The sequence below is a fragment of the Fibrobacter sp. genome, assembly GCA_017503015.1.
Taxonomy (GTDB): Bacteria; Fibrobacterota; Fibrobacteria; order Fibrobacterales; family Fibrobacteraceae; genus Fibrobacter.
Genome location: JAFVTX010000015.1, coordinates 1 through 46000 on the forward strand (window position 1 = coordinate 1; position 46000 = coordinate 46000).

Annotated in this window: 40 protein-coding genes and 1 pseudogene; 17 read left to right on the top strand and 24 right to left on the bottom strand. The window is 49.1% G+C overall.

All coding sequences use genetic code 11. The annotated features are described in order from the left end of the window. From IKB43_02940 to IKB43_02950, 3 genes are all read right to left on the bottom strand, one after another. A partial coding sequence (locus IKB43_02940) for a collagen-like protein (protein MBR2469099.1) occupies nucleotides 1–607 on the bottom strand: 607 nt, incomplete at its 3' end. 462 nt (nucleotides 608–1069) lie between these two features. Next, a complete protein-coding gene (locus tag IKB43_02945; GenBank protein ID MBR2469100.1) occupies nucleotides 1070–1336 on the bottom strand; it encodes a Txe/YoeB family addiction module toxin in 267 nt (88 codons plus the stop codon). A gap of 2 nt (nucleotides 1337–1338) precedes the next feature. Further along, nucleotides 1339–1527, bottom strand: coding sequence for a hypothetical protein (locus tag IKB43_02950; protein ID MBR2469101.1), 189 nt, complete (start codon nucleotides 1525–1527; stop codon nucleotides 1339–1341). Between the two features lie 641 nt (nucleotides 1528–2168). On the opposite strand from IKB43_02950, the gene IKB43_02955 reads away from it, so the two are divergent. The 3 genes and pseudogenes from IKB43_02955 (at nucleotide 2169) to IKB43_02965 (ending at nucleotide 3397) form a co-directional block, all read left to right on the top strand. Continuing rightward, entirely contained in the window at nucleotides 2169–2453 is a 285-nt protein-coding gene (locus tag IKB43_02955; protein MBR2469102.1) for a hypothetical protein, read from the top strand. A gap of 37 nt (nucleotides 2454–2490) precedes the next feature. Next, nucleotides 2491–2895 (top strand): hypothetical protein, encoded by a 405-nt coding sequence (locus tag IKB43_02960; GenBank protein ID MBR2469103.1) that lies wholly within the window; start codon nucleotides 2491–2493, stop codon nucleotides 2893–2895. 119 nt (nucleotides 2896–3014) lie between these two features. Continuing rightward, a pseudogene (locus tag IKB43_02965) lies at nucleotides 3015–3397 on the top strand (hypothetical protein). A gap of 255 nt (nucleotides 3398–3652) precedes the next feature. Here the strand turns inward: IKB43_02965 and tsf are convergent. The 8 genes from tsf to IKB43_03005 all read right to left on the bottom strand — a co-directional run bounded on the left by tsf (nucleotide 3653) and on the right by IKB43_03005 (nucleotide 13113). Next, nucleotides 3653–4537 (bottom strand): translation elongation factor Ts, encoded by an 885-nt coding sequence (gene tsf, locus IKB43_02970; GenBank protein MBR2469104.1) that lies wholly within the window; start codon nucleotides 4535–4537, stop codon nucleotides 3653–3655. A gap of 1 nt (nucleotide 4538) precedes the next feature. Beyond that, the gene (rpsB, locus tag IKB43_02975; GenBank protein ID MBR2469105.1) at nucleotides 4539–5282 is read right to left on the bottom strand and encodes a 30S ribosomal protein S2; all 744 of its coding nucleotides are present in this window, start codon (nucleotides 5280–5282) and stop codon (nucleotides 4539–4541) included. 221 nt (nucleotides 5283–5503) lie between these two features. Further along, the gene (gene rpsI / locus IKB43_02980; GenBank protein ID MBR2469106.1) at nucleotides 5504–5884 is read right to left on the bottom strand and encodes a 30S ribosomal protein S9; all 381 of its coding nucleotides are present in this window, start codon (nucleotides 5882–5884) and stop codon (nucleotides 5504–5506) included. A gap of 47 nt (nucleotides 5885–5931) precedes the next feature. Continuing rightward, complete coding sequence (rplM, locus tag IKB43_02985; GenBank protein ID MBR2469107.1) at nucleotides 5932–6360, bottom strand: 50S ribosomal protein L13; 429 nt, start codon at nucleotides 6358–6360, stop codon at nucleotides 5932–5934. Between the two features lie 356 nt (nucleotides 6361–6716). After that, complete coding sequence (locus tag IKB43_02990) at nucleotides 6717–7778, bottom strand: HlyC/CorC family transporter (GenBank protein ID MBR2469108.1); 1062 nt, start codon at nucleotides 7776–7778, stop codon at nucleotides 6717–6719. A gap of 3 nt (nucleotides 7779–7781) precedes the next feature. Next, complete coding sequence (gene sppA / locus IKB43_02995; protein ID MBR2469109.1) at nucleotides 7782–10154, bottom strand: signal peptide peptidase SppA; 2373 nt, start codon at nucleotides 10152–10154, stop codon at nucleotides 7782–7784. A gap of 18 nt (nucleotides 10155–10172) precedes the next feature. Continuing rightward, nucleotides 10173–11063 carry a hypothetical protein gene (locus IKB43_03000; GenBank protein ID MBR2469110.1) on the bottom strand — a complete coding sequence of 297 codons (891 nt, stop codon included), beginning with the start codon at nucleotides 11061–11063 and terminating at the stop codon, nucleotides 10173–10175. Further along, on the bottom strand, nucleotides 11020–13113 hold the full coding sequence (locus IKB43_03005) for a polysaccharide biosynthesis tyrosine autokinase (protein ID MBR2469111.1): 2094 nt from the start codon (nucleotides 13111–13113) through the stop codon (nucleotides 11020–11022). The genes IKB43_03000 and IKB43_03005 overlap by 44 nt, the downstream gene beginning before the upstream one ends. A 182-nt stretch (nucleotides 13114–13295) precedes the next feature. On the opposite strand from IKB43_03005, the gene IKB43_03010 reads away from it, so the two are divergent. The 11 genes from IKB43_03010 (at nucleotide 13296) to IKB43_03060 (ending at nucleotide 25241) form a co-directional block, all read left to right on the top strand. Beyond that, nucleotides 13296–14459 carry a CotH kinase family protein gene (locus IKB43_03010; protein MBR2469112.1) on the top strand — a complete coding sequence of 388 codons (1164 nt, stop codon included), beginning with the start codon at nucleotides 13296–13298 and terminating at the stop codon, nucleotides 14457–14459. A gap of 147 nt (nucleotides 14460–14606) precedes the next feature. Then, nucleotides 14607–15263: a WecB/TagA/CpsF family glycosyltransferase gene (locus IKB43_03015; protein ID MBR2469113.1), complete on the top strand. Its 657-nt coding sequence runs from the start codon at nucleotides 14607–14609 to the stop codon at nucleotides 15261–15263. Between the two features lie 80 nt (nucleotides 15264–15343). Beyond that, nucleotides 15344–16654: a phosphoenolpyruvate mutase gene (gene aepX, locus IKB43_03020; protein MBR2469114.1), complete on the top strand. Its 1311-nt coding sequence runs from the start codon at nucleotides 15344–15346 to the stop codon at nucleotides 16652–16654. A 13-nt stretch (nucleotides 16655–16667) separates the two neighbouring features. Beyond that, the gene (gene aepY / locus IKB43_03025; GenBank protein MBR2469115.1) at nucleotides 16668–17795 is read left to right on the top strand and encodes a phosphonopyruvate decarboxylase; all 1128 of its coding nucleotides are present in this window, start codon (nucleotides 16668–16670) and stop codon (nucleotides 17793–17795) included. A gap of 2 nt (nucleotides 17796–17797) precedes the next feature. Next, nucleotides 17798–18526: a metallophosphoesterase family protein gene (locus IKB43_03030; GenBank protein MBR2469116.1), complete on the top strand. Its 729-nt coding sequence runs from the start codon at nucleotides 17798–17800 to the stop codon at nucleotides 18524–18526. Between the two features lie 13 nt (nucleotides 18527–18539). Continuing rightward, nucleotides 18540–19538, top strand: coding sequence for an NAD(P)-dependent oxidoreductase (locus IKB43_03035; GenBank protein MBR2469117.1), 999 nt, complete (start codon nucleotides 18540–18542; stop codon nucleotides 19536–19538). Further along, nucleotides 19535–20278: a licC domain protein gene (locus tag IKB43_03040; protein ID MBR2469118.1), complete on the top strand. Its 744-nt coding sequence runs from the start codon at nucleotides 19535–19537 to the stop codon at nucleotides 20276–20278. Before IKB43_03035 ends, IKB43_03040 begins: the two co-directional genes overlap by 4 nt. A 3-nt stretch (nucleotides 20279–20281) precedes the next feature. Next, on the top strand, nucleotides 20282–21457 hold the full coding sequence (locus tag IKB43_03045; GenBank protein MBR2469119.1) for a hypothetical protein: 1176 nt from the start codon (nucleotides 20282–20284) through the stop codon (nucleotides 21455–21457). Beyond that, nucleotides 21447–22907: a lipopolysaccharide biosynthesis protein gene (locus IKB43_03050; protein ID MBR2469120.1), complete on the top strand. Its 1461-nt coding sequence runs from the start codon at nucleotides 21447–21449 to the stop codon at nucleotides 22905–22907. The genes IKB43_03045 and IKB43_03050 overlap by 11 nt, the downstream gene beginning before the upstream one ends. Beyond that, nucleotides 22894–24183 carry a CDP-glycerol glycerophosphotransferase family protein gene (locus IKB43_03055; protein MBR2469121.1) on the top strand — a complete coding sequence of 430 codons (1290 nt, stop codon included), beginning with the start codon at nucleotides 22894–22896 and terminating at the stop codon, nucleotides 24181–24183. The genes IKB43_03050 and IKB43_03055 overlap by 14 nt, the downstream gene beginning before the upstream one ends. Further along, the gene (locus IKB43_03060) at nucleotides 24180–25241 is read left to right on the top strand and encodes an acyltransferase family protein (protein MBR2469122.1); all 1062 of its coding nucleotides are present in this window, start codon (nucleotides 24180–24182) and stop codon (nucleotides 25239–25241) included. Before IKB43_03055 ends, IKB43_03060 begins: the two co-directional genes overlap by 4 nt. On the opposite strand, the gene IKB43_03065 is transcribed toward IKB43_03060, so the two are convergent. From IKB43_03065 to IKB43_03095, 7 genes are read right to left on the bottom strand one after another with little or no spacing between them, the layout of a single operon-like run. Next, nucleotides 25212–26045 (bottom strand): glycosyltransferase family 2 protein, encoded by an 834-nt coding sequence (locus tag IKB43_03065; GenBank protein MBR2469123.1) that lies wholly within the window; start codon nucleotides 26043–26045, stop codon nucleotides 25212–25214. The genes IKB43_03060 and IKB43_03065 overlap by 30 nt on opposite strands. Continuing rightward, nucleotides 26042–27112 (bottom strand): NAD-dependent epimerase/dehydratase family protein, encoded by a 1071-nt coding sequence (locus IKB43_03070; protein ID MBR2469124.1) that lies wholly within the window; start codon nucleotides 27110–27112, stop codon nucleotides 26042–26044. Before IKB43_03070 ends, IKB43_03065 begins: the two co-directional genes overlap by 4 nt. Before the next feature lie 10 nt (nucleotides 27113–27122). Beyond that, the gene (locus tag IKB43_03075) at nucleotides 27123–27851 is read right to left on the bottom strand and encodes a 2-C-methyl-D-erythritol 4-phosphate cytidylyltransferase (GenBank protein ID MBR2469125.1); all 729 of its coding nucleotides are present in this window, start codon (nucleotides 27849–27851) and stop codon (nucleotides 27123–27125) included. Nucleotides 27852–27859: 8 nt separating this feature from the next. Then, on the bottom strand, nucleotides 27860–29050 hold the full coding sequence (locus tag IKB43_03080; protein ID MBR2469126.1) for a CDP-glycerol glycerophosphotransferase family protein: 1191 nt from the start codon (nucleotides 29048–29050) through the stop codon (nucleotides 27860–27862). 7 nt (nucleotides 29051–29057) lie between these two features. Continuing rightward, nucleotides 29058–29882: a glycosyl transferase gene (locus IKB43_03085; protein ID MBR2469127.1), complete on the bottom strand. Its 825-nt coding sequence runs from the start codon at nucleotides 29880–29882 to the stop codon at nucleotides 29058–29060. After that, nucleotides 29882–30787 carry a glycosyltransferase gene (locus IKB43_03090; GenBank protein ID MBR2469128.1) on the bottom strand — a complete coding sequence of 302 codons (906 nt, stop codon included), beginning with the start codon at nucleotides 30785–30787 and terminating at the stop codon, nucleotides 29882–29884. The genes IKB43_03085 and IKB43_03090 overlap by 1 nt, the downstream gene beginning before the upstream one ends. 8 nt (nucleotides 30788–30795) lie before the next feature. Further along, nucleotides 30796–32094, bottom strand: a complete 1299-nt coding sequence (locus tag IKB43_03095) for a hypothetical protein (GenBank protein ID MBR2469129.1) — start codon at nucleotides 32092–32094, stop codon at nucleotides 30796–30798. A gap of 183 nt (nucleotides 32095–32277) precedes the next feature. Between IKB43_03095 and IKB43_03100 the strand changes: the two genes are divergently transcribed. Then, nucleotides 32278–33324: an acyltransferase gene (locus tag IKB43_03100; GenBank protein ID MBR2469130.1), complete on the top strand. Its 1047-nt coding sequence runs from the start codon at nucleotides 32278–32280 to the stop codon at nucleotides 33322–33324. A gap of 56 nt (nucleotides 33325–33380) precedes the next feature. Here the strand turns inward: IKB43_03100 and IKB43_03105 are convergent, their stop codons facing one another. From IKB43_03105 to IKB43_03130, 6 genes are all read right to left on the bottom strand, one after another. Next, entirely contained in the window at nucleotides 33381–34751 is a 1371-nt protein-coding gene (locus tag IKB43_03105; GenBank protein MBR2469131.1) for a nucleotide sugar dehydrogenase, read from the bottom strand. 66 nt (nucleotides 34752–34817) lie between these two features. Beyond that, a complete protein-coding gene (locus IKB43_03110; GenBank protein ID MBR2469132.1) occupies nucleotides 34818–37604 on the bottom strand; it encodes a CotH kinase family protein in 2787 nt (928 codons plus the stop codon). A gap of 70 nt (nucleotides 37605–37674) precedes the next feature. Next, entirely contained in the window at nucleotides 37675–38517 is an 843-nt protein-coding gene (locus IKB43_03115) for an EamA family transporter (GenBank protein MBR2469133.1), read from the bottom strand. 101 nt (nucleotides 38518–38618) lie between these two features. Next, nucleotides 38619–40526, bottom strand: a complete 1908-nt coding sequence (locus tag IKB43_03120) for a hypothetical protein (protein ID MBR2469134.1) — start codon at nucleotides 40524–40526, stop codon at nucleotides 38619–38621. Nucleotides 40527–40545: 19 nt separating this feature from the next. Further along, nucleotides 40546–42189: a fibro-slime domain-containing protein gene (locus IKB43_03125; protein MBR2469135.1), complete on the bottom strand. Its 1644-nt coding sequence runs from the start codon at nucleotides 42187–42189 to the stop codon at nucleotides 40546–40548. Between the two features lie 156 nt (nucleotides 42190–42345). Next, nucleotides 42346–43446 (bottom strand): hypothetical protein, encoded by a 1101-nt coding sequence (locus IKB43_03130; protein ID MBR2469136.1) that lies wholly within the window; start codon nucleotides 43444–43446, stop codon nucleotides 42346–42348. A 213-nt stretch (nucleotides 43447–43659) separates the two neighbouring features. Between IKB43_03130 and IKB43_03135 the strand changes: the two genes are divergently transcribed. After that, entirely contained in the window at nucleotides 43660–44496 is an 837-nt protein-coding gene (locus tag IKB43_03135; GenBank protein ID MBR2469137.1) for a TIGR02147 family protein, read from the top strand. Nucleotides 44497–44506: 10 nt separating this feature from the next. Then, the coding region (locus IKB43_03140) for a hypothetical protein (protein ID MBR2469138.1) at nucleotides 44507–46000 on the top strand (1494 nt) is incomplete at its 3' end.

The window sequence follows — 46000 nt, forward strand, 5'->3', positions numbered from 1 at the left end:
GCTCACCAGTATCGCCCTTGTCACCTTTCTCGCCTTGGATGCCCTGCTCACCAGTATCGCCCTTGTCACCTTTCTCACCTTGGAAGCCCTGCGCTCCAGTATCGCCCTTGTCACCCTTCTCGCCTTGGATGCCCTGCGCTCCTGTATCACCCTTGTCACCTTTCTCGCCTTGAACGCCCTGAGTTCCATTCACACCGTTAGAACCATTGGCGCCATTTAGAACAACGCCGATGGAATCGCCGTTACACAAGATCTTTAAGCCGCTACCGTCTTTCAACTTTTCAGCGGAACATTTGAAATCATCCAACTTGTCGGTATAATCCGAAAAGGTCGCAAACCACTTGCCATCGACGCAAATACGCGGCGACGGTTCACCCTTGACCAGCGCCTGCTGGCCTTCGTTTTCGGACGTGCAATCAGGAAGTTTGGAAACATCGGCGACGACTACCACGTTCTCTTGCACAATTTGGGTGATGTTTTCGTTCGTCACATCGTCACCACAGGCGAATAGAATTGCGCAGCCAGAAATTGCCACACCTGCTTTCAGCAGGTTCGCAATGAAACTTTTGCTAGGCGCGTTCGTGTTTACGTTTTTGCTCCAAGCCATGACAGCCTCCATCGTTTTAAGCTTCTGGAGTTTGCCCCGTTCTGCAAACAACACCACCAAATTTTGCACGAATACAAGAAAGGCGCAGATCGTTGCATTTATCCATGTGAGGCTGTGCATGCCTAAGAATGATAAACACAAACGACCCACGCCCCAAAAGGGCTGTTGCTGTTTGGTCATACAACCAAAGACCGACTTAAAAGCCGGTACAGCAAACCGAGATACACCGCAAAGCGGCATACCTGCGTGAGCGTTCGCCTTGTCCTCATTCTTTTGAAATTTGCACATTTCACATGGAGAACAAGAGCTAAACTCTCTAATATGTCCAATTTAAAAATAACTTAAATACGGGCTAAACGCACGGAGAATTTACAAAAACAAGCGTTTTTGTGACGAAACCGACGAATTTGGGGCAAATTGTAAAGGGAATGGGGTGTTCCAAAGCGGGAAACAGCCACAATTTTAGTGATCGCCGTAGTGGCTTTTGCAAGCGACAATCTCAAGTACACCGTCTTTTACAGCGTAAACCAGTCGGTTTGCATCATCAATGCGGCGACTAAAATAACCGGACAAGTCGCCCTTTAGCGGTTCGGGTTTACCAATGCCCTCAGACGCCCCGTTTCGTTCAATATCCTGAACTAGGGCATTTATTCTTTTGAGAGTTTTCTTGTCCTGAACCTGCCAATAGAGATATTCTTCCCACGCACTGTCGTGCCAAACTTTTTTCATGTTTAGGCCTCGATCAATTCGTGTTCAGCGCAGTTCCGCCCAGCCTTCAAATCTTCAATTCTGCTTTTCAAGACAGCAGAATCCTTCGTGCGGGAAACCTGTCTCGACGCCAAAAAGAGGGCAAAATCGAACAGTTCCCGCTGAGCTTCTGGACTTATCGTTTCGTAGAGTTCCATCAGTGCTTCAGCCATAATCGCCTCCCTTGGTTGTTTATACACCTTTAATATACATTTTTTTGCGTTTAAACGCAAGATTGTGCCAAGGGTGGCCTATAAACGAACTTTTTTAGTACAAAAACTTGAATAAAATCCGTGTTTTCCAACAATTATGACATTTGAAAACTGATTAGAGTTAAGCCCGGGCGTTGCGGCCTTTGGACATTTAGCACTTTTATACGATACTTGGTGCTTTAGCACCTTAGTAGAGTTATCCTCTTTGGGGAAGTGCTTATGTGTACATGGCCACCTTTAGGTGGTGCGGGACACTTCCCCCTTTATACAACGGCGAATTTTTACACAGGCCATCCAGAGATTCCGGCAGCCGAGGAAAAATACTTCGTCAGAAAAATTCGAGCGAGACCGAGCGCAAGCAGGAACGAGACCTGGTGTAAATAAATGTCCCCATTCAACCTTGAAAGCTCTCCCCTGATGCAGCGCATCGTGGAGCTCAAGGAAAACGGCTACGCCGACAAGGACAGCTTTGAGTATGTGTTGGACGTGCTCGAAGTCGCAGGCGACATCACCGCGAACACGATTCCACTTTTCTACGTTTTCAAAAATTTACTTGACAGTGTTTTTTTTAATTTACTTTTGCTACAGAAAAAGAGGTTGTTATGCCCCAAAAAAGCTGGAGCAAGGCGGAAGAATACATTTTCTCATTTTTATGCATCAAACAGTATGTGGTTCCATCCCTTACAGTAGAAGAATTTTTGGATTTCGCTCAAAAAAGTTTGCCACGATTATCAAAATCCTCCTTAAAAGCAAAGCTTTCAAATGTTAAGCATCTGTTGGACTCCCAAAAGATATCAAATACCATTCCTCTTAAACCATTAAGAAATTTTTCAAAAGCAAATGAAGACGCCATCAAAGACTTGATAGAGTCTTTCAAGTTAAGGTAGTTTCCATTACACACATGAAAAAAAGGATAAAAAAATAATGTCAGATAAAATGTATCAGTGTTATTTTTGTGGTCGGTGGATAAAACCAGCTTTTTTTGATATTGGAAATACCGGCTTATACAAACTACGCCCAACATGTCCGGCCTGCCGTAGAAAAAGAAGTGCAGAAAGCAAAAGACAATTTAACGAAGGCGTACAAGACATAAAGGACGCCTTAGGTGAATTTAACGAAAGCGTCAATAGTTCCGATGATTCTAAAAGCTCTTCAAAACGAAGTTGTGGCTGTGGTTGTCTCCTGATCGTGATTATCCTCGCAGTGCTAGCAGCTATAGGGGCACTTAGTGAAAAAAAGGAAGGCTCCGAGGCAAAAACATCCCAAATTTTTTCTATTCCTGCCAAGGTTACAAGCATAAACATCAACACGGATTCGTCGAATTTTTGATATAGAAGGGATCATGAGCAAAGAAGTGCGAGCGTAGGGAAGGCTTTTCCCTCTCTATATACAAGAACGCGAAGGCGGAACTCTGTGGCCGCCGCAAGTTCGGCCTCATCAAGTACGTGATGGCCCTCATGAACGGTGCACGTCTCGGCATTGCCGCACAGTCCGTGGGCATCAGCCAGATGGCATACAACGAAGTTCTCGCCTACGCGGTGAGCCAAAAGCGACTCGTATTAACGAGTCGTGTCGGCGAGAGTGAGAGGATATCGTATGTTCTTTTTTGCGTAAGAGCCGAACGGTCTTATAAGGCCGCCAACTGCGTGATGAGCCAGTTCATGCTCCGCGACGCCACCAAGGCACCGGAACTGTTCGAAAAGAGCATGAAGGTGTACCTGAACCTCGCCGAAAGAGCCTGTGCTGAGTTTATCGAAGCAAAGTCGCCAAGCACTACAACTTCGTGAAGAGCGTGGATGTGGAAGCGATGGAGAGCTACAAGCAGGCGTAAGCCTGCAGGATGTCATCCCCGCGAAGGCGGGGATCTCCCTTTAAAACTTAAAGACCTCGGCAGTTCAATGCCGGGGTCTTTGGTTTCTTAGACTGCACAATGATTTTGACAACTCGGTTTCACTCATGTTAAACCGCATTACCCCATTGTTCGCATATATAAAATGGTCGCCCCGGATGGGACGACCAAATTAATTGTAGCTAGAGATCCTTCGACTTCGAGGCTTCGCCTCTCCGCTCAGGATGACACAGCTAATTAGTTTCCGCGTTCGAAGCGGATGAAGTTCACGACCTTCAGGCTAGCAAGGCCCAGCTGCTTGGCAACGACTTCCTGGAGGTAGTCCTTGACGCTGAGCTTCTTCGGGTTCTTGTCAGTCATGAAGAATTCCTGGTCTTCAAGAACGATTTCCTTGAGCACCTTAGCCACGCGACCGTCGATCTGACGCTGCATGAATTCGGGCTTGGTCTGCTTGCCGGAAGCTTCGATCTGGGCCTTGGCGATTTCCTTTTCCTTTTCGATGGTTTCGGCCGGGACGGCGGCATCGTTCAGGGCCACCGGAGCAAATGCGGCGGCCTGCATAGCGATGTCCTTAGCAGCCTGCTTGAGAGCGGCTTCGTCAGAAGCGCTGCCTTCGAAAGAAAGTTCGGTAATCACGCCGATCTTGCCCTTCATGTGGCTGTAAACGCCAAACACGGAGTTGGCAACCTTCTTGATTTCGGCGAACTTGCGGAAGTCGATGTTTTCCTGGATCTTGACGAGCACGTCCTGGAGCACATCGTTAATCTTCTTGCCATCGACCACGGCGTTCTTCAGGTCGTCGACAGAGGCGATAGCCTGAGTTTCGACAGCCTTAACAGCCATATTGGCAAGAGCAACGAAGTCGTCGTTGTTGGAGACCGGTTCGGTTTCGCAAGAGAGTTCGAAAGCAGCGGCCTTGTCGGCGGTTTCGATCAAGTAGATGCGGCCTTCCTTGGCGGCCTTGTCGGCGCGCTTGGCGGCAACAGCAGCACCCTGCTTGCGGAGGAGTTCAACGGCCTTGTCCATGTCGCCGTCAGTTTCGGTGAGGGCCTTCTTGCACTGCATCATGCCCACGCCAGTCTTCTGGCGGAGTTCATTAACGAGGGAAGCGGTAATCTGCATATTACTTTTCTTCCTCGCCGTTGTCGAACTTCTTCACTTCTTCCTTGTCGGCCTTCTTGTTGTCGTTGGTGCGAACCTTGACGTTTGCAGCAATGTAGTCAACAATGAGCTTCAGGGACTTCACGGCGTCGTCGTTGGCCGGGATCGGGTAATCCACGAGGGTCGGATCCACGTTGGTGTCGCAGATGCCGATGATAGGAATGTGGAGGCGACGGGCTTCGGCCACAGCAATCTTTTCGTGCTGAAGGTCGGTCACGACCACGAGGCCAGGAAGGTTCACCATTTCGCGGATGCCACCGAACACGCCCAGCAGCTTTTCGCGTTCGCGGTTCTTGTCCAGGACTTCCTTCTTGGAGAGGGCCTGGAAGGTGCCGTCCTGTTCCATGGCGTCGATCTTGTCGATCTTCTTGATGGACTTGCGCACCGTCTGGAAGTTGGTGAGCATGCCGCCGAGCCAGCGGTTGGTGACGGAGAACTGGTTGCAAGTAGAGGCGGCGTCCAGCACGCACTGACGGGCAGTGGGCTTGGTGCCGACGAACAGCACGGTCTTGCCAGATTCAGAAATCTTGGCAGCGGCCTTGCCAGCTTCTTCCAAAAGTTCACGGGTCTTGGACAGGTTCAGAACGTAGATACCGTTCTTTTCGGCCAAGATGTAGGGTTTCATTTTCGGGTTCCAGCGCTGAGTCTGGTGACCAAAGTGGGAGCCTGCAGCAAGCAGATCTTCAACGGAAGGCAGATTTGCCATAATGTATTCCTTTTCGGTTGTTACTACCCGGACTGCAAATAAGCCGCGAAGCGATGCCCGGAATCCAGGCGAACCTGGGGTTCTGGACCGCGCCACCGAAGCGACTCTCGCAAGCCGGTGATTGGTTTTACCCTGACGAAATTGCCAAGGCGGGGCAAAATATAGAAAACAAAAAGGGCCCCGGCAATACCGGAGTCCCCTTCGAATAGCAGTTTCGCAGATTAGCGCTTGCTGAACTGGAAGTGCTTACGAGCCTTCTTGCGGCCGAATTTCTTACGTTCGACAGCACGGGAGTCGCGAGTCATGAGTCCTTCCTTCTTGAGGGCGGGCTTGTCTTCGGCGTTGTTAGCGACGAGAGCGCGAGCGATGCCCAGACGGACAGCGCCCATCTGACCAGCGATTCCACCGCCACGGGCGGTGACTTCCACGTCCCATTCTTCGGCGTTGCCGAGAATAGAGAACGGAAGGTTAGCAATCATGTTCTGCACTTCGGAATGGAAGTAATCCTTGAAATCACGACCATTGATAGTGCGCTTGCCGGAACCCGGCTTCAGGATCACAGCGGCGATGGCGTTCTTGCGGCGGCCCGTGCCACGGTAGATCTTCTTGTTCTTTGCGGTAGCGATAGAGGTATCCTCCGTTCTAAAGATTAGAAGTCAACGACTTCGGGGTTTTGTGCCGCGTGCGGATGTTCGGCGCCGGCATAGATTTTGAGTTTCTTGACCATCTTGTGGCCCAGTGCGCTGTGAGGGAGCATGCCCCAGATGGCAGCTTCCAGCGGAGCGGTGGGGTGCTTTGCCAAAAGGTCGGCAAAGTTGATCCAGCGTTCGCCAGCGATGTGACCGGTGTGGTGGAAGTACTGCTTCTGAAGGTTCTTGTTACCGGTAACGGCAACCTTTTCAGCGTTGATGACAACCACGTAATCGCCGGTATCGACGTTGGGGGAATAGATGGCCTTGTGCTTACCCATGAGGAGGCGGGCAACTTCGCTTGCGACGCGACCCATAGGCTTGCCCGCTGCATCCACAAGCTTCCACTTGCGGGTGACGGACTTGGGGTTTACCGTAATGGTCTTCATGTAAATCCTCTAGTTAGATGATTCTGGGACAAAGGCGTCCCGAGAAATGCGAGCTAAATATAGAAGGATTTGGGCCGGCCCACAAGGGTCAAAAACACTTTTTTAACGAAAAATGTTGATATATAAGGGTTTAAAGTTCTATCAATTATATGAATTGTCATAATTATTATATTATCTTGGCCCTTATTATACCGAAACGAAGGGGATTGAGTTGTGAGTTATCTAGCAGATCCCCGACCAAGTCGGGGATGACATTCCTCACCCCTCACACCTCGCACCTCGAGCCTTCGAACCTAACCCCTAACCCCTAAATCCTAGATCCTAGCCCCTAGATACTAACCCCTAAATCCTAGCCCCTACTTCCTTTCCGAAGCGGCTTTCCGCATAAAGGCCAGGGCCTTGCTCCGGCGGCGGGCGGTCTCCTGCAGGTTCACGGACTCGTCGTACTCGTCCACAATCTCGCGACCGAGGATTTCTTCCAGCACGTCTTCCAGGGAAACAATTCCCGCGATGGCGCCGAACTCGTCCACAACGCCCACCATGTGGCCCCGCTGTTTCAAGAACCGGAGCAGCAACTTTTCAAGAGTCACGCTGTCGGGGATCAGCTGCAAGGGGCGCATCAGCTTGCGGAGCTTGATATCACGCTTGCCTTCGGCCAGGTAGTTGTAGGCGTCCCGACGCAGCACGATGCCAATCCATTCGTCCTTCTTTTCACCATAAAGCGGAATCCTGGAAAAGGGCCAGTTGCCCCGTTCGTCTAGGGTTTCCCCGATGGTCTTGTCGGCCGGGAGGCTGAACACCACGTGCCTGGGCGTCATCACCTTGCGGGCTACCACGGATTTCAGGGCCAGAATGTTCTTGATGACCGCCGCCTGATGATTGTCAATCACCTCTTCCCTGAGGCCAAGGCTCACCAGACTGTTGATATCCTCAATGCTCACCTCTTTTTTCTCTTCGTCTTCGTGAGTCCAGTGTTTGGTGAGGGAGAGGCAGAGCCAGATGATTCCCGTCCAGCTCAAGACCTTGGTAATGTAATAGAACGGCACCGCTACAATGGGGGCCATCACCTTGGCCTGTTTAACGCCCAGAGTCTTGGGAGTGATTTCGCCAAAAAGCAAGATGAGGATAGTGAGCGCGATGGGGAGAGCAAACTGCCCCGATTCCGGCAGGCGACGCACGGCGAGGGCCGTAGCCAGGGAAGCCCCGATGGTGTTCGCGATGGTGTTCACCACCAGCACCGAGGCAATATAACGGTCAATATTTTCTTTGACGTGAGTCAGGTACTTGGCGGTAAAACTCTTGCGGCGCTGCAGGGATTCTACCGTGCTGGGGGGCACGCTGTAAAACGACGCTTCCGTTACCGAACAGAAGGCCGAAAAGAAAAGACAGCAAAGAACGGTGATGACTATAGAGAGCATAATTTACGGTTCAAAATTCAGCAGGTCGGGTTCCACGGCCCAGAACTGGGTGCGTTCTGCCTCCCTGAAAAAGTCCATGACAGCCTTAGAGCTGGGCACCGGCACCAGATAAGATTTCTCGGTGGCGAACTGTACCAGTTCCACATCGGTAGATTCCCCGATGTCGGCAAGGCGCTTGGCTTCGGCAATGGCCACGTCCAACCCGCCCAGCTTGTGAACCAGTCCCGCCTCCAAAGCCTTCCAGCCCACAAAGACCCGGCCTCCGCCGTAAGCGGTGTCGATTTTCGCCTTTTCTACGCCGGTGGCCTGGGAGACCACCCCGACGAACCTGCCGTAGAATTCGTCCATGTAGTCCTGCAGGGCCTTCTTTTCCTCGTCGGTCCAGGGCCTGGTGAAAGTTTCGGCATCGGCGTAATCGTGGGTCTTGACGGTTTCTGCCTTGAGCCCAAGCTTTGAAAGCAAGCCGGACGCATCTACTTTGCCGCCGTAGATGCCGATGCTCCCGACAAAGGAGAAGGGTTCGGCCACAATCTCGTCGGCGCCACAGGCGATGTAATACCCGCCAGAGGCGCCCATGTTCCCGATGCTCGCCACAATAGGCAGCCCCTGCTTGTGCAGGTTCTTCAGCGCCGCCCAAATCTTGTCGGAAGCGATAGCGGAACCGCCCGGCGAAGAAATGCGAACCACCAAAGCCGACACGCCCCCGCCGCTGGCAAGTCTGTTCAATGTGGCAGACACGGACTTTTCCATAGCGCCGTCGATAGTTCCGTCAATATTCAGGAGGCCGATGCGAGCCCGGTGAGACCAGCTTTCGTTAAAGATTTTTCGGTCCGTCGGCTTCCAGGTGACATAGCCCGCATAGGGAGCGTCCAGTCCAAAGAAGGTCTTCAAGGCGTAAGACGGCACCTGGTCTATATAAAGAATGGAATCAATGACTCCCGCCTGCAGGGCCGCCCTGGCGCTCACCACAGGAACCTTCGCCAAAGAATCCAAAGACGCGGCGGCCTTTTCCACAGGCATCTGCTTGCGGAAAGCCATGCGGCCTGCCACGTAGGCGTTCATCATCTTCCAGAAATCGCTGTAGAGTTCAAGCCGGTTTTCGCGGGACTCCGCCGACATGGAGTCCGCAATGTAGGGTTCTACCGCCGACTTGTAGGCGCCATGCCGCAGGAACTCCACCTTCACGCCAAGCTTGTCCAGCAGGCCCTTGTAAAAAAGCGTGTTTCCGCCTACGCCACGCCAGGAGAAATGGGCCGAAGGCTCCACCACGATTCGGTCCACGGAGGAAGCCGCCAACAAAACAGAAGGCCGCACATCGTCCATGTAGGCGATGACCTTCGCACCGCGGGCCTTCAGCTTCATGACACCGCGGTTGATTTCGTTGGAAACACCTACGTTCCCCTTGTAGCCTGAAAAGTCCAACAGCACGATACTTGCCGACGGATCACGGAGCAGGTGCTCGAACAGGGTCCGCACCTTCATGAGGGCGATGGACTGGGGCCGTATAAAGGAGAAGGGGCTTTCCACTTCGGAAACTTCCATGTCCAAAGGCACACGGACAATCTGGGCGAACATGGTGGCGTTCGGATTCCGTGCGGAATGGTAACCCCAGGTCACACCCTTGGGCAGGTAGTCATCGTAGAATTTTACTGCCAAGTTGTTGGAACCGCCGAAGGGCATGGACATGGTGAGGGTGTATTCGTCATCGTCACCGTAAACAGGCATCTTGAAACCGTAGCGGGTGCCGTACAGTTCCAGCTCAAAAAGTAGGCGGTGTTCCTCCCAATCCTCCACATCGTAGCTCACGCTCAAGTTCCGCCCAAGCCGCAGGGTAGCGCCCGCGTTATGAACGCGGTCCATCGATTTCGGACCTGCGTACAGCAGGTTGTCGCAGGAATACCCGAGGGACAAGAACCTGAAAGGCCTGAGCATCACGCCTTGAGTGTAGGACCATTCCGTGCCTTCGAAGGCGGAGCTCCTGAAGGCCGTCAGTCGGCTGCCCCAGAAAAAGTAGCGCCGGAGAATGTCGGTGGAATACGTCAAGCTCCAGCGGGATTCATCCAGCCCCTTGTCCGCATAGCGGTACTCGAAGCCCGCGCCAAAGTGGTCCAGATTACCGCCCACGCGGAACTGGGAAATCTCGTCGTCATACTGGTAGTCCAGCAAGGTTCCCCAGGAATCAAAAGCCGTAAGGCCGGCGGGGTTTCCGAAAACGCCGTGGGCACCTTCTAAAGACACAAAGCCGGATTCCCCCGGCAGGTAGGCGAAAGCGGGGGCGAGAAGGAACAGGCAAAGACGAAAGAACGGACCTACGGCCTTACAGACGAAAGACGAGAGATGCCGCAGGAAACAATACTTCTGGTAACCTTGTCGCATTCGTGACCGTCCTGTGGTTTACGGGAATTCTGCCCTTAAATATAGTTCCACCTTGTGGCCCGTCTCAAAGCCGAACAGGTTCCCGCGATTCATTTCATAGGCCATGCCTATGCCGAAGGGGAACGGGAACCAGCCCACATAGCGGGCGATATCACCCCGCATCCTGAATCCACGGTACAGGTCGTCCATCTTCTGATAGTCTTTTGCCAGATTGTGGTTTTCCGATTCCTGGATACGCCAGCGGAAAAGGAACACGTAACCCACTTGCCAACCCGTGCGGGAGTACTTATCCCAGAAGACGTTCCAGACAAAGGAGGTTTTCGCCCCCAGTTCGTCACCGGGTTGGTAGTTCCTGTCTTCGATGAAAGAGTAATACTGCCCCGAAAGTCCCAAAAGCATGTTCGGGCTAAAACGGTACACGCCCATGGGCTCGATTCCCAAGCGTTCAAAACGTTCCACCCGGCTTCCGTCACCAGGCTTAAAGCGCCAGCTCACATTCAGGCCGAAATACTGTATCGGGAAAAACTTCATTCCCACAAAAGATTCATTTAAACCGTTCACCTGCAGGTTCACCATTTCATGAATCTGATCGTGAAGCATTGTTTGCCACTCGTAGCTGACAAATCGATACGACATATCGGTGTAAAAACTCAGGCAGTTACAAGGAGCCACCTCTACAGACCATTTCAGGTCCGCACTGTAAACGTCGTCCCGAAGCTCGCCAACACCGCCTACCATAATGGCATTCTGGGGTGGCAAAACTGGCTTTAGTGGTTCTGTTGCAAAAACGGAAACAATGAACGTTACAATAAAAAACGGAACGAGCCGCAGGGTATGCCCTGCAGCCCGCAGCATTACAAGCAAATTAGTATTTTCCGTACTTGTAGCCGTATCCATCCTGGCTGCCATGTTCGTACTTGTTGATGACAATAGAGGCATGGGCGTTGGGATTGCCCTTGAGAATCTGGCTCATACCATCCTGAATAGCTTCAATGGAATGCTTGTCATATTCAATAACCATCACAACTTGGGCAGCCACACGGCAAGCAAGGGCAGCATCCGTCACCAACATGATAGGCGGAGTATCGATGATAATCAAGTCGTACTGCGTCTTGAATTGTGCAATCAGTTCTGCATAATGCTTGGAACCAAGCAATTCCGCCGGATTTGTCGGAACGTTTCCACAGGGCAGCACAAACAGGTTTTCCACTTCGGTAGAGGAGATGACTTCTTCGGGTTGGACCTCCCGCAGCAGCACTTGGGAGAATCCCTTGCCGCGCTTGATACCGAATTCCTTATGCAGGCGTCCCTTACGCAGGTCTGCATCTATAAGCAGCACCTTCTTTCCAAGACCCGCATACAGGGCAGCAAGGTTCACAGAGATAAAGCTCTTACCCACCCCAGGAATAAGACCACTTACGCCGATAACCGGCTGATCCGATTCCATCATAGAGAACTCTAGAGAAGAACGCAGAGCGCGCAGGGATTCCACGGCCACGTCGTCGGGTTCCACAACGGCAAGCGGGCGTGTGCCCTTTGTACCCTTGGGGTTACCCTTGGGCACCTTGGCATAGACAGTAAAGCCCGTTTCCTTTTCGATAAAGGTGGCACTCTTGACACCGCCGCTAAGCTTATCCTTGAGCGAGACGATAGCCAAGCTGAGCAACAGACCTAAGAACAGGAAAATGCCGAGGATAATCTTTTTTCTCGGCTTTATCGGCTTCGTGGTCTGTTCTGCAAAGTCCACAATACGCACGGAACCCACTTCGCCGGCAGAAACAAGTCGCAACTGCTGCACACTGTTCAGCATATTGGTGTAGAGCACCTTGTTCAATTCCACTTCGCTAGTCAGCTTCAGCACTTCTTGTTGGGTCTCCGGCAAATCCTTCACATCCCTTGACGTTGCAGCCAATTCGCGACGTATCGCACGTTCCTGATCTTCAAGAGTCTTAACCGTGGGGTGTTCCGCATGAAACAAGCGAATGGCTTCTTGCTTTTTCTGTTGAATTTCCAAAATCTTCTGTTCCAACTGCATGCGCTTTTGGAGCACAATCTGGGTCTCGGCGGCCACGTCCACGGACCCCACCCTGTTTTGGTAGGCATTCATGTTCATCAGCGAAGAATCCAACCTGGCCTTCAAGTCCGGTAGCTGCTTTTCCAGGAACTCCAATGTCTGCTGGGCCTCGGCATTGCGTTCCTCCACGTTCTGCCGCAAATAAGAGGTCGCCACCTCGTTCAGCACATCCACAGCACGGTCCGGGTAGACATCTTGGTAGGAGAATTCCAATATGCCGGTACGCTTGCCCTTCTCTGCCACCTCGAAGTTTTTACGGAAGGCCTCAACCGCATCCAAGTACGTCATCTTGCCTACAGAAAAGCGCTGCCCCTTCCTGGCTTCCATCCGGTAGATTCCAAAGGAGGCCGTATCACCTGCATAGGGGAAGTGGTAAGTCTGTCCAACAACGCCGTTCAAAACACGCTTGTCGTCGTGGTCGTACAAAACAAAGTTCACCGAATCCGACGCCTTGGCCGTCCAGGGCTTTTCCCTGTCATCTAGGGGAACACCTTCCCAGGGAACCTCAAAATTCATCAATTCCATACGGCCTTCCCGATGGAAGAGCCTATCCCATTTCCCCTTCGGGATAGCGTAGAACTGCAGGCGCTTTGACTCCACAGTAGTTCCAAGCACCTTGCGGCTCTTAATCAGTTCTATTTCTGTTTCAGCAGGGCTTGTGGTGGTGAACATGGCCGCCATATCTCCCATCATGGCGCTTCCCTTGCTGTTCTTGCTTTCTATCTGCAACAAGGCATCCACCTGATATACTGGTCGAATCCACATTGCAACAAAGACTCCCACCGCAGCAGCAAAAAGCATGCACGGCAGTACGATGAACCAATTTTTCATCAGGTTCTGCAGCAGTTCAAAAAGATCCGTTTCTTCTTTCTTTTTAGATGCCATAAAGGTTCCCCATACAAACAGGGAATAAAATAGAAAAAAAACTCCAGATTTATTAAATTTACTGCGAATTATCCACGATGGCAGCACATTTCCACAGTCCCATCTTCAAATCACCCCCGGTTCGTTTCTGCATCGGAGTCCTTGTCGCGCTTTGCGGCATTTGCATGGCATGCTGCGGATGCGTGTGGAACGATACCGAGGACGCCCCCAACCACCTATCGCTAGACGATTCCGAATACCCGTACGCCGGTATCCCCAGATTAGTTATTGAAACCGAAAATTTCAGCCAAATCCGCAACAAGACAAGCAAAATTCCATCACAGTTACAAATTTGGGAAGAAAAGCAGCCTAGTAGCGAAGTTATAGAACTAAGCGTCAATGGCCGCGGTAATTCAAGTTTCACTATGGCAAAACACGGGATTAGGCTACGGTTAGTCCAAAAGCAAGCCCTTTTCGGAATGCCTAAAGACAAGGACTGGGTCCTGGTGGCAAACCAGCGCGACAAAAGCCTATTGCGAAATTTCATTACCTATCAACTAGCACAAATCCTGCAAGATAACTATTCTCCAAGATGCCACTTTGTAGAAGTATTCTTGAACCGGCAATACATGGGAGTCTACCTGCTTGTAGAATACCCTAAAATTTCAAAATATCGAATAAACATCGCCGAGAACGATTCCAGTTTCTTCTTTGAGAAAACAAAAGAGTGCGACCCAGACGACGTTTTTTTCAAAAGTCGACTTGGCCACACTTTTGTTATCCGGCAACCCAAGAACGCCTCACCAAAGTCGATTGCCCTATTAAAAGCGCATATTGACAAACTCGAACAGAAACTCGAAATGAACGATATCAACCTAGGAGAATGGGTTAATGTCAACGATTTTATCAGGTATTACTGGATTCAAGAATTTTCAAAAAATATGGACGGGGCATTCGGCCGCAGCATATTCATCACATGGCAACCAGGGAACTTGATTGAAATGGGACCCGTGTGGGACTTTGATCTAGCATACGGCATCGGAAATACGAAAATCATGAGTTCTAGCGACTGGTATGTCCGCTACCAAGGATGGTACAAGTATCTATTCCAAAACGAGTACATAAAAGAACTCGCAAGACAATATTGGAAAGAGCATCGGCAGCAGTTTATGGCTCTGGCCGACTCCATAGAATCAGCATCTAAAATTCTCACTTCTGCGGCTCGCAACAACTTTAAACGTTGGCCCGTGTTGGAAAAAGATGATTACTGGCCCTTTGTAGATTCTTACAAAAACTACGAAGAAGCCGTCAACACCCTTAAAGAATGGACCCAAAAACGCGTCCGGTGGATTGACGAACACCTATAATTTCTTATGTTTACAGTAAAACTGGAATAAAAGATGGTAAAGGGATCTGTAAAACTCTTAAATACGCGGATAGACAACCTTACTGTCAAAGAGTTGCTCGAGCAGTTAAACAAAGGGGTCCTTGTCACCCCCAATGTCGACATCATCATGAAACACCAGCGGGACAGGGAATTCCACGAGATGGCGGATCAGGCCGAATTTTCCGTCTGTGATAGTAAGGTTGTGAAACTCTCTGCAAAGTTGCTAGGACTCTCTCTAAAGGAAGCCATTCCGGGCTCAAGTTTTTTCCCTCAATACTGCGATTACCACGCCAAGGACGAAAATATCAAGATTTTTCTCCTTGGCGCAAAAGAAGGCGTCGGACTCAAGGCTCAAGAGAGAATCAATAAAAGAATTGGCCGCAAAATTATCGTAGGAGCCTATTCTCCACCGTTTGGTTTTGAAAAAGACGATGCAGAATGCGAGCACATTCTTAACGTCATCAAGGAATCCTCTGCGAACGTGGTACTTGTGGGGCTTGGCGAGCCCAAACAAACCAAGTGGATTTACAAATACAAAGACAGGCTACCAGGCATAAACGTGTTCATGGCGCTGGGTGCAACTATCGACTTTGAAGCCGGCAACATCAAGCGTGCCCCCGTCATCTTCCAAAAAATGGCACTTGAATGGCTTTACCGCCTCATCCAAGAACCCAAGCGCCTGTGGCGACGCTATTTCTTGGAAGACCTTCCGTTCTTTTGGTTGTTTTTCAAGCAGGTATTAGGCCTTTATCGGGACCCCTGGGGTAAAGAGGAAAAGGGATAGCCGTTCATTGCGATACTCTGTCCAACACCCCAACACCCCAAAAAACTATATTTAGAGCACCAAGACAATGGAGTTTCTTCGTGGCTAAAATTGTATACCTAGGAATGATCGGGGATATCATGCACCCGGGCCTCATCAACATTATCAATGAAGGTGCCAAGTACGGTGACGTGATGATTGGACTTTTCACCGACAAGGCGATTGCGACCCATAAGCGTCTGCCTTACCTGAACTACGAGCAGCGCAAGAACGTGATTGAGAACATCCGCGGGGTCTCTAAGGTGGTTCCGCAGGATGAATGGAGTTACGTAGAAAATCTGAAGAAATACAAGCCCGACTACATTATCCACGGCGATGACTGGCTTTACGGGCCGGACAAGTTCATCCGCGACGAAGTCTTCAAGGTGATGGAAGCCCAGGGCGGGAAGGTCATCGAGATCCCGTACACCAAGGGGATCACCTCCGCCGGTCTCAAGAAGGAAATGGACTCCCTCGGAACGACCCCACAGGCGAGGCTTTCTTCATTACGTCGCCTGATCGCGGCAAAGCCCATTGTCCGCATACTGGAATCGCACAACGGCCTTACGGGCCTCATCGCGGAACACACCAGCGTGGAGATAAACGGCTGCGTCCGCGAGTTTGACGGTATGTGGTCCTCATCCCTTACCGACTCCACCAGCAAGGGCAAGCCGGATATCGAGGCGGTGGACCTCACGACCCGCCTGCACGACCTGAACGACACCCTTGAGGTCACGACCAAGCCAATCATCTTCGACGGCGACACGGGCGGAAAGGTGGAACACTTCGGCTTCACGGTGCGCACGCTCGAACGCCTCGGCATTTCCGCGGTGATCATCGAGGACAAGGTGGGCCTCAAGCAGAACTCGCTCTTCGGAACCGACGCCATCCAGACGCAGGACACCATCGAAGGGTTCTGCACCAAGATCCGTGCGGGCAAGGAAGCGCAGGTCACCGAGGACTTCATGGTGATTTCCCGCTGCGAATCCCTTATTGCGGGCAAGTCCGTGGACGACGCCCTGGAACGCTGCCACGCCTACGTGTCGGCGGGCACCGACGGCATCATGATCCACTCCAAGGACAAGAGCGGCGAGGACATCAAGGAATTCTGCAGGCGCTTCCGCGAGAAGGATGCTCACACTCCGATTGTCGCCGTGCCTACAACCTACAACCAGTTCACCGAAGAGGAACTGGCGACCTGGGGCATCAACATCGTCATCTATGCAAACCACATGCTGCGTTCTGCATACCCTGCTATGGTGAAGTGCGCTGAATCTATCTTGACGCATAGCCGTAGCCTGGAAGCCTCCAACGACTACTGCATGCCCATCAAGCAGATTCTGAACCTCATTCCCGGAACGATGAAGAAGTAACGGTATTCTATCTATGATCAGCCCGAAGTTTTTTATCGACACGCTGGGCTCCTACGGCATTGACTTTTTTGCCGGAGTCCCCGATTCTTTGCTCAAGAACATCTGCGCCTACATTGCCGACAACAAGGATGCAAAGCATAACGTGATTGCCGCGAACGAAGGCGCCGCTGTGGGACTTGCCGCGGGTTACCACCTGGCGACCGGCAACATCGGTGTTGTTTACATGCAGAATTCAGGCGAAGGCAACATCATCAACCCGCTCGCTTCGCTTACGGACAAGGAAGTCTACAACATTCCGGTGCTGCTCCTCATTGGCTGGCGCGGTCGCCCCGGCGTTCATGACGAACCGCAACACGTGAAGCAGGGCAAGGTGACGACCGGCATCCTCAATACGATGGGCGTGAATTACGACGTGCTCTGCAAGGAAGAGGACAAGGCGACAAAGCAGATTGCGAAGGCCGTCAAGACGATGAAGGAAACGGGCGAGGTCTATGCGCTTGTCATCGAGAAGGACTCCTTCGAGGATTACAAGCTCCAGAGCGTTGAGAAAAACGACCTCACGATGAGCCGCGAAGAAGCCATCCAGACGGTGGCTGCTGCGCTCGGCGAAAAGGACGTGATTGTCTCTACCACGGGCATGATCAGCCGCGAACTTTTTGAATACCGCGCCCAGAAGGGTGAAGGTCACGAGCGCGACTTCTTGACGGTGGGCTCCATGGGACACGCCTCGCAGATTGCGCTTGGCATCGCGATGGAAAAGGAAGACCGCAAAGTATGGTGCTTTGACGGTGACGGTGCGACCATCATGCACATGGGTTCCATGGCGATTGTCGCGAGCAAGTCTCCTGCAAATTACGTTCACGTGGTATTCAACAACGGTGCACACGACTCTGTGGGCGGCCAGCCGACGGTGGGCTTGAAGATTGACCTTCCTGCAGTCGCGAAGGCCGTAGGTTATCGCGATGCCCTGACTGCCGACAGCAAGGAATCGCTTGCGGCGGCCCTCGGAAAGTTGAATGGCATGCAGGGCCCCGTGCTCCTCGAAGTCAAGGTGAAGAAGGGCAACCGCAAGGATCTGGGCCGCCCGACGACGACACCTATCGAAAACAAGAACGCGCTGATGGAGTTCCTGAGGAAATAAAAATGCGACTTGCCCTGTTGTCGGACATCCATGCGAACGTGACGGCATTGAATGCGGTGCTCGAAGAAGTTGGACGCCGCCATGTCGACAAGTTTGTGTTGCTGGGTGACCTTGTCAATTACGGCATGCGCCCGAACGAGATTGTAGAAATGGTCCGCGACATGGACGATAAGTTTGTCGCGAAGATTTGGGGCAACCACGAAAAGGCGGTGATGGACAACGATACGACCCGCTTTGCCACAGATCGCGGGCGCGCCATCCTCCACTATACGCAAAAGCGCCTCTCGCAGGAATCCATCGACTTCATCAATAACAAGATGAACCGCGACGGCACTTGTTCCCTGGAAATCGACGGCAAAAAGTTCCTGCTGGTGCACGGCATCCCGGGCGACCCGTACTGGGGCAAGTTTACGCCGGCGGAACTCATGCGTGAAGAGTATGTTCCGTACGATTTCGTGCTGACGGCGCATTCCCATGTGTGCCATTACTTCGAGGTGCTTTTCAAGGCGGATTCTCCGAGCACGAGGAACAAGAAAAAAACCGTTTTTATCAATCCCGGTTCCGTCGGGCAGCCGCGCAACATCAATCCCTGCGCACAGTTCGGAATTCTCGACACCGAGACGACGGAATACGAACATGTTTGTGTCCCGTACGATATCGTGGCGGAACAGGAACTTTATACGGACGAGGTAGATGTGTTCTACAAGGATCGTCTGACTTTAGGAATTTAAACAGAGGCTTAGCATGAAGAAAAATCTGTATGTCATAAGTGGTGCCACCGGCATGACCGGCAGTGAACTTTCGCACCAGCTGCTGAAAGAAGAAAACATCGTTGTCGGTTTTGACAACTTCTTCGCCAGTTCCATCGACACGGTCAAGGACCTGGTCGGTCGCGATGACTTTGTCTTTTTTGAATACGACATCAACAATGCCGAACACATGGCCGCTGTCGCCGACAAGGTGAAGAGCCTCAAGGGTTCGTATTCTGGCCGCCTGATATTTATCAACTGCGCTGCAGTAGTCCACACGAAGCATTTCTACGAAGTGGAACATACGTTCCAGACGAACGTCATCTCGATGAAGACCTTCCTCGAAATGGCAATCGCCCTCGGTGCCGACACCTACATCAACTGCTCTACCTCCGAAGTGTATTCCATGCAGTCGTGGAACGCGAACGGCGGCGTCCACGAAGACGATTTCTTGGTCATGGCGACGGCGGAACATAGCCAGCGCACAAGCTATGCGGTGGGCAAGCTCCTTACGGAATTCTTCATGAAGGATGCCGTGGACAAGGGCAAAATCAAGGGCTGCTCCATCCGCTTTGCGAACGTGTACAGCAAGCACGAACGCTTTGCCGACCACATTATCCCGCACATCATTAACAACCTTCTCGAAAAATCAGAAGTTACGTTGCTCGAGAATTCGAAGGTCAACAAGCGTACGTTCCTCCACAATATCGACAGCTGTCGCGCCGTGATGGAACTCATGGAATCGCCCGAAGCTCTCGACGGTACCGTCTATAACGTCGCGACCGACGAGGAAATCTCCATTGTGGACTTGACCAAGCTTATCGCGAAGAAGATGGGCATGGACGACGTGAAAATCAAGTTCGAAGGTTTCCGCAAGTCCGACCCGGAACGCCGCCTGCTCAATACCGACAAGATTCGTACGCGTACTCACTGGAAACCCATTGTGACTCTCGACGAAGGCCTTGAAATGTGCGTGAAGAGTATTGAAAGATGAAGTACTTGATTATTACTGTTGCCGGGACGGCGACCCGCTTTAACAGGGATACCGAAAAGGAAACCCTGAAGTGCCTTTACTATAAGGATTCCCCGAAGTTTGCGCTGTTGAACCAGCTTATCAAAAACTGCGGTGAACACGACAAGTACATCATCGTGGGCGGTTACCTCTATTCGGCTCTCGAAGAATACGTGAAGGAAAATCTCCAGGCCTACGGCGACAAGATTGAACTGGTTTATAACGAGCACTTCAAGGACTACGGTTCGGGCTACAGCTTGTACAAGGGCATCGAGGCCGTGAAGAAACCGGGCAATGTCACCTTCGTCGAAGGCGACCTGTTCTTCTTGAAAGAAAATTTCAAGAAGGTCTACGATAGTGAGAAGAGCGTGCTCACGATAAACCGTGAACCCATCTATTCGAACAAGGCTGTGGCGCTTTATGTATCAACGGATGGCCGCCCCCATTACCTGTACGACACGAACCATTCTTCGCTTACGATTCCGGAACCGTTCCTGGCGGTATTCAATTCTGCGCAGATGTGGAAGTTCCAGTCGGCAGAAAAACTGCACGAGGCCGTCGCATCCCTTACCGAAAAACAGCTCCAGGGTACGAACCTCGAGATTATCCAGGCGTATTTCAACAGGCTCTCCCGTGAAGAATATGACGTGGTCACGTTCGATGCCTGGTACAACTGTAACACCGTTGTGGACTACAACATTGTCCGCGAACTTATGGAGTAAGATATGGATATCCTGAACAAGAAAATTGCCTTGCTCAAGTCCAAGGTCGAAAAGAACGAGACGATTACGATCATGATTATCGGGCTCGGGAGCGTCGGTACGTTCCTGCTCGACTTTTTGGTGAGCCTCCGTGACCCGCAGCTGAAAATTGTGGTCGCAGGCCGCAATGCCGCCAAGATGCAGATGGACGTGAACATCGTCCGCACGGCAGCGACAATCCGTCGCGAACTGCGCAGCCAGATTGAAATTCTCGGCGACTGCGACCTGAACGATGTCGACAGCATCGCCGCGACCATCAAGAAGGCTAATCCCGACTTTATCGTGAACAGCAGCCGCGTGTATTCGGGCCTCAAGTACGGGAGCATCTCGTGGAGCAACCTGCGCGCTTACGGCATCTGGTCTCCGCTTTCTATCCGTTACGCGAAGAACATCATGGCCGCTTACGAAAAGACTGGCTCGAACGCCGTCACCATCAATACCTCGTATTCCGATGCCGTGATCCCCTGGCTCAAGTCTGCGGGCAAGACTTACTTTGATTTCGGTAGCGGTAACCTGAACCACCTGATTCCGCGCATGAAGTTCTTCATGGCCAAAAAGTACAACATCGACAACCTGAACGATATCGATGTGACACTTGCGGTGAGCCATTTCCACGACGTGGTGATTTCCAAGGAAGGCCACGCCGAAGGCCAGACGCTGCTCTTGAATTTCAAGAAGGATGGAAAGGACTTGCCTTTTGACCAGGCCGAAGTGCTTGCTGCCTGCTCCATCCCGATGCCTGTAGATCAGAAGCGCAACATGATGAACGCTTCGAGCAATTTCAACATAATTGATTCCATCTTGACCGCTCTCCGCGAAAAGACGGTGACCAAGGTGCATGCGCCCGGTGTCGATGGCGAAATCGGGGGCTACCCGGTACTCATTGACGGTGCGAAGGCGGAAGTCTCTTTCGATACTTCGCTCTTTGGCATGGACGACATGCGTGCTGCAAACCGCAAGTCTATTTACTGCGACGGCATCGAAAACGTGGAAAACGGTACGCTCGTCTATACCGACGAACTTGTGGCGAAGGTGAAGAAGGCTTTCAACGTCGATTTGCCGAAGCGCGTCGCGTTCGAAGACATCGAGAAGACGGCCGACTTTATCATCAAGAACATTATCGAGCCGTTTGTCAAATAAAATGGCCTCCATAAAACAACAGACGATCAATAGTTCTAAATGGAACTTCATTGAGCGTGTTTCAACCCAAGGAATTCAATTTTTCCTTGGCATCATTATGGCCAGGCTCCTAGTCCCAGCTGATTTTGGGATAATAGGCATTCTTGCAATTTTTTTCACCATCTCCCAAACAATCATTGATAGTGGATTCAACGCGGCCCTCATCCGAAAAAAAGACGTTTCCGAAAAAGACCTAAGTACTGTTTTTTTCTTCAACATCTCTGTATCCATAATCGCATACGCGATATTGTTTTTCACTGCGCCGTGGATTGCTGATTTCTTTGGAATATCCATCATCAAAAATGTTCTAAGGGTTCAATCAGTCATCTTAATCATCAACGCAATTGTTGCTGTTCAAGTCGCCATTCTCAACATCAAACTGGACTTTCGGTCTCTCGCCAAAAGAAATGTAGCGTCCACCTTAATCTCTGGATGTTCTGGTGTTTCCCTTGCATACTTAGGCTTCGGAGTTTGGGCACTCGTTTACCAACAAATCATTGCGGCAGTCGTCAACCTTATAATTATAAGCTTCATCTGCAGATGGTACCCCAAAACCTGGATTAGTAAAAATTCATTCAAAAGTTTAGGCTCTTTTGGAAGCAAACTTTTAATCTCTAGTTTAATTCACACTTTTTATGTAAATTTAACCACATTTGTTATAGGAAAATTCTATTCCGCAAAAGACCTTGGTTTCTACACAAGAGGGCTTCACTTCGCCGAATTGCCTAACAACACCGTAAACGGAGTTCTTGGGACCGTCACCTATCCAATTCTTTCTCGAATACAAGACGATGACGATAATCTGATCAGAGTGTACAGGCGATATATCAAAATTTCTTCTTTGGTCATTTTTATATCAGCCGGGTTAATCTGTGCACTCGCCAAGCCCATCGTACTCCTATGCCTTTCCGACAAATGGGCAGAATCCATTATCTTTCTTCATATTTTCGCGTTTTCAGGGATGTTCGACCACCTAAGTACAATCAATCTAAATCTTCTAAAAGTCAAAGGCCGATCGGATTTATTCTTGAAACTCGAAATAATCAAAAAAAGCATCTCTATTGCAATGCTTGTAGTCGCTATTCCACATGGCGTCCTGGCAATATGCATTTCCAGACTACTGTATAATCAAATTGCTGTATTCATCAACACCTACTACACCGGGAAGCTCTTTAAATTGGGCTATATACAGCAAATCAAAGACTTTTCCCCCTATTTACGTTGTTGCCTCGCCGGATGCATTCCCGCCTATCTTATTACTTTACTAGATTATCCACATATTGTCACGATTTTATTAGGTGCAACTATATCTTTTTCAATTTACTGGTTTTTGCTTCGCAAAGATCAAGAAATGCAAGAAGTTGTTAGGATTGCTACAAAAATGCTAAGAGGAAATCATGAAAATTCTTAGAAAAGCACATACCCTTTTTGATACATTTGTCAACTCTATAACGAAAAAAGATAGCCATTCCATACTCTTTTACCCCCATCAAAATTGCCTTGCGGACAACTACGACATTTTTAACGGAGATTCAAGTAATACATTATGCCTTTTAAAGAGCATCATAAGCGATATTCAATTTGATGGTTATCGGCTTTACGTTGTGTATTACCACAAGGACAAGTTACAATCTTATATCGAATACAGCAAGTCCATCCAAAACAAAGAAATCCTATTCATTTACGAAAAAGATTATTCCACATTTAAAAAAGCTTTTATTAAATGCCCTACAGTTTTTACAGACTGTGATTACATTACATTCCCCTATAGAGTCCATTCACAGACTATTATTTGCTTAAATTACTATGCTGGTCCATTTAAAAAAGAATTTCATCGATGGACAAACCATGGTGGATTCAAAAGATACCTAAAGGAACAAAAGAAAAAATTTAGGGAATACGATTACCATTTATCAATTTCGGACATCTTTTCCAAACTCATTGCTGTTGACATTGGTCATTATTATCCACATCTTCTTTCCCTTGGCTTTCCTCGAAACGATGTCCTTTTAAACAAAAATACCAACCTTCGCAACGAAATAGAAAAACAGATCGGATTCAAAATAAATCACTTAATAACATACGTCCCAACGCATCGTGATTATGAAAATCCCGGACGCGAGTTTTATTCCCCTGACCAGGTAAAAACAAGATCTATCTGGGGCAACGTTTCAAACGATGAACTCAATGCTTTAGAAAACTTTTTGGAAGAATCCGGCACGGTAATTATTGCTAAGGCGCACGCAATTCAAGCGGCACAAGTATCCAACGTAAAAAAAGAGAACAGCAAATGCATCCTGTTTTTTGACGATTTAATCAAAAAAATCAATACAAGCCTATATCCCATTTTATCCATATCGGACGCCATCATATCGGATTACACCTCTACCGCCTACGATTTCCTTTACACCGGACGTCCTATCATCTATTATTTTTTCGATATTGATGCTTACCGAGCGGCAAGAGGTTTTTTCATAGAACCCATAGAATCTATTTGCGCCGGCCACTTGACATACAATATCAACGAACTAATCGAAGCCATCAAGGACGTAATAAACGGCAATGACCCATACAAAGCAAAAAGAGAAGTTCTTCAACAAATTTTTGCTCCTCACATAGACAACCATTCAACCGAGCGGATAAAAAATTTCTTTTTCGGCCCTAAAAAAAAGGATAAATTTCCGTGATTCTGTTTTACATCGGAATCATCCTGTTATGTTTTTACGGAATGAAGCGGGCGACTTCCGGTAGTTTTCATGACGACTTTTTGTCAAAAGACCAATGTAATGCAATAAAAGGCTTTTTTATTGTATTTGTTTTTATCCGGCACGTTCTTCAATACGTAAGAAGAAGCGGCTACGACTTCAATTCCGCACCCGACACAATTCTAACCTTGGTCGATCGAGAACTTGACCAACTCATCGTTGTCATGTTCCTGTTTTATTCCGGATACGGAATCATGGAATCCATAAAAAAGAAGGGATTCCCATACATAAAGGGGATGCCCTTAAAAAGGATTCTTCCGACCATTTTGAATTTTGACATAGCTGTATTATTCTTTCTTATAACCGCCTTATTATTGAACACCGATATAACAGTCTCGCAGGCTCTCCTATCCTTTACCGGCTGGGACTCTCTTGGCAACAGTAATTGGTATATCTTCGCGATAGTCCTTCTCTATTTTATTACGTGGCTATCATTTTTCTTAACGAACAGAAAAAAACAAAATTTCCATAACGCCCTCGTTATGTCTATCGGTTTATGCTTTATCCTACTTTTCATATTATACCAATATAAAGAAACCTTTTGGTACAACACCTTGTTTGCCTACATCGCAGGAACACTGATTTCATTCCATCAAGACAAACTCATCCCTCTTTTCAAAAAAAACTTTTGGCCTTTTTTTGCCCTGTTCTTGATTTCAACAGTTTTATGCAAATTAGACCATCATGATTTCATGTGCCTAAAGTTCAACATAACGAGCATTACATTTGCACTCACTATAATGCTATTCACCATGAAGGTTAAAATTCAAAACAACATCTTGATTTGGCTAGGTTCGCACCTATTCCCGCTGTACATATACCAGAGAATCATCATGATTGTGCTTTACAACGTGGACGGTGGATTATTTGTAAAAGCCCATCCGGTTGTCTTTGTCACCTTGAGTTTCGTGGCAATGATTGTATGGGGATTTCTGTTTAAATATTGGGATTTAACGAAGCTTATACGACCAACAAAGTAAACGTGCAAGCATTTTTAGCGACGTCTTGAATTTAAACGCCATTCGAATCATTTTCCATCGCATTTTTCTATCGGAAACACAAAGGGCATTGCGCAAAATATCACGTGCGACTCTATCTCGAGATGACGCGTAAGTCACCATAAAATCGGGGTGCTTTTGCAGCATCAGATTCCAGGCCTGCAAATACCTTTCTGGTTTTTTTGAAATGGAATCATCTTGCAAAAGATAATCTACCAAGGCGTCATCCATACAGTAAATAGAAAAACTCTTTTGGATACGCACCAACATTTCAAATTCCTGGAATCTCGTCATTTCCGGATCAAACTTTTCCTGTTTAAACACAAGGCTTTTGCCGATTAGCGTTTGCGTTCCAATAGACATGGGCAGTTCATTTTTGGGCAGGAACCCGCTTTTAAAATAGTCCGACACAAGGCCCACTTTTTTACCGCTCACAACGCGATTCATTCGGCAGAACAAGACATCGGCACCTTGCTTGGTTAAAGCCTCTAGTTGCAGTTCTAGCTTATTGCTATGCCACAAGTCGTCGCTATCGTGAAAAGCGATATAATCCCCGGTAGCCTCGTCTACGCCACGATTCCGAGCAACGCAGGCGCCGCTATTTTTTTGATAAACATAGCGAACCCTAGAGTCCTTGAATTTACCTACAACCTGTGCAGTGTCGTCCGTCGATCCGTCATCAACAACAATCAACTCTATATCAGAATAACTCTGATTCAGCACGCTTTCCATGGCCCGCTTTAAAAGTGGGGCTCGATTGTATGACGGGATGACAACAGAAATCATTGCAGCGAACCACCTTTCATACTTTCAATCGTCCGTTTAAACATCTGAAACAAGTCAAAAGAGGGGTTCCAGCCCAATTGCTTCAATTTACGGACATCCAGATTTATCTTCATAACAGGGTTGTAGCCTAATTTTTCTGCATTTTCGGCGATATCAAAAACAACATGACTTTTTCCATTTGAAAAATTGTCACAAACAAACTGAGCCATATCTGCAATTGTTATTGCCGTTTCTCGGTTTGCCACATTATAGGCTTCGCCGACGACACCCTTCAAAAGGATTGCCAACATGGCAATCACTGCATCCGCCACATAACAATAACTACGCAGCGTTTCTCCCTTGGTTTTTAAAACAATATCCTTACCCTCTATGGCACAACGAGCAAACTGGGCAAACACGCGTCCATCATTGTAGGCCACCCCCGTACCAAAAGTCTGCGTCAGTCGGGCAATTTTTACAGGGATTCCATATTCTGACGCGTAAGACGCGCACAAACATTCCGCCATCCGTTTCCCTTCGGAATAGCAACTACGGACTTTTAGCGGGTCAATATATCCCGAATAGGATTCATCTATGTCAACAATTCCTTCCGAGGGCATTCCATAAACCTCTAGCGATGAAAGGTACAGGATACCTTTTAACTTCATTGACTTTAAACGAGATAGCAACTTATCGGTACCATACAATGCCGTATGAATTGTTTCTACAGGCACCGTCACAAACGCTTTTGAACTCGTCTCGCTTGCGGCATGAATCACATAATCGATTTTTTCGGGTAACTGATAATCACCCGACATATCCCCGACCACCAAGCTGATTTTACCACATTGCAACAATTCGCCAAACATCGACTGTGCTTTTTCCCCATTACGAACCATCGCATAAATGTTAATTGACGAATCGTAAAGGCGATTTCTGCATGCCAAGGCCCTTACCAAATGGGAACCCAAAAGCCCTGTCGCTCCAGTCACAAGGATCGACGAGCCTTCTAGTTGTGACCAGGGAACCACCGGAGAATTTGCAACATATTCCAAATCCTCTTGCATCAAGGGATCCTTAGTTTCCATTACCCCCCCCCTACAAGCCAAAGACCTGCGAATTCTGCTGCGCTTCGTATATGGCCTTGAACAAGAAGAAGTCCATTGGCGTAGTAATCTTTATATTCTCAGAAGGGCCCTCGACCATTTGCAAAGAAAATCCATAATGTTTCATCAAGCAGGCCGAATCAATCATATTTAATATGTTTTCTGAACGGGCACGAACATGGGCACTCAACAAATCATCCAACAGAAAACTTTGCGGGGCACGTGCAAAATGGCAGCGGTCGCGATTATAGATTTCTTGGACCTCAAATTGCTCATTAGATGTAATTAAGGTTTCTATCGCGGGTGCAACCGTTATGGCAGAGCCATAGCGGTCAACACACTCTATATTATCAGAAATAACCTTCTCCGATATCAACGGGCGCACCCCGTCATGAACCAAAACAACGCTCCCCGGTTCAGTTTCGCCGCTTTCATGAATGGCCTTAAGGCCATTGTATATCGATTCCTGGCCGGTTGATCCTCCCGGCACAATCCAGCGAACCTTCTTAATCGAAAAACGCGCCAGCAGGTCCTTTAGATAATCAATCCAAGATTCCAAACAAACAACGCAAATAGCATCTATTTTCGGATGATTTTCAAAATGCATCAACGTGTGAATGATAATAGCCCGACCATCCAGTTCCAAAAACTGCTTTGGACGAGCCTTGTTGTTCATTCGCGTTCCCGTTCCGCCAGCAAATATCAATGCAATATTTTTCATATCAACCTCTACGGTTCAATATAGCATTTATGGCAAATCGCCCGAAATATGTTTTCGCTATAACAAGTGCCCGAAATGGACTTGTCTTCGAAAAGGTCGTTCAACAGGTTCGTCGCCGTCATGTTTCCTGTTTCAAGAAAAGCGATAAGATCATCCACCGTCTTTGCCCGTTCTTTTACGACACGACCATATGCATCGTTCAGCGAGGAATACGACAGGTAGTCCTCTTCGTCGGGCACAAAGAACACAATTGGCCGGTTTAGCAGGGCATAATCAACACAACAGCTGGAATAATCCGTCACAAGACAGTCGGCAGCCATAAGCAAATGCTGGACCGATTTTACGTTTTTATCACTAAGTACCCGGAAATGCGGATTGGAGGAGTCTATCTTGAACGAAGAGAGCGGGTGAAGTTTTACCAAGAAGAGAATGTTATGAGCCACCAAGAAATCATTGAATTTCTGGCTAGCCACCAATTCTTCAAGAATATCCTTGACCATATCACGGCGGATATTTGGACTCACACGGTACGTCGGCATGTAAAGGACCACTTTAGAAAACGCGGCGACATCAACATCCGACAGCAAATCCTGCTTTTGCATATCCGAAAAGAACAGGTCGTTGCGCGGCTGTCCTGTAATGACAATGCTGTCTCGCTTGACACCAAACTGTTCCATGGAACGTTCTGCGGTATATTCCGACGTTGCCAGAGAATAGTCTCTGTAGACCCAGTTGAAAAAACAATCCAGCGTCTTTTTCAGTTTGAGTTTTTTGCCATGATAATTTTCATTGTAGATTTTTTTGAATCCGCCTACACCATGCCACAAAGAAACAATTTTGGCACCACCCACCAAGGGGAGTAAGCCAAAATCATCAAGTCCGTTTGTCATTATGGCGACACCACAACGTAAAGACGTCCACACCCCTTTTAGCGATGTGCTCACGCAGGCTTCGTAACCCAACTCACGAACCTTCTGCGCAACGGATTTTTTTCGAGTCAGCCAGACGCACCTGATTCCAGGGTAATGCTTATTGACATATTCAAATAGAAATTTGGAATTGTCGTCATACTTCATTCCTTTCCAGCACCCGAAAACCCACAGTTTCCTGTCACGGATAGAAAGAACCTTCAAGACATGAAAAACAAGTGCCGCAAGGGGCAACGAAATTTTTCGCCATTCCAATACTTTTTTCAACATTTCACTTTCAGCGGCTGAAATTTATTCTCTTTACCCGTTTGTTGTTCTTTATTTTGGCGCTATGCTTGGAATACAGGACCAGCAGCCAAACAGGCATCAACAAATAAATCCACTTTTTTAGAGTGCCGTAGGAGAAAATTTCTTTCCGACAGAACCGTTTCCAGAAATACGCCCCAACAACGTTCTCCAAGACCGGATTTTCAGAGCCGGCGTCGCGCCAACTTCCAAGACCGTTGTGAACACAAACATTATTTCCATCGAAGGTGTTGATGGTAAAATAAGAGTCCGGATAAATAGTCATATCGGAAAAGTTCAAGGGCCTGCCATCAAACTTGACCAATTCCCCCTTGTATCGGTACATCTCCATAAAAACTTTCGTTATTATACAAGGCATTGCATTCATGTCGCAACTGCCGTCAGGTAAAATAAAATGCCGATCCTTGTAGTACTCAAGACACTTCTGAATAAAGGGATGATGCGGTTTGGCGCCAATGACATGCGCCGCCACCTGGTCAGTAAACTCCGTCCCAACAAAAAGTTGGTTGTCCAGGAACCTGTCAAAATTCCCATAGACAGTCACGTCGGCATCCAGATAAATTCCGCCATACTTCTCAAGAACCCATAAGCGAAAATAATCCGTAACAAAAGCCCATTTCTGCTTGGAGTACGCTTCCCTGGCGTATAAAAAGTCGTTAAAGGGGAAATTATCCTTGTTCCATTCGACTATCTCATAGCCCTCCAGGCATTCGCGCCAAGACTGAATACACCTCTCCACCCGTTCGTCCTTCTTGTCAGACAACCAGAGATAATGAATCTTCTTCTGAATAGCCACTATATGCTCCACAAACGTTTGAAATGTTTACGGGTAGACCTAAAAATATAGGGAGAAAACCACTGCACAGCAATCATCAACTTCAAAAAAAATGGCAAAATGCGGGAAATGTTCTTTTTCGTGTAATAAACTTTTGATATTTCGGACTGAATCATCGAAAAGGAACCATAGCGGGCAACGTCGTCTTGCCTGCCACGACCACCGCGTATCAAGTGAACAACGCTAGGTCCATCGATTATGGCGCGTTTCAACCCCTTTTTTGCCATACGCCACTGCAAATCTGTTTCTTCGTAATACAAGAAGAAATTTTCGTCAAAACGTGCGTCCGGAGTGTTCCTTACAAACAGGTCCGCTCCGACAACATAGTCAACATTTCCCACAACCCGCTCGTAATGGGGTATCGGCCGGAGTTTCGAGAAGTCCAGGCGCAATAATTTCATTATGTTCTTCACATAGAAGGCAGCCACGTGATGCAGGCCCGCCATAAAGATTTTGCGCCCCTGCGGGAACCTATTGTACGACTCCGTCCATTGCCCCTCGGCATCAATAAGATTACACCCTAACGCCCCAAGGTTCTCTGACTCGTGGTCCTTCCAGAAATCCAAAAAACATTTAATGGCGTTGTTCTTCAAAAGTGTATCGCTATTCAAGTAAAAAACAAATTCCCCACGGGCAACATCCAATCCGCGATTATTCGCCGTCCCAAACCCAAGATTAGCGCGATTTTCCACCAGAACAGCCTGCGGAAACTCACGCTTCACCATTTCCACAGAGCCATCCGCGGAACCATTGTCAGAAACAATCACCTCAAATGAAACGCCCTCGGTCTGTTCGTAAACCGAATGCAGGCAATCGCGCAACAAATCACAAGTGTTAAAACTGACTACAATGACAGAAGCATCTATGGAGGGGTTCATTTGCCGGCCCCCTTTGCTGTAGAATCTTCGTCCTGATCATCACTCTCAACAGCAGGGCGTTTATACTCTTCCTCCAGCGTTTCCCGACGTTCAAACTTGTTTATAATATGCCCTATACAGAACCAATAAAGGAAGGGTTGCAGGGTTCCCAATTCCCAAACTGCCGCACCAATCATGGCAACAAAGCAAAAGCACAATGTACAAACTTCGAAAAACGCATATTTGAAAATCTTAGCCCCACAAAACAGCGCATAAAAGCACACCCCGAGCAATGACGCAAAACCAAACATACCTAATTCAGCGGGAACGCGCACGTAGTCACTATCGGGGATTCCCTGATAGCCCATCTCAATCGCCCCGTGGCTATAGCACCCCAATCCAGAACCCAAAAGCGACAGTTTTTCAATAAATTTATCAAAAAGGGAGATTCTATCGCCAACAAGGTTCCCTTCATAGTTCAGGCTCCTATTCAACACGTACTCAACAAAATCCACGCTCATATAGTTCATCACAACAAAAACAATGCCTACGCAAAAAACAATCGCCGAACCCCACAGGATATACAATAGTTTTACAGAAGGCAAGCGCTTGATTGTTGCATAAACGGTCAATGCCAAAAAGAACGCTAAACAGAAAGCAATCGAAACACGTTGCTGGGCAAAGAACAAGCAGAAAAAACTAAGTGCAAAACAAGCCAAATCCAATTTATTGTAGTAATTGTCAACGACTATCTTTTTTGATGAATACATAAACAAGAACAGTGAGGAATAGCCCATAAAATAGGAATGAGGCCAAAAGGACGAAAACCTGGTCAACTCATACAAAACATGCCCTGAAAGTGTACTTATGTCAGAATTAAAGTCATTCCAAATGACCGACGCCTTATAAGCCACATAAAATCCAGGCTGGAAGAAATAGAAATACACCCCGCAAAGCATGGCAAAAAAGAGCGGAGCCCTAAAATTCTCGAAAAAGTCGTCTGACTTGAATTTTTCCGAGCGCGCCATGTAGTAAAAGAGTATCGGTATAATTTGCGACCGGACACCAAGATAGTAAAGACGCAAGGGATAGGTGTTTTCAACAAAGAAATAGGAACTAAGGCTGTATAGCAATAAAAGAAATACCAAAAGGTCTATCTTTTCCCATTTTATCGAGGAAAGGCACAGTGCCGTAACCAAAATGACTAAAACAATGAGTAATGAGGAAACGTCCCTAGCACCAAAAACAAGGCTTGCAGCTATAAGAACTAACAGCCAGTAATAATTTTTGATTACCTTAACTAGAAAGTTTTCCAAAAGCACTATTCCTTAAAAAGACACTCTCTTCACTTCCACCCACAAAACAACCGCAATAGCCAGTCGGGCCACAACAAAAATCACCTGTATTTAACCGAGTTCCTCCTTTCGTATAATTTAGAAAAAACTCCATTTACAAACAATCCGGATCTTTTTTAAATTAGTGTCATAACGATATAAAACATGCTTGCGCAAAAAGAAAAATCATCATCGCTGGTACTTTCTTTTGAAAAGAACGGCTACGACCCTTTTATCGATTTTTTAAAAGGCGTTTGTATCGTTTTAGTCGTTATAACACACTGCCTTCCTTCGGTAGTAGAAAAATACACCCTGTTCCATTTATGGGGAAGAACCGCTGTCCCCATTTTTTTGATAATCCAGGTTTTCCACGCTTATAAACATGGCCTTATTTTCCGATTGCCCAAGATAACAAAGTTGTGGAACAGAATTGCCAGGCCATTCATTATCACTCAGTTGGCCATTGCCGTTTTTTTATTTCTGTTCAGCAAAAACATATCCGTTTCCATATACCTCAACAGGATCCTGGACAAAGGGTACGGACCGGGAGAATATTATCCGTGGATTTATTTACAGTTCGCACTAATTCTGCCGCTATTGTCCCCAGTAATCAAAAAATTGGGAAAACCGTGGAAAGTCGCACTTTTTTTTATCCTTGTATCACAACTGTTTGAATTCCTTTGTTGTCTCATCAATCCGCAGGAATGGCCCTTCTACAGTCGTTCCTTCTTCCGATATTTCTTTTTGATCTATCTGGGCTATATTGCAGCAGCCACGGGATTTTCTATCAATAGGAAGACATTCCTTTTATCCTTGCTTAGTTTGGCCGCTACAATCTTTTTCGTCTTTTTCAATTATAACCTAGAGCCATTCTTCTTTAAAAACTACCAATGGCATTATTGTCACTGGCCCTGCTATTTCTATATAGCCTACCTATTCATCTTTATTTTGAACAAATTTTACACCATTGCGAAGACGCATTATCTAAGCAAATTCATTATCAGGGCAGGCAAGTACTCCTACGAGATTTTTTTGTTCCAGATGTTCTATTTTATAATCTGCGGGTCCCACTTAAAAAAAATCATCGGTTCCATAACAAACCTCAACATCGCCAGCGGAATCCTTTTCATTTTGATTTCCATCCTTTCATGCGTCTTGATTCCCCTAGCATTCGAGGCCATAAAAGAAAGGAACTCGCAAAAAAACAAATAAATGCACAAAGCGCTTCTCCCAAGAGAAGCGCTTTTATTATGCATTACAGATAAAGATTACTCCGCCTTCCCCTTACCAATGCTGGACACCTCGAAACCAATCTTACGGAGAGCGTCAGCATCCAAGATGTTACGACCATCGAACACAAAAGCAGGCTTGGCCATAGAACTGTAGATACGTTTCCAGTCCAGTTCGGCAAAACATTTCCATTCGGTGCAGACCACCACCGCATGAGCGCCTTCGGCAGCCTTGTAGGGGTCTTCTTCGAATGTCACCTGGTCAAGCACGTCCTTCAGGTCGCGCTTGGCGTCGGGAATGGCCTTGGGGTCGGTCACCACCGGCACCGCATGTTCATTGAGCAGGTCCCGAACCACCAGGTTCGCCGGGCTTTCGCGGGTGTCACCGGTATTGGCCTTGAAGGCGAAACCGAACACTGCAATCTTCTTGCCCGCGATGGTATTGAACATGGTCTCCAGCATACGGTCCACCACGCGGTGGGTCTGCCATTCGTTAATCTTAACCACGGATTCCCAGTAGGCGGCCACCTCAGGGAGACCATAATAGCCGCAAAGGTACACTAGGTTCAATATATCCTTCTTGAAGCAACTGCCGCCAAAACCGATAGAGGCCTTGAGAAACTTGGGGCCTATGCGGGTGTCCTTGCCCATCACAAAAGCCACCTCGTCCACATCGGCACCGGTCTTTTCGCAAAGGGCGCTGATGGAGTTGATGGAACTGATACGCTGAGCCAAGAAGGCGTTGGCGGTAAGCTTGGTCAGTTCGGAACTCCAGAGGTTGGTGGTGAGGATTCGGTCACGGGGAACCCAGTGGGCATACACGTCTACCAGTTTCTGGCAGGCGGCAAGTCCCGATTCCGTCTGGTGGGACCCGATAAGCACACGGTCCGGTTCAAACAGGTCCTTGATGGCGGTTCCTTCGGCCAGGAACTCGGGGTTCGACAGAACCTCAAAGTGCAGGCCCTTGTCGTTGCTGTTCAAAATTCGTTCCATAGCGGCAGCAGTACGAACCGGCAGGGTGGACTTTTCCACGATAATCTTGCCTTCGTCGGCAATTTCCAAAATGTTGCGGGCGGTCTTTTCCCAGTACTGCAGGTCAGATGCCTTTCCGGCGCCATGACCAAATGTCTTTGTGGGAGTGTTCACAGACACGAAGATAATGTCCGCTTCCTTGATAGCTGCGGGAATGTCGGTGCTAAAGAAGAGATTGCGGCCACGGGCACGCTTTACCACGTCGTCCAGGCCGGGTTCAAAAATCGGGAGGTTTTCGCTATTCCAGGCATCGATACGAGCCTGGTTGATATCCACCACGGTCACCTTCACATCGGGGCACTTGTCGGCGATAACGGTCATGGTGGGGCCACCGACGTAGCCCGCACCAATACAAAGAATCTTGGTATTGAAACTCATAGTACCAAGAATTTAGCAAAAAAGATAAGGAGATGCCCGGTCAAGCCGGGCATGACACCCTTACTATTACTTAAAATTCGCCGTCAGGGAGTTCACATCTTCGGGCATGATAGTGCGGGTCTTTTCCGTAACCTTGTCACTCCAGCCGGTAAAGGTTCCGCCGTTCTCCTGGGCCGTAATGGTGACCGGCATCCCCCTGAAGAAGGAGATGGTCATCGAAGACCTATCCAAAGGTAGGTTATGGACCAAAATCTTTCCTGACCCGCTGACAGAAAAGGTCACTTTTATTACTTCGCCTAGTCCAAAAAATTCCGCCATTTCAGACAAGATGACGTCTTGACGGGTTCCGGCGAAAGTTTTTATTTTATTAAGTTGACCATTCATGTAAGAGGCATTTAGATTCCACCTCCGCTGATCCCTGGAAATTTCCGATTCGATTTCGCCCATCATAGCATTGATTCGAGCAAGGAGCCTTGACTTTTCGAAGTTCATGGCCAAAAGCACAGGGAATCGGTTGATAAATGCCGTCTTGAAATTTTCGTTTTCCAAAAGCCTACGAAGCAACAAGGTAGAAGCAGGGCCGTTTGGCCAATCGGGTCCATCTTCGGCTGTTGCAAATTCGAAAATGTTGTTCTTGAATTCGCTGTACTCATTGCCAAATCCAAAATCCATATCGTAAATAAACCACTTCCACTTGGTCTTTGGGTTCGTTCCCCGCCATTTTTTCAGATTGTTGGCCGGCCAGTCGCGATTGTTCATGAATAGTTCCGTCTGCATGTAATTAATAAAATTATCCACATCAATCTGGTCGGCAACATAAGCATAATTTTTATCATTATCTAGATGGTTCGTTGCCAGCCAATCCATTAAAGCTTCGTAATCCGCAGGTGACCCTGCCGTAGCTGAATTATCCGCCTTCAGCAAATCAATTTCGTCGGGATTCAATCCGTAGTGGGTCTCGAAATAGTATTCCGTAGAACGTTCCCGAATATTGTGTATGCCGTAGTATTCCCCATTGTAATAAACCACCACACCACGCCCACGCTGATAATCCACATCCATGCCTTCCGTCACAGAACTGCAAAGTCTGTCACGGATATAGTCGCCCCCAAAATTACTTCCGTTGCTGCGCAACAAGAACACCTTGAACTTCTTGAGATTTGGAAAATCCGGGAATAGCGGGTATTCCAGGCGTTTATCGCCATACTTTTCACGGAACACGATGGCTACCGACTTCTTTTTATTGGCACGGCTATAGTTTCCGAAAATCTGGAACCCGGCATTTTTTGCAAAAGCCGGCGACTTGCCACCCTTTTCCAGAAGTTCCACAAATACGGGGATTTCCCTATCTTCCCAGTAGTTCGCTCCATAATGCGGGTCCTTCGCCTGGGCGTTGGGACCTTCCATGTAGATTCCCGTATCGGGGTCAAACAGGGACTTGGGATTGGCCGTCAAGAAAACTACAGGTGTCTGGGGTTGCGTTTCGAATACGTATGTGCGGGTCACCACATCGCTGGCGACGCTATTCGCAGCAAAGTTCGCGCAACGAAGGACGGTTGTGTTGATGATTCGGATGCTGTCTAGGCGGGCGCTACTTTCGGTAGGCGTATTGCCTCCCGTTTCACAGCGGACATTCGGCACGCTGGAAAGGTCTATGGTAAAGGCGGAATTGTAGAATCCCGATGCCGGGAAATTCACTTTTGTTTCGGGACTGGGTTCGCGTTTTGCCATAATGGCGTTCTGGCCGTAGGCGAACGGCGACGGCGACCCATAGCCCCAGCCTTCACCATCAGTGAATACCTTGTTGCCATCTTTGTCAATGTAATTGTCGGTATAAGAATAGCTCCAACTCTTTCCAAGAGGCAGTTCCGGATAGGTGACGGAATCCACAAGTGTTCCGTCCGGTTTCATCAAGAAAAGAGAACCGCCTGATTTTTTCAGTTTGAAATTCGCATGGGGTTCATGACCGCGGTTTCTTGCGATATAGGAGTTTACCTTGAAAGCCGTCGAGCGCAGTTCCTGATCGTCCGGGCTAAACCTCGTGCCGTAGATATGAGCTAAATCGGGAAGCGTTGAACCCGTAGGAAGGGTAATGCGGTATGTGTAAGACGAATCCCCAGTTCCCGTAAGGACCTTGGCCCAGCCCTTCCAATCATCCAAATCTGTTTGGGCGAGGCGCAATTGAAGCTTTCGGTCTTTTTCGATATAACCTGTCAACAAGATTTCGTTGGTTCCACTCAAATCTTTCGCATCTGCAGAATTCCCCCTATCTCCGATTCCCACAAAGAAAGAGATGGAATGCCAGCCCAGTTCCGTATTTTCACCAAAGTGCATTACGCCACCGAACTTACGAATACCCGATTCATTAAAACAAGGATGAGAGCCGTTCAAATACTGGACCGAACTTTCCCCCTTGACGGACGTGTTTTGAGAGTCTGTCCAGACCCAGCAACCGTTACCGACCAAATTGATTGAATCGTGAGGAGCTACGTAATCCGGAAGGTTCTTGCCCGACATGAACACCAGCATCAGGCCCCAGGGCGGTATGGTCACGTTTCCGAAAGTCCATTTTTTCGGGTTGTCTCTGGAATCAGTCAAAACCATTCCCGACAAATCTACGACGCTGTCTGTCGGGTTAAAAAGCTCTATCCAACCCGCATCGTCGCCTTCGTGGTCCTTATAAACCAAGTTGACGGGGTCCACTTCAGAAAAGACGACAGGACCCCGGAAAATGTTGTCCGGATTTTCACTTTCGCAATCCAGACATTCAACGATGGTAACGGTTCCATCATCCGAGGAACAGGCAACAAGCCACAGGGCAAAGAACAAGACCGAATAGTTTTTCCATCCCATAGGATTAAATATACACGAAAAAAAAAAGCAAAGCGGCACAAGAAAAGCGGACGCCCACAAAAAACATCCACTAACCTGCGGATTTTTTGCGTCTGGGCCTGCGGACAATAAACAGGCAAGCACCGATAAGCACCAAGGTCACTGAAATGGCCTTGCCCATGGGGAACGCCTCGGAGAACACCAGGGCCCCCGCCAGCGTGGGAACTGCCGCCCCTACGGCGGCACTGAAGGGAATAATGAACAGCGCCCGCCCGCGGGAGAAGGAAATCTGGGAATAAAGGAAGGCAATCCCGTAAGTCGCAAAGTAGCCGAGAGTCCTAAAGTCCAGCAACAGGTTCGCCACCGACGAAAGTTCAATGTGGTCCAAATCGAAATCCATAGCCAGGCTCTTGTAGAAGGCCGCCGAAAGCCCGAAGCCCACACCCATAATGAGGGAATCCACCATTTCCCGATCCTTCACGAACAAATGGGCAAACAGTGTAACCGCACAAAGCCCACCGGCATAGGCCCATAACATGGGGATGTTCTGCAGGGCCGTAGATTCGCCCAGGTTTTCCACGGAATACAAGAGGCCCGCCACCACAAAGCAGATGGCCACCACGATGCGCTTTGTCAGGGCCTCTTTCAAAATGCAAAAGCCCATCAGGGCGGTAAGCACCGGATTCAGGACCATCATGGGCTGAACCTGGCTCAGGTCGTACTGCGCCATGGCGATGTAGTAGCCCAGCGTAGCAAGGCCGGAACAGCAGATGCCCAGCCACCAGAACTTGTTGGTGACAACGCCCTTGAAAAACTCCCAAGGTTTAGAAGTACCGCCAGTACGCTTGCCCACGGCAGAAACCCCGGACTTTTCCAGGATGTTCCCGCAGGCAAAGAGAAACGCCGGACCGATTGTTAGGAGCAAGAAAAGCATGAGCCATGAAAAATATACAAAAATACGGCCCTGCAAGATATACAACAGATTCTCGCATTCGCGAGAATGGCGAGATTAGGGGAGGTACGGCAAATCAGGCCCTAGCCACAGGAGCCATACTTGCCGATTTTATACAACTTGACCGTGTTAGTCTTGTATTCGTAACCATCGACATGGCGTGGAGCGAACTCGAACTGGAACGAAGACGCCTTCATCAGCATATTGTTTATAGTTCCCTCATTCTCTTGCCAATCGTAATCATGAATGTCATTCTTAAAATCAATGTTTATCACGCTCTTGGTTGCACTTGCGGGAATTAGGTACCAGAACTGGTCTGAAATTACATTGGAATGTATCTTGAAGTCAAAATCATACCCGGAGGAATATTCCAGACAGATGCCCTTCCCGAAACTGGTGGTCAAATCAACAAAGCCTTTATCCGTACACCCATACGTCAACTCAAAACCAAAGGCGGCATCAGCCCAGCCCATGTCGGCATCCACATTGGTGAGTTTTGCCTGCAGGTAATTCGCCTGGTACGAAATTTGGGCAACAGATTCGCCGCCGCTGGCGGAATCGGTATAGGTGTACCACCATCCAGAGGGGTCATCCGTATAGAAGCTGTACTCGTCCACATCGCCAAAATAGGTGCGTGCCTTTTTCCCATAGGAGGGTTTCCACATCACACCATCCTCGAATTCAACCGCCTTGACACCCAGCTCCACATCGTTGTTCTTGGGGCACTTGCCGTATTCACCAATCATGTAAATCCTTATGTTGTTTGTAAAAGTCTGTTCCTTACACTTGCTCGGATTCGCTTCAAAGCAATGGACGGTGTTCCTATACGGAGACTCAATTTGCATAGAAGCTATCTGGGTCAGTGCCTTGGAAAGCGTCGTGGAATTCGTCTGCCACCAGGTTGCAGGCAGGTTACTGAATTTCAGGTTCGCGGTCCGCTTGCTGGAACTTCCCGGCACCCAAACATCCCAGTAGTCATACGTATTCGACGACGAACCTTTGGAGACAAACTCCAGTCTGAAGTCATGCTGTGACGAATAAACAACGCACATGCCTTCTTGCTTGCTAATATCGGCATAACCTTTCGGGGCAAGGTTGAAGGCTGCCATGGCGTAGGGTTCCGGGCTTGCAATATTCATGCCATTTTCGCCCTTCATCCAGTCCCCATAGACAAGCGTTGTCTTGATTGTCGCATATTCGGAGCCAATAGTTATGGACGCCGTCGATTTTCCCAAATTGTCTGCGTCTGTGCCTGTACGCCACCAGTCGTTTGTGGTGGAATCATCAAGGAAGGTGTATTCATCGGCATCGCTGCTGAACCCCCGCACACGCTTGCCATAGCTTGGCTTCCAGAGGACGCCCTCCTCGAATGTGACCTGCTTGGCCTTTGCGCTGCTGCTGGATTTTGAATCATTCTTGGCAGACGAAGAACTGCCCGCATCCTCGTCCCAGGTGAAGGTACTGCTGCTGGATTTCGGCTTGTCCTTGGCGGGCGATGAGCTCCCCGTATCAGAGGCTTCGGCACCCGATCCTCTCCATTCGCCATCGGTACAGACCTGAATTTTACCCATTTCTTCTACGAAAGCGGCATCTCCCTCCCGCTTCGCGGTGCAGTTGGGCAGGTCGTCTTCGGTCTTGTAGATGGTGGCAACTTCGGACCATTTTCTATCGGCGCAGACAAAGAGTGCCTGGCCCACCACAGCGTTCTCGCCATCGTTCTTCTTGCCGCAACTGGGCAGGTCATCTTCGCTAGCGTATGACTGTACGGGTTTTTCGTACTCGACCCACTTTCCACCCTGGCATGCGTATGTCAAACCGTCATCGGTTACATCCACCGTTTCCCCTTCGCGATTCTTGCTACAGTTGGGCAGGTCGTCGAACGTATCAACCGCAGCAGCCGTCTCGGGCTTGCGAGCCGATGCGCCATCATCATTGCAGGCGGCAAGCATCAGGGCAGATGCAGCCATCATAGAAAATACGGTTCCCTTCATGTTCGCTCCTTAAAAGACTCTATTTCAGGTTCGTGCGGATGTAGAAATCGGCACCGTTGGTGTTCCTGGACATCTTGAAAATATGGATATGGTGGGTTGACCCGTCGGCCCAGCCCCCATCACCCGCCCCATTGCAATTCTCGTAAGCCGAGAGCGGTTCGTCGGCATGACAGCCGTGGTTATTTTGTGCCAGAAGGGCCATATCGACCCTTCCCGGAGCAGGAATATGGGTACCGCCCAAATCCGAGACCAGCACCCCATCCACATACACCCAGATATCCTCGCTACTGGCAAAATCAAGATATCCGCCCTTCTTGGCGTTGTACGTGAAAGGCAAATGTCCCATCATGGAATAGTGGTAGTTCCGCAGGTGAACCGCCGCAAAGTTCACCCCGTTTTCGTCAGCAGGCCATTTCTTCGTCAGGGAGACCGCCGCCTTGGTTGCCCTAGGCCCGCCCCTTTCCAGCCATTGGCTACAGAGCCCGGCAGTGCTTGCGCCCATAAAATCATACTGGGTTGAAGCCCACTTGTAGGCGTAAGGCGGGCAATACGTAGAAAAGCTCTGGGGGCCAAAGGTCTCGCACTTGCCGTTCGGCTGGATTTCTGCATTGCAGGGGGCGTCCCCCGTCCGCTCCAATGTCGCCGGGTCTATGGCATCCAGCGGGAAGAACCCGTCGTTGTTCCAAGTCCGGCTGAAGACATAGCTGTCACCATCGTAGGCCAGTTCCAGAGTCGAATTCACCCGCAGGTTCACACCCTCCACATCGGCAAACCACTGGTCGAAATTCTTGTTGTCGCACAGGTCGGCCGCCTTGCGGACATGCACGCCGTCAAGCATGTCAATCTTGCCGTCCTTGCCCGCGTCGAACTTCAGGAAACTTTTCACCATGCCAGGCGTCACATAGACAGGATTGTCCCAGTTGACAAGTTTCTCCTCGCAAATCGGGGCAGTGGTGCTGGTGGCGTTCAGGAACCCGCGCCTTTCGGCCTTTGACGTGGAATCGGAGAGGCAGCCCCCGTATTTCAGCACCTCCTGCGTAGACACGTCCTGCAGATAGTCGGGCAAGAAGGGGTCTATCTTCTTGGGAAGCCCATCCGCACCCAGGGCCACCCCAGTAGTGGAGACCTGGTTCCCGCAGGTCAGGTGGTAGTCCTCGTCGGCGGCCCACGCCACGTCGTAGCCCACATAGCCGCCCTTCAGAATCGCAGAGGAGTGCTCCATGTACTCTTCCGAAAAATTCTCAAAGTCGCTGTGGCCCGAATTGAAATCGCGGTAAACCACGTCAATTACCAGCGGGGAACCGTCGGGATCCTCGCTCCAGAAGCCGTCGGCGCAGGTCCAGGTGCTGGTGGTGGATTCCACGTAAGCCTTTTCGCCACTTCGCTTGCCGGAACAGTTGGGCAGGTCGTCTTCGGAGGCATAGACTGCGGCCATCTCGGTCCAGCGGCCATCGGTACAGACATACGCCACCCCCTCGTCCTCCACGTTCGCCTTTTCGCCCTCCCGCTTCGCGGTGCAGTTGGGCAGGTCGTCAAAAGAGGCGAAACTTTCCAGTTCCGAGCCCGTTGCGGACGAATCGTCCGACGAACAGGACACAAGGAGAATGCCGAAAACAAGCGGCAAAAGAGGCTTTCGTCCATGCAACGGCAAATTTCCCAACATTAAGACCTCCGATTTTCCATCAACCGTCAAATGTAAACAAAAAAAAACAAAATCAAGTGCCCAAAAGAGCACAATCTTAAATTTAGTTCCGTTTTGGCCGGTTGTGCACCCCACAATACGGGAAAATAAACTTTCACAATACGCCTGGACCGCCCTCTAGTCGCATGTGCCGTAAGCGCCCAGCTTATAGATGAAGAAATCGCCCGTAACGGCACTTTCCGTCAGGTTTTCGATAGCGAACTGCACGCCGATCATTTGCTTGATGGCCTCAGCGACATCGACCCTGGCATTGCCGAAACCGGTAAAGTCATCGAAAATCGCCCAGGGCAGGTTCACCACCTTCTTCTTGGTGCTGGCGGGCAACTTGTACAGGGGACGGCCCCAGCTATTATTCCCATCGTCTGCATATTGGATTCGCACCTGGACCGTGTCAAAGTCGCTCTGGTACTGTAGACAAATTCCGAGCATCTTGTCTGTTGGCCAAGGATTTTCGCCACTAAAGCCAATTTGGGCAAATCCGGCCCAATACTCACCAGGGGAATGCTGCCACAGCGACCCTACCGAAATTTCTCCACCTATTTCATCGCCACTACACCACGTCGTGTTATCAGAGGATTGTTCCTTGTAAACATTGGCCCCAATCTTTATATAACTTTCCCCTGACGTACGACCGTCCGCCCCATCATTGAAATAGTACCAGTAATCTGTACCACTTCCGACTTGGGCGGAACACCCGTTACTTGGCCTCCAGCTTATGCCAGTCCCTTTCTGGCCCAGGAGCAGCTTGTTGTAGTATTCCAGCGTCAGGGCCGTGTTGACATCGCCATCCTTGCCTGGCTCACCCGGGTTGCCGTCAACTCCGTTCCACACCACGCCCTTGAGGGTGTCCGCACAGAGGAGCTTGTACCCCATGCGCTCCACATCGTTCTCGTCGGCATAGGAGGTATCGGCCACGGTGCAACTCGTTCCTGGTTCTCCAGGGGTTCCTGGCTCGCCCGGTTCTCCAGGTTCACCGTTTTCACCATTCAAAACTGTGCCGACGGTTTCGCCGCCGCATTTCAGCTCGTAGCCGGAACCATCCTTCAACTTCTTTGCCGTGCAGCTTTCGCCGGGTTCGCCCTGTTCGCCTTGCACTCCTGCAACGCCCTGTGCGCCATCCGCCCCGTCTTGGCAGGCGGAAAGGCTCAGGCTTCCCGATATGGCCACAGCCGCACATACGGCAAGCCTCGATGTGTTCTTCAAGAAACTCCTTTTCATGTCTAGATTCTCCCATTTTGAATATACACATGCCATAATATAAACCACCGCGGACCACTGCACTCGCGCACACCAACCGTATTGTTCATTTTACTTCAAATTTTACAATACACTCTACAATACAAAACACATTTCCTTTATGTAACGCATAAAAACAAGTTTTATTGAAATATTTTGTATTGCTAAATGCGCTCTTTTTTATATATTTCAGATATGCCCCGAATTTACGACTACATTGACTATCGCAAATTCATCGTTGACTACTACCAAGAACAAAAGGCTTCTTGCGGTTTCACCTGGCGGAACTTCGCCTGTGCCGCATGCTTCAAGAACCCAGTCTACCTCAAGCAGGTAAGCGACGGCAAGTACAACCTGAGCAAGGATGCCGCACCACGCGTAGCCCTTTCCATGAAACTGAACAAGGTCCAGGCGCAGTTCTTCTGCCTGCTGGTGGAGTTCGGGAACGCCAGGGGCCGCAAGGAAAAGTCGAACGCCTACCGAAAACTCCTGGAAATTTCAAGGGAGCACAAAGTGAAAATCCTGGGGAGTGACTATTTCACCTACTTCAACTCCTGGAAGAACCCCGTGCTGCGCGAACTCGCCCCCATGATGCCCGGGGCCGCCCCCCTAGCCATGGCCCACGCGCTCCGACCGCAAATATCGGCGGCGGAAATCCGCAAGTCGCTCCAATTCCTGGAAAAGAAGCACTTGCTGGTCATGGACAGCAAGGGACGCTACCGCCAGACGGACAAGGTGATTTCCATGGGGAGTTACGAAATCGTCCCCCTTGTAGCAACCAACATCCAGCGCGAAATGGCGGCATTCGCCATGGAAGCCATCGACGGCCTACCCGTGAAGGAGCGCGACATATCGGGCATCACCATGAGCCTTTCAAAAGAGGCATACAAGAAGGTTGCGCACCAGATTGCCGTCTGTAGAAAGAACATCATGGACATCGTGCGGAAGGACCACAACGAAAGCCGCATTTACAGGGTGAACTTTCAGTTGTTTCCGTTGACAGAGGATCTGGATTGCAGGAATGAGGAGTGAGGAGCGGTTTATGAAATTCTGGTTGATGGCTATTGGTATAGGGCTGGTTTGCCTTGCGGGCTGTTCTTCCGACCCGAAGGTTTCGGGCGGCACCGAGGACCACGGAATCGTGGCGCTTGTGGACAAGGACATTGTAGGGGTGTCCCAGAAGGGGCCGTTCATAAAGGGTTCCAGCATTTCGCTATACAGTCTAAACGAGAACTTCGCGCAGACCGGCATGAGTTTTAGCGGGAAGATACTTTCAGACAACGGAGAATTCTCGTTCCAGAAAATAAGCACTCCATCGCAGTACGCTTCCCTGGTGGCGAACGGCTACTACCGAAACGAAATCACGGGAGAACTTTCCGAAGGACCGATATCGCTCTATGCCATATCGGATTTGAGCGGGCGCGATTCCGTGAACATCAACCTGCTGACCCACCTGGAATACGAATGCGTATTCTCCCTGTTGAACAAGGGCATTCCCTTCGAGGAGGCCAAGAAAACCGCCAAGGGAAATGTCCTCTCATCCTTCTACATAACAGGCAATTTCAGCGGTTCTGAAGAGATGAATATATTGGAAAATGGCGAAAGTAACGGAGTCCTGCTGGCGATTTCAGTCCTATTGCAAAGGGATTTGAATGCGGCAAAACTGACACAGGAACTACAGGAAATATCGGGCGCAATCGCCCTGGACGGAGAATGGGCCAACAATTCCATAGAGGCCGAAATCGCCGACTGGGCAGAAGGCGCCAACCTGTCCAAAATCCGCAGGAACATTCTTGCGTGGAAACTGGGCGACGACCTGCCCGATTTCGAGAAATATGTCAACCGTTACTGGTGGAAAGTCTACAAGTTGCCAGACTGCACCACAAAGAATAATGGAGACACGGCAAGGGTATCGAACAAACTAAGCGTGAACGACGGCAGGGATTTTATCTGCACAGACAACAACTGGAAAAAAATCCTGCTACCTGGAGAAGGCAAAAGGACCGTACAGTTGGAAAAGGGGGTACTCTGGGTCCCTGCCTACAAGGACAAAATCCGTCCGCTGGTCTTTGACGGAGATGAGGACGGAATCTACGATTTGGAAGAAGGATTCGGAGGATGGATCAGTTTCGACGACAAGGACAATGGCGGAAACTCCGAAATCAGCGTAAAGTACGGCATTGACAATATGGAAATATCGTTCAAGGTTTTCTATGGGAACTGGGTAAGCGTAGGGAGCGGAAACCAGCCTTCGCCCTATCCTTTCGTCGGTTTCGGCTTCGACTTGGACAATTCCGTGAGGGAGACCGATGTCAGCGATTACGAGGGCATCTGCCTGCAATATTCCCTTTCCAGAACCATCCGACTGCAACTGACTTCCGGGACAAACTACTGGTACCAAATCCTGAAAAGCACCGGGGGTGAAATCAAGGCCGCAAACATCAAGTTCCTCGATTTCAGGAACGGATGGAAAGTAAACGAGATGACCATCTCCGAAGGCCTGAGAAATGCCGGAACCTTCCATTTCACAGCACCC

What these genes read in the sequence shown, in the direction of transcription:
- IKB43_02945 (MBR2469100.1), bottom strand. Translation starts at nt 1,336, where the DNA reads ATGAAAAAAGTTTGGCACGACAGTGCGTGGGAAGAATATCTCTATTGG.
- IKB43_02950 (MBR2469101.1), bottom strand. Translation starts at nt 1,527, where the DNA reads ATGGCTGAAGCACTGATGGAACTCTACGAAACGATAAGTCCAGAAGCT.
- IKB43_02955 (MBR2469102.1), top strand. Translation starts at nt 2,169, where the DNA reads ATGCCCCAAAAAAGCTGGAGCAAGGCGGAAGAATACATTTTCTCATTT.
- IKB43_02960 (MBR2469103.1), top strand. Translation starts at nt 2,491, where the DNA reads ATGTCAGATAAAATGTATCAGTGTTATTTTTGTGGTCGGTGGATAAAA.
- tsf (MBR2469104.1), bottom strand. Translation starts at nt 4,537, where the DNA reads ATGCAGATTACCGCTTCCCTCGTTAATGAACTCCGCCAGAAGACTGGC.
- rpsB (MBR2469105.1), bottom strand. Translation starts at nt 5,282, where the DNA reads ATGGCAAATCTGCCTTCCGTTGAAGATCTGCTTGCTGCAGGCTCCCAC.
- rplM (MBR2469107.1), bottom strand. Translation starts at nt 6,360, where the DNA reads ATGAAGACCATTACGGTAAACCCCAAGTCCGTCACCCGCAAGTGGAAG.
- IKB43_02990 (MBR2469108.1), bottom strand. Translation starts at nt 7,778, where the DNA reads ATGCTCTCTATAGTCATCACCGTTCTTTGCTGTCTTTTCTTTTCGGCC.
- sppA (MBR2469109.1), bottom strand. Translation starts at nt 10,154, where the DNA reads ATGCGACAAGGTTACCAGAAGTATTGTTTCCTGCGGCATCTCTCGTCT.
- IKB43_03000 (MBR2469110.1), bottom strand. Translation starts at nt 11,063, where the DNA reads ATGGCAGCCAGGATGGATACGGCTACAAGTACGGAAAATACTAATTTG.
- IKB43_03005 (MBR2469111.1), bottom strand. Translation starts at nt 13,113, where the DNA reads ATGGCATCTAAAAAGAAAGAAGAAACGGATCTTTTTGAACTGCTGCAG.
- IKB43_03015 (MBR2469113.1), top strand. Translation starts at nt 14,607, where the DNA reads ATGAAACACCAGCGGGACAGGGAATTCCACGAGATGGCGGATCAGGCC.
- aepY (MBR2469115.1), top strand. Translation starts at nt 16,668, where the DNA reads ATGATCAGCCCGAAGTTTTTTATCGACACGCTGGGCTCCTACGGCATT.
- IKB43_03030 (MBR2469116.1), top strand. Translation starts at nt 17,798, where the DNA reads ATGCGACTTGCCCTGTTGTCGGACATCCATGCGAACGTGACGGCATTG.
- IKB43_03035 (MBR2469117.1), top strand. Translation starts at nt 18,540, where the DNA reads ATGAAGAAAAATCTGTATGTCATAAGTGGTGCCACCGGCATGACCGGC.
- IKB43_03040 (MBR2469118.1), top strand. Translation starts at nt 19,535, where the DNA reads ATGAAGTACTTGATTATTACTGTTGCCGGGACGGCGACCCGCTTTAAC.
- IKB43_03045 (MBR2469119.1), top strand. Translation starts at nt 20,282, where the DNA reads ATGGATATCCTGAACAAGAAAATTGCCTTGCTCAAGTCCAAGGTCGAA.
- IKB43_03055 (MBR2469121.1), top strand. Translation starts at nt 22,894, where the DNA reads ATGAAAATTCTTAGAAAAGCACATACCCTTTTTGATACATTTGTCAAC.
- IKB43_03065 (MBR2469123.1), bottom strand. Translation starts at nt 26,045, where the DNA reads ATGATTTCTGTTGTCATCCCGTCATACAATCGAGCCCCACTTTTAAAG.
- IKB43_03070 (MBR2469124.1), bottom strand. Translation starts at nt 27,112, where the DNA reads ATGGAAACTAAGGATCCCTTGATGCAAGAGGATTTGGAATATGTTGCA.
- IKB43_03075 (MBR2469125.1), bottom strand. Translation starts at nt 27,851, where the DNA reads ATGAAAAATATTGCATTGATATTTGCTGGCGGAACGGGAACGCGAATG.
- IKB43_03080 (MBR2469126.1), bottom strand. Translation starts at nt 29,050, where the DNA reads ATGTTGAAAAAAGTATTGGAATGGCGAAAAATTTCGTTGCCCCTTGCG.
- IKB43_03100 (MBR2469130.1), top strand. Translation starts at nt 32,278, where the DNA reads ATGCTTGCGCAAAAAGAAAAATCATCATCGCTGGTACTTTCTTTTGAA.
- IKB43_03105 (MBR2469131.1), bottom strand. Translation starts at nt 34,751, where the DNA reads ATGAGTTTCAATACCAAGATTCTTTGTATTGGTGCGGGCTACGTCGGT.
- IKB43_03110 (MBR2469132.1), bottom strand. Translation starts at nt 37,604, where the DNA reads ATGGGATGGAAAAACTATTCGGTCTTGTTCTTTGCCCTGTGGCTTGTT.
- IKB43_03115 (MBR2469133.1), bottom strand. Translation starts at nt 38,517, where the DNA reads ATGCTTTTCTTGCTCCTAACAATCGGTCCGGCGTTTCTCTTTGCCTGC.
- IKB43_03120 (MBR2469134.1), bottom strand. Translation starts at nt 40,526, where the DNA reads ATGAAGGGAACCGTATTTTCTATGATGGCTGCATCTGCCCTGATGCTT.
- IKB43_03125 (MBR2469135.1), bottom strand. Translation starts at nt 42,189, where the DNA reads ATGTTGGGAAATTTGCCGTTGCATGGACGAAAGCCTCTTTTGCCGCTT.
- IKB43_03130 (MBR2469136.1), bottom strand. Translation starts at nt 43,446, where the DNA reads ATGAAAAGGAGTTTCTTGAAGAACACATCGAGGCTTGCCGTATGTGCG.
- IKB43_03135 (MBR2469137.1), top strand. Translation starts at nt 43,660, where the DNA reads ATGCCCCGAATTTACGACTACATTGACTATCGCAAATTCATCGTTGAC.